We start from the raw sequence: 57,671 nt of genomic DNA, 5'->3' as shown, positions 1-57,671 counted from the left end.
TGGTGAAGCTCAGGCCGGTTCCCGGATGATCGAGTGCCAGCGTCTGGGCAATAGCGCCGCCGGTCGAATGGCCGACGATATGAAGTGGTTCACCCTGCATGGCAGCGATCGCGGCAAAGTCTGCCGAAATCTGGCCGATGGAGTAAGAACCTTCAGGCCTGTCGCTTCGGCCCGCGCCCCGATGGTCGACAACGGTCAGCCGGAAATCATTCCGCAACTCTTCGACAACGCCGTTCCAGAAGCGGCCGTCGCCGCCAAGGCCTGGGATCAGCATGATATGCGGGCCGCGGTCGCCGAATTGATCATAATGGATGCGGCATCCATCCGGAGCGACAAAGAGAGGCACTAGGGCTTCCTTCCGTTGGTGAGAATATCTCGTGCCGCTGCGGCAAGGCTGAGGCCGGTGACAGCAGAGGTCTTGGGATTGTCGGGTGATGGAGCGTTGGCGAACCGGAACCAGGCCTGGCCCGCGGCACTGGTGACTTCGATTTCGTGCATATTGCTCTCAAGCGCCGGATCGGCGATCACGGAAACCGAGATTGCCGCCGGATGCGCAACGAGTGCCGCAGTGAAGGCGGCATTCGTGTTCTTGGGAAAGAGCCTCGCGGCCTCGGCAGGGCTTCCTTCGAAAAGCACGGCCGGCTCGGTCAGGTCGCCGTAACCGCGGGCTTCGAGTTCCGCTTTCCACGCGGCCACCGGCTTGCTGAGCCGGTAGCGAACAATGGCGTCCGGCAGGCCTGAAACAGCGGCGAGATAATCGAGCCCGCCGATGGCGCCGGAGGGAATGACCAGCCTGGCGCCGGACTGCTTTCGGGCCTCTGCAATGGCCATGGCCGTCGCATCGTCGGCGAGTGCTCCGATGGACGCAACGATGACCGGCAGGCCGGCTGCGAGCAATGCCGGCACATAGGCAGGAACGCTCCCCTGCCCTGCCGCCTCGATGACCACCTGCGGGCTTGCCGCAATCAGTTGATCGACGCCGGTCACGACAAGCGCGGATGCGGGTGGAGAGGCCGAGGAGCCTTCACGGAGCAGGACGACCCATCGAACCCCCTGCCCTTCCAGGGCTGCAACGACCTCTTTGGCCAGAGCGCCGAAACCGATCAATCCGACAGTGACAGTCTCGCTGGATGCCATGGCGCTCAGCTCTGCTTCAAGGGGTCGAACTTGTCCTTCAAGTCACTGCCGAATACCGTCTGCCGCTCGATTTCAAGCACATTTTCCGGTCGCGGGAAATTCGAGGGAACGCGATCGCCGGGCTTGCGCGGCTTGCCGATCTGCCGGAAGAAATCCTCGAGACCATTCGGAACGATGAGCCAGACCCAGCGCAGACGGGTATCACCGTCATTGATGAACATATGCCGCACGTTCCTTGGAAGGAAGATAGCTGTATCCGGCACCAGGGGGAACTCTTTCCCGTCGATGACGGCTCTGCCATGCCCCTCGATGACGTAGACGGCCTCTTCGTTGCGGTCATGGGTATGCTCACGCACATAACCGCCCGGTGCCACCGACTGGGTTCCCATGCCGAACGGAAACTCCATCGGGATGATATGCGGTGCCAGTGCCACATCGACATGACCGTTGGCGGGTACCGGCTGCCAATAGCTCTCGCGCTGATCTGGACCGGATACATGGACACCGGCAGGGATGCCGGACTTTTCAGTGTCTTCCATTGCTGTTCCCTTCTATGAATACGCGTCAGTTCCAACGGTGGAACGCCAGGACATGCTGTCGGCAATCCTAGAGATTTTGCCGAAGGATCGTCTCGGCGGAAATGAACCCCCAGGTCAGATTGGGGCCGAGCGTCGTTCCCGCTCCCACGGCACGTGTTCCGATCGGATTGGCCATTGCCAGACCGGCTGCATAGAGCCCCGGAACGATCGAGCCGTCCTTGCGCAGCACCTGGCCGAATTCGTTGGTGCGGGCACCACCCTTGGTGCCGATGATCGAGCGGTTGACGGAAAGGCCGACATAAGGCGGCTTGTCGATCGGGAAGAGGCGAACCTTGCCGCCGTCCTTCTTGCGTTCCCAGGCCGGCTCGCCGCGGTGGAAATCCTCGTCCTTGCTTTTGGCGCAGAAGGAATTCCAACGGTCTATCGTTGCCCGTAACTCTTTCGCGGGAAGGCCGAGCATGCCGGCCAGTTCATCGATCGTATTGGCCTTCTTGACCCAGTCCCGCTCGTAGGACGCATACCATCGGAAGGTGAAGGAGGATTCCAGGAAGCGATGGTCGCCGACGAGATAACAGGGGAGATTTTTCGGCACGCCATCCGCATCGCGGGCATCGAGCGCTTCGCCGATGTTGAAATGCGCCTCGCTGACAAACCGCTTGCCGGACCGATTGACGACGATGGAATGCGGTTCGTAGAGGAAATTGATCGGCAGCCCGTATGGCTTGCCTTCGTATCGGGTCGGCAGGCAGACATAGACATTGGCCTGATCCATGTTGTCGAGATGCGCCCCGACGGCTTCCGCCATCTTCTGGCCATCGCCCTCATTGCTCATCGGCGTCCCGATACGGTCGATCGGACCGGGAAAATGCCGTTCCCGCATCTCCTTGTTCCACTCGAAGCCACCGGAGGCGATCACCACGCCTTTGCGTGCCGAAAGGGTTTCCTTCCGGCCGCCCCGGTCGACTTCCACACCGATAATGCGTCCGGTGTCATCCTGCACGAGGGCGACGGCCCGGGTTTCAAGCTGGAAGGTCACGCCCGCATCGAGGCATGCCCTGATGAGCCCCGTCATCAGGGCGGTGCCTTGTGCGCCTGCATTGTTGAGCCAGCGCCAGACCACTTTCGGCCACATCTTCATGATCGCCAGGAAAGGGCGATGATAGAGATCGAGATTGACGTTTTCCTGATAGGTGAAGACATGCGGCAAGGTCGATCGCCGCATCTTAGATGCATATTTCCCGACCAGCCGCCTGCTCAGGGGCATGGGGGAGAGCATGCGTCCGTATTTCTTTCCTCCCGGCGCCTCCACATAGGGATCCGGCTCGTCGATGAGGCGAAAGTCGATCGGCGTGTTGTCGGACAGAAATTTCAGCATCGTCGGCGCGTTTTCGACAAAGGCGCGATGACGGGCGCCTTCGCGTTCGGCCCAGTCATCGGGCTGGACTGCACGCAGATAATCGAGTGCCTCCTGCTTGCTGTCCGATACGCCCTGTGCCTTTGCAATATGATTGGCGGGGATCCAGACACCAGATCCGGACATGGCGGAGGTTCCGCCGAGCCGCCTGCTCTTCTCGAGCGCGAGGACCTTCAGCCCCCCTTTGGCTGCCCGCAATGCGGCCGAACACGCCGCTGAACCGGTTCCGATAACGATGACGTCATATTCGCTCAATGTCTTGTCCCCTCGGCTTTGCGACAAATATAAATCACCAAAGCGCGCTTCTGTCTACCAATGTGTCGACACTTTTGCGAACATGATCATTGCTGCCATCCGTCCTCCTCTGATTGAACGCCTGCAGTCGCAAGCGCAGGCCAGCTTGATGAGGCTCCAGCCTGGCATATCGGGTTTCAGCGGACGGCACGATCCAGAGGCGGCGCGGCCGCGGTTGGGCGGGAATTATGGCGCTACGAGCTTGCTGGCCGGCAACTCCACCTCCCCTCCCCCGGCGATCACCGGAGACCTTGAGGCAGGACCTCCAACTTCCAGAGCCGGTCCCCCTTGAAATAGTCCTTCGCGAATTCTCGCACCTGATCCGCAGTCACCTTGCCATAGCCTTCCGGACTATAGCGGATCAGGTCCAACCGCCGCGGATCTGTCTGCGCCTGCTGCAGAGACCGCGCCCAGAAATCATTGGTCTGCTCCTGATGCCTGAGTGTTTCGATTGCCGGCTCTCGGGCGCGCGACAGTTCGTCGGCGGAGACCGTGCTGGATCCGAGGTCGGCGATAACCCTGTCGAGTAGCATGTAGAAGGCGTCCACCTTCTGCGGCGTCGTCTCCAGATACAGATAGGCAAAGCCGTAGCCGCGCAAATCTCTTGAAAGCTCGGCGTCGCCTTGCAGACTATATGTCGCCCCCTGGGTAATCCTGAACTGGTCCATCAGCCTGTTCTGGATGATCTGCGTGGTAATGCTGGCGACGAAGGAGCGAGGAATATCGGAAAGCAGATCACCGACGGGCGCCCCGACTGCGATTGCCGCAGTGTCATCCCTGCCCTTGTGCACGGCAGTGACGGGTTCTGCCGTCGCCCTCGGAAACTGCACGTTATCCTCGCCGGGCCGCAATAGGGCGTCCGCCCGCGGAGGAAGAGCGCCGAAGGTGCCTGCCGTCAGGCGGATGGCGTCATCGACGGTCACATCGCCGGCGATGATGATCTCGATCGGCCCGGCGGAGACCAAAGGGCGAAACAGAGCTTCGAAATCGTCCGGCGTCGCGGCCGTTATCTCGTCCCGACCGGGGAAAGTCCAACGCGGATCGCCGGAATGTACGAGGCCGGAAAAATCCCGTCCCAGCACGCCGCCCGCCGTCGCATCATACTGGTCGAGGCTGGACAGATAGGCCTGCTGCACCCGCTTGAAGGCCTCCGGTCGATAGGCTGGATCGGATGTGTAGGCGGCCATCAATTGCAGCTGCGTTTCGAGATCCTCCGTCCGCGTCCGGCCGTCGAACCTGACTGAACTGTCGCCCACGGAGAAATCGATATCGAAGATCTTTGCGGCCAGCGCCTTCTGGATGTCCTCGAAGTCCATGGCCTTCGTTCCGGACAGAATCACGGCGGAAGATGCCCATAAAGGCAGAGAGCGGTCATGTGGCATCCCCAGTCGGCCACGCCCGATATGCTCGCGCACAACCACTTCCTTGTCGCGGAGCTTTGTCGGTTTGATGGTGAGGCGTACGCCGTTGGCGAAGCGCACCAGGGTCAGGCCGAGATCGTCGACAGTGCGGCGCTCGGCGACCACGCCCTGCTGTCCGAACGAGGTATAGGGCCAGGCGACACTTTGCGCGCTTGCGTTGGCGGAAACGCCAACGGAACGGGAGGCAGCATAAGCCTGGCGAAGCGCGTCGGCGCCCCCTTTCGGCGCCTGCCCTGCCTGAAGCAGGACCTGAGGTCCATTGCCGGCAAAGGCGGCCCGAAGCGCTTGGTCGACCTCTGCGACGGTCACCTCCGCCGTGATTTTCTCGAATAGCGAGAGATCTTCCGCCGGCGAGGTAAATACCTCATCGTTATCGACGCTTTCGGCAAGCATGGAGGCAAGCGCCGGTGTGGCCCGGGTGGCAGCCCCCGCTGCCTGCGCCTGCAAGGCCGAGTGGTATTCGACGATCTCCCGCTGGATCTCGTCCCGGGTAACGCCGAATTGCTCGATGCGGCGTTGCTCCTGATCTATCGCCGCAAGCGCTGCCTGCCATTTTTCCGGTTGCGAACTGGCCGAGACCGCTACGAGATGGGCCGATTTCAAAAGGTCCTGTCCACCCGCATTGGCACTGATAAAGGGGGCATCCGATTTGCTCGCGGCCGCACTCAGGCGGCGTTGCAGCACCATGAGACCAAGATCCTCGACAAGCTCGGCGCGTTGCTTGGCAACGGAATCGCGCGCGCCATCGAACGGACGTGTCCAGGCGATCTGCACGCGCGTCATGTTGCCAGGCACAGCAACGATGTTGAATGTTTCGCCTTCAGCCTTCAGTTTGCCGAGGTCGGGTGCCGGCGGATTGGGAGTGGTCGCCTTCCAGTCGTCGAAGCGCTGGCGGATCCCGGTTTCAATCGCCGCAGGATCGACATCGCCGACGACGATCAGTGTAGCCCGGTCGGGGCGATAATTGGCGGCATAATACTGGCGCAGAAGACCGACCGGTGCATTGCGGATGACCTCCGTCTTGCCGATCGGTGAGCGCAGCGTGACACGCTGCCCCTCGAGCAGCGTATCGAGCGTAGCCATGCCGGCCCGATATTGCGGTGTATCGCGCAGCCGCTCTTCGGAGAGAATGACGCCGCGTTCGCGGTCGAAGGCGGCGGCATCGAGCGTCAATTCGCTTGCCGTCTCGCGCATCAATTTCAGGCCGGTGGAGATCGTGTCGGCATCCACCTGCGGAAGATCAAGCGAATAGACGGTTTCGTCATAGGATGTATGGGCATTGGTATCCGGACCGAAGGCCAGGCCCTTGCGCTGGAGGATGCGCACCATCTCGTCCTCGGGGACATGCGTCGACCCACGGAAGGCCATGTGCTCGAGAAAATGCGCCAATCCCTGCTGATCATCGTTTTCCTCAAGCGAGCCGGAGCCGATGCGGAAGCGGATGGCCGCCTGCTTCGGCGGCGTGGCGTTGCGCATGATCGCAAATCGCATGCCGTTTGACAGCGTGCCGAAATGCACATCCGGATCGGCGGCAAGATCGCTCTGGGTTTGCGGCCACGGTGTGGCGGCATTCTCTGCGCGGGCCGGCGGCGATTGCATCGCGCCCAGTATAATCGTCACGAGGACAGCGAGTGCCCGGCAGGCTGAATAGGCCATGGATCTGGAAAACATCGTATTCCGGCAGGTGTTGATTCACATGCGGGAAATATCTCAGAGCGGCCCCTGTGCAGCAAGACACATGCGTTCGGATGGCTAAGCATTGAACAACGCGCTGCAATCACGCATACATGCGGACCTCACGTTGCCCGACCATCGACGCTTGACGCGGAGGCTTTCTCTCCGCCCGCTATTGGGAGCGAATGCAGGCAGATAGCGTTGAAGCGGGCGGACCGATTCGGAGAAAAAGCCGTTGACGGCGGTCAAAAGTCTCATTTTCCCCAAATAAATCTGCTGGTTAGTCGAAATGTTCCGGTTGCCGGCGATAGATGGATGCATCGACATGATTTTTCGACCCAAATCCTTGCTTATGGCGATGCTCACGGCGTTGGCCGCGCCGGCCTTCGCAGCCTACCCCGGTGACGCCACCTCGCCATGCCTGAAGCAGAGTTTCGAGAGTTCGGGATATATCGTATGTGCGGTAAAGCCCGGGGAGGTGGATCTTCGTCTGTTCTGGAAGAATGGTGAGGGAAAACCCTATCGCAGTTTCTCGACGCTGAGTGATGTGCTGCGGGCCGGCGGCAAGAACCTGATCTTCGCCATGAATGCCGGCATGTATTCCGACGATTTCATCCCTGTCGGCCTTTACGTCGAGGATGGGCGCGAACTGGTGCCGGCCAACCGGCGTGTGGTGACGGGCAAGCCCGGCGAGATCCCCAATTTCTACAAGCAGCCGAATGGCGTCTTCTTTCTCGACGGGGCCGGCGGCCATATCCTGACGACCGGGGATTATCTGGAACAGCAATCGAAATCGGGGCGGGAGGAGCCGCGCTTTGCCACCCAGTCCGGACCGATGCTGGTGATCAACAACAAGCTCAATCCGGCGCTGATCGAAGGGTCCAGCGACCGCACGCGGCGCAGCGCCGTCGGCGCCTGCGAGGACGGGGCGTTGCGGTTCGTAATCAGCGAGGACGATGTCAATTTTCATGACCTTGCCCGGTTCTTCCGCGACGAGCTGAAATGCAGCAATGCACTGTTTCTCGATGGCGGGCATGGAACCGGGCTGTTCGACCCTGCGCTCAAGCGGGCCGACTGGTCATGGCATGGCGGGTATGGGCCGATGATCGGATTGGTGGAGTGAGACGATCATCCGGGGAAGGGGAGATCCGCCACTTCGACGGTCCCGGCGCGGGATATCGCCCGATCAGTCCAACAGCATCCGCCCGGCGGCTGCGAGCGGCATGACCGACACATCGTTCTTGGCCGGATAGGTCTCGGATCCCGGATAGATGACGATCCTCTTTTCCGGCTGCAGATCCTCGCAGGCGAGATAAAAACCCTTCTCCAGCTTGGGCGCGAGGCTGCGCTTGATCTCGATTGCAAACGGCCGGCGGCCGGGGAGGGTGAGAAGAAGGTCGATCTCGGCCCCTGCCGAACTGCGATAGAAATTCGCGGTCGTCCCGGCGGGGGCTGCGGCGATCAAGGTTTCGATGACGAAGGCTTCCCAGCTGGCGCCGGCGATCGGATGGCCGAGCAACTGTTCTCCGCTTCCGATGCCTAAGAGCGCATGGGTGATCCCACTGTCCCTCACATAGATCTTCGGCGACTTGACCAGGCGTTTGCCGGCATTGGCGTGCCAGGGTTCCAGCCGGCGCACAAGAAGAAGGTCGACGAGGAGGTCAAGATAGGAGGCGACCGTCTTGCCGTCGACGCCCAGCGAGCGGGCGAGGTCGGCGGCATTGAGCAACCCCGACTGGTGATGCGCCAGCATGGTCCAGAACCGCCGCAGCGTTTCCGCCGGGATGCGTGGGCCGAGCTGGGGAATATCCCGTTCCAGATAGGTGCGGATGAAATCCTGCCGCCAGCGCAGACTGGCACGATCGTCCGCAGCAAGAAGGCTGTCGGGAAATCCGCCGCGCAGCCAAAGCGTGTCGAGCTCCTGCGGGCCGACTTCCAGTCCGTCGACCGGATGCATTTCAAGATAGGCGATGCGGCCGGCAAGCGTCTCGCCGGATTGCTTGAGGAGATCGATCGAGGCCGATCCGAGCAACAGGAACTGCCCGTTGCGGCGGCCGGCACGACGGGCACGATCAATCAGACCGCGCAGGTTCTGGAAGAGGTCCGGCAGCCTCTGCACCTCGTCTAAGATGACGAGCTTGTCCTCGTGCTGGGCAAGATAGAGTTCGGGCTCCGCAAGCTTGGCCCGATCCGCATCGGACTCTAGATCGAGATAGATGGCCGGCCGGCTTTCGGCGATCTCCAGCGCCATGGTCGTCTTGCCCACCTGTCGCGGCCCGAGAAGGGCGACAGCGGAGCTCGTATCGAGCAGTTCTGCGAGCTGGGACCGGATTCTTCGCTTGATCATCCTCGCATTTATGGACCATAATTCCACAATTGCAAGGATGATTGAGCTTCAAAGGAAGACGGCAAGTTGTTCCAGGAGCGCTGCCGCCTTCAGATTACAGGCCGGCCTCCGCCATCCAGAGTTCGGCGTCGGCTCCGCCGGGAATGTAGAGTGGCGCGGACGCATCGGTGGCGGCCCGCCAGACCGCCGCAGCGACGTCGGACGCATATGTGACCGGGCCGGTATCATCCTGGACTGCCTTCACGAATTGCTGGATCTGCGGCGCGTAGTCCGCATCGTCCATGCCGCGAAAATGGGGGCGGGCGTTTTCTCCGAACCGGGTCGTCGGCGAGCGGCCTGGTAAGACGAGATGCGCTCTTATGCCGAAAGGCTTCACTTCCATCGCAAGCGTTTCAGTGAAGGCGTTCACCGCGGCCTTGCTCGCCCGGTAGACGCCGACGATCGGCAAGGTCTTCACGGTGACGGTGGAGGTGACATTGATGATGACCCCGGACCGGCGCTGGCGCATCTGCGGCAGTACGGCCTGAACCATGGCCAATGTGCCGATCGTGTTGGTCTGAAACAGGGATTGTATCGTCTCTGGCGCGGTGAGCTCGACAGGGGAGGGGGCTCCAAAGCCGGCATTGTTGACCAGCACGTCCATCGCGCCGGCATCTTCAACGGCGCTTGCAATGCTTGCCGGATCGGTCACGTCGAGCGGCAGGATCCGCAGGCGATCGGATGTCGGCAGCAGGTCCCGATCAGGTCTGCGCATCGTGGCAATCACGTCCCATCCCCGTTCGAGAAACAGTTTGGCCGTTTCCAGGCCGAAGCCGGACGAGCAGCCGGTGATCAGTATTGTGGGCATGAGAACCTCCAGAGGAATAGGAATGATGTGATCATAGCCACGCAAGCCGAGACCATATATACGCTTCAGTCTCCATTTCTTTGGAGATAGTCCTGATCATGGCCGCTGATCCTCTCGCCGAAATCGTCACATTGCTGCAGCCCGCCGCCCGGTTCTCCAAGCTGGTCGAGTGCGCCGGCACCTGGCGGATCGAGCGAGAAGGAACAGGCGAGCCGTTCTACTGCGCCATCCTGGAAGGGTGCTGCCGCGTCACCTTCGCAGATCATCCACCCTTCATGCTTGAGGCCGGTGATTTCGTCCTGGCGCCGGCCATGTGCGACCTTGTCAACGAGAGTCTCGACGCTCCTGCCGACCTTCCGGCGATGCTTCCCACCCGGTTGGGCGAGGGCCATTTTCGCCTTGGTCGGCTGGATGGGCCCACGGATCTGAAGATGCGTATCGGGCATTGCAGTTTCGGATCGCCGGACGCGGCCCTGCTTGTGTCCCTCTTGCCTGATGTCGTGATCGTGCGTCGCGAGCCGCGGCTTGGAACCTTGATACAGCTCGTCGCGGAAGAAACGCGCGAGGGCCGTCCGGCCCGCGAGCTGGTGCTGGAACGACTGCTGGAAGTCCTTCTGATCGAGGCACTGCGATCAGGCACGCAAGCCACCGCAACATCGGGCCTCAGCCGAGGCCTTGCCGATGAACGCCTGGCGGCAGCACTCTCCGCCATCCATGCGCGACCGGCCCATGCCTGGACAGTCGCAGATCTTGCGAAAGAAGCGGCCCTTTCCAGATCTGCATTCTTCGCCCGGTTCAGCCGGATCGTCGGCCTGCCACCGATGGAATATCTGCTGGCCTGGCGTATGGCACTGGCAAAACAACTGCTGCGCAGCCGTGAAATGGGAATGGACGAGGTGGCCGAGCGGGTGGGATACGGTTCGGCAAGCACATTCAGCGTCGCCTTTGCCCGACACGCGGGCATGCCGCCCGCCCGATATGCGCGCAGAAGTCTGCAGGGCGAACTGGCAGACACGGACAGGCAATGACCGTTGTTGGCAGGGTGGGGCTTCCCTCCACCAATTTGTCACTCGGGCTTTGGCCAGGCTGCTTTGCCCCAACCATCCGTGCAAGCCGTGATCTCGAATTTCCGGCATTACAAATGAGGAACGCACCGCGCAAAAAGCCGCGCTATAGGCCCGCGGCCTTTGCGGGATTGATGCAAAGGCGATCGCTGCGGCTCGTCTCGCCCCATGCGTGGCCGAACTGCTTGCAGACACGGCGCTCGTCTGCATTGGCGGCGCTGGCGCGACCGGCGCGAATGAAGCCGCGAAAGAAATTCAGTGTGCGGTCAAGCTGCGATGAGAGTCTTTCCGCCGGTTGGGGGAGGGGGAGGGGAGGGCGAGAGAGGGGGCTGCGCCGGCAAGGCTGGCATTCCATCGGGAACTGGCCCGATCACGCCAGCAGCCATGCTATGCCTCCCATGGGTCGATCACCGCCGCATAGGTATCGGCAAATTCGACCGCGTTGCGGGTGACGAGGATCAGATCATGGACGATCGCGGTTGCCGCCATCAATCTATCGATCTCACTGCGCCGCCCGGCTCCGCCGAGCCGTCCCCATTCCACGGCGATTTCACCGGTAACCGGCAGTATCCGATCGTGGTGATCATGACGCAGCTTGCGCAGCCATTCATCAGCACGGGCGGCGACCATCGGATCGGATGCCTGTCTGAGGGCAATGCCCCGGGTGATTTCGCCAAGGGTGAGCGCGCTCAGATAGATTGTCTGCGGATCGACCTTGCGCAACCATGCAACGGCTTGCGGGTCGCCGCGGCGCGCCTGCGTGATGACGTTGGTATGGACGAGATACATCAGCTGGCGCCGCCCCTGTTCATGTCCGGCTGACAGGCGTCGACCAGATCGGCCATCTCTGCATCCCATGTCGGCTCGCCGAGAAGGTGGTCGACGATGGTCGGCCTACCGGCGAGCAGCGCATCGTAATCGGCCGTCGACAGGACCACTGCAGTGCGCTCGCCGCGCACGGTCACGGTCTGTGGACCCTCATGACGGGCCTTCTGCACGACTTTCGAGAATTGGTTCTTAGCGTCCTGTAGCTGCCATTCCATTCGCCCGCTCCAATCTAGCTAGACTGGCTAGCTATTTACAAAAAGCAGCTTTTCCAGTCAACAACGCAATGGCTTCCGATCGCGCATGGCGGTTATTGCGGCAGGTTGCTGCAACAACATCATAGTCTAGCGAAATAAAACCGGCATATAGGTTTCGTTTAAGGTACCGTTTACCATCATATCAGAGGCTTACTTTCTCGCGAAAACCGGCATGACAGCGTTGACGGGACCCGCTTTCGACGCCGCTGTTGCTCTGGCCCGTCTCGGCGAAACTTACGTCGCAAACTTTGCGGCCCGTTCGCCGGCGGCTTAATCATGCCGCAGATCTGGATCGAAGCATATCGGACATTACAAATTGCGAACCATGATCGAACTCAAAGGCGCCCACTATAAGGGCGTTGTTTTATACGCCGTGTTTTTCGACGTCCGATATGCGGCGTCCTATCGTGACCTGGAAGAGATCATGGCTGAGCGCCGCCTTGCCGTCGATAACGCGACACTCAACAGATGGGTCGTGAAATATTCGCCACTGATCGCCTGTCAGGCCCGACGTCGAAAGCCGAGACCAGCCGCTCATGGCGGATGGACGAGACCTATGCCCTTGGTCAAAAGCAGGTGGACCTGTTTCTACCGCAATATGGGCGTCCGGCAAAATCTTGGGTTTGATGCTCCGAGCATCGCGATGAGGCCGCCGCCATGCCTTCTACGCTCGTACCATCAAGAGCAATGGTTGGCCGGAAACGTCGTCCACAAGAGCGGCGCGAACCTTGCGGGATTGCAGACCATAAACCGGCTGCTGCTATTGCAAGGATGGTTCTGACTGATCGAGATTCGCCAAGTCAAATATCTCAACAACATGATCGAGCAGTATCACCGGCTCATCAAGAAGATCACCCGTTCCATGAAAGGCTTACAATCCTTCCTGCCTGCCTCGGCGACACTGGATGGGATCGAGTCGCCCACATGATCCGCAAGCGGCAGTTCTCAAACGGTGATCAATCCGCCTTACACCGATTTACTGCCCTCGCAGCATAACCTGCCTAAAGATAGCCGTGCCTGCCGCCTCCTTAAGTGTTCGCGACAGAACCCTTCATGTTGCCAATGACGAGAGATAGGATATAAGAGGAGTATATTTGTCATATTTATGCATGGTGCGTCCGCTGGCTACAAGGCACGAGGAGATCGAATCCCTTTATATCGCAGAGCGCAGCCGTCTCGAGCGGCTGGCTGGGCGGAAGGTTGGTCATGCGAACGCAGCGGATGTAGTTCAGGACGTTTTCACAAGTATTTGGTCTAAGGCAAGGGAACACGTTATCCTCACCCCCGCTTATCTGGTGCGGGCAACGGGATACGCCGCGATAAGCCAATTTCGCACCGATCGGCGCCATGAAAGAATTCTCGCTGATCTGACGGAAGAACAATATTCTCCGCCGGTTATCATGCCTGACCAAATCGTCAGCGCACGCCAAGAACTGCAACGGCTGCAGGATGCGATCGACGGCCTGCCAGAGCGAACGCGAAAGATTTTCCTGCTCAATCGTGTTCACAATTGCTCTTACGACGAAATTGCCTTTGCCCTCGACCTATCTTATAGCACCGTCGAGCGCGAAATCGCGAAGGCCATTCTGGCTTGTAAGGCCGTGGGCTGATACTTTCGTCCTCTTTGATAGCTCGCAGAGGCCCATTTGCCCGGATCTTTGCCGCACCTGAGGGCGCGGGGGTAATGTAGACGACTTGATAGCTTGAGGCTGGGGATAGATTCGCTCATCGGTGGCGCAGGCATTCTTTCATGACGGAACACCAACAGCAAACCTCCAACGCTAAACTGATCGAGCGGGAAGCGATTGCATGGTTCACTCGCATGAACGGCAAACCATCCGTGCAAGACCGTCGCGATTTCCAAGCCTGGCTGCAAACCTCCGCAGATCACCGAAGTGTATATGAGGACGTGTGTAGGCTCTGGGCGACCACGGACACTCCTGCGAAACTGGCTGAAATCGATGATCATCCGGACCTTGCGGAACCGTTGGAGAAAATCCACCGCCTCCGCACGGAGCGGCAGGGCAACAAAACAGGTCCTATCATCGTCGGCTGTCTTGCCATTCTGGTTGCCGGCATCTGGATCTGGCTTGAGCGGCCCAATCTCCTGCAAGATATGCGTGCGGATTTCGTCTCGCCCAGAGGTGAGCGAAGAGAAATAACCCTGCAGGACGGCTCGCATGTCCTGATGGACGCAGATTCCGCCCTGAGTATCTCCATGTCGGGAACGGAAAGGCGAGTACGGCTTCTGCGCGGCACGGCATTTTTCGAGGTGACGCATGTCGGAACGCCGTTCACTGTCGAGGCACAGCACGGCGCAGCGAGGGTCCTCGGAACCGAGTTCGACGTCTCGATGAAGGAGGATCGCGAAGTCACGGTCACGCTCGCGAAAGGCAGCGTCGCCGTCGGTATCGATGGCATGAGCCAGAAAGTCGTTTTGAGCCCAGGTGAGAGTGTGGACTATGGCGATGATGGTTTAGGTAGCGTCAGAAAAGCCATTCTGGATGATGAGATGGCGTGGCACAACGGGCGGTTCATATTCAACAATGCGCGCCTTGCAGACGTCCTTGCCCAGATCGAACGCTATCGGGCCGGCCGTATAGTCGTCGTCGGCCACGGGCTCGGCGAATTGAGGGTGAGCGGCAATATTGCGCTCGACAACACGGATAAGGCGCTTGCCGCTGTACAATCATCCGTTGGTTTCCGCATGCACAGCCTCGGCAAGCTGACTATCGTTGGCCCCTGAGACTACAGAAACGCCCTTCGTCAATTTTTTTGCCGAAAAGATGAGGGTGCCGGCCTCGCTCGCGCGATTGAGAAGATGAGAGGGTGGCAATGCAGAGAGCACCGCCTTCGCTTCAATCTCTGAAGGGCAGGGGCGTTACATGAGGGGCAAGACTTTCACATGCAGGACGGTTGTTCTGTTGGCTGCGACGGCGATGACGGCAATCGTCGGGGATGCAATCGCCATCCGCCCGGCGCTGGCGCAAGCGACTGGCGAGCGGCTGCGCAATTTCGACATTCCGGTAAAACCTATTCGGCAAGGCATGAATGACATTGTTCGTGCCACTGGAATTAATGTCGTTTTTCCCGAGACACCTGCAGCGTCGAGCCCTGGCAAGGCCGTTCACGGTTCGATGAGCACAGCGAAAGCGATCGAGTCGCTTTTGCTCGGCTCCGGTCTGCAATTCAGCTTCACCAATTCAAACACGGTGACCATCACCACGGCGTCACAGGAGGCGGAGAGGGGCGCTTCGGACGCCACCACGCTTGCTCCCATTGTCCTTAAGGCGGACGCCAACTCCACCATGACACCAATGCCAGCCTACGCTGGCGGACAGGTAGCCACCGGTGGGCAGATAGGCCTTCTTGGCAATCGCAACGTCATGGACACACCCTTCAATATTACGAGCTACACCGGTGATCTGATCAAGGATCAGCAGGCTCTGTCTGTGTCCGATGTCCTTGCCAATAACGCAGCCGCCCGCATCTTCTATCCTGATAACGACGGTTCGACGGACTTTCTCCTCCGCGGAAACAAGGTCTCTCAGCTCGATATTGCCTATGACGGTCTTTACGGAATCGGAACGCCGGGTATCGAATCGATCGAACGTGTCGATCTGCTCGTGGGTGCGAACGCCTTGCTGAACGGCCTTGGCCCGATCGGCGGGGTCGGTGGAATGATCAACCAGGTGCCGAAGCGGGCGCTGGATACCCCGCTTACCGAAGTCACGACGGGATATTATGGCGGCCAGTTCGGTGGAGGCATAGATGTCAGCCGTCGCTACGGTGCTGATGGCGAATTCGGCATCCGCTTCAACGGTGCTTATCGCGATGGCGACACGGGGGTCGACCATCAATCCCGCAAGGTAGGTACCGCAACCGCTGCGCTGGACTGGCACGATCCGGATAACGATGCGCGCGTCTCCGTCAATCTCGGCTATCGGGCCAACGAGAACGACGCTCCAAACCGTACCACCTATTTGCTTTCCAGCACCTTCCGGATCCCCGGCCCGCCCAGCGACCCAACGTCCAACTGGCAAAATCCCTGGTCATACGACAACACTTACACGAAGTTCGGAACGGCTCGGGTTGAGTACGACATTACGCCCGATGTAACGGCCTATGCAGCAGTCGGAGGCTCTCGCTTCACCGAAGAGCAATTGTTTGCAAATACTTTCCTGATGGATAACAGCGGCACCCTGGGACAACGGCAGGTCTATTGGCCGCTCTACCGCAACAGCGTGACGGCTGAGGCAGGGCTACGCGGCGAGTTCGAGACCGGGCCTGTCACGCATCGCTGGTCGTTGGCTGCTTCGGGCATGTCGATCAACAACGGTATCGCGCTTAACACGCTCGCAACGACATATTCCAACCTCTATGATCCCGTCTTCATCACCGAGCCCAGCATCGCAGGACTGGCCGATGCAGAAAACGTTCCGAGGACAGCAAGCACCAGGCTGTCCGGCGTGGCGTTAGCGGATACCCTCTCCGTACTGGATGATCGCATTCAATTCACGCTTGGCATACGCGACCAAGACGTGAACGCGAAGAATTACGACCCGGCAACAGGCGACGTCACTTCTATTTACGACAAGAATGCCTGGACGCCAGCCTATGCACTCGTCGTCAAGCCATGGGAGAAGCTGTCGCTTTACGCGAATTACATCGAGGGGCTTCAGCAAGGTGGTATGATCCCCGCCGGATACGCGGATGCAGGCCATAGTCTGGCTCCCTTCATCACCAAGCAATATGAAATCGGAGCCAAGTACGACTTCGGCGACTTTCTTGTTTCGCTCGGCGGCTATCAGGTGACGACACCAAACGCGATCGCCAGTGGCCTATCCTATGGGGTAGATGGAGAACAGAGGACACGAGGCCTCGAATTCAATGCGCAGGGAGAAATCGCGTCCGGAGTTCGCTTGCTCGGCGGGATCGCGCTGATCAATGCCCGACAGACGCGCACCGCCGGTGGAACCAATGACGGAAAGAAGGTGAATGGTGCAGCCGACATCCAGGTCAATGTCGGTGCGGAATGGGACCCCGCGTTTCTCCCCGGATGGACGGTCAGCGGGCGCGCCATTTATACCGGATCCGCTTATATCGACGCCGGCAATCAGCAATCCATTCCTGACTGGACACGCCTCGACGCCGGTCTCCGCTACCAGACGAAACTCGCCGGTCACGAGACTTCGTTTCGTTTCAACGTCGAGAATATTGCCAACAAGAGTTACTGGATTGCTGGAAATGGTTTCGTGATGAACGCAAGACCTCGAACTTTCGTGCTGTCGGCGAGCATGAAATTCTGACGCGGCACAAGGGCATGGCGCCGAACCCTGTGATGAAAACAAGCCGTAGAGAGTTTCTCGCCCAAGTAGGTGCCTGGAACGTCCTGGCGGGAGGGGCAGGGGTGAGATCCGCCGTTGCGCGGGAATTCTCACTGCGTCCCGCGACGATAGAATGGGCCGCGGCGGAGACGATCGTTGCCATTGGTGGAATGCCGGTCGCGACTGCCAGCCCCTATGACGGGCAGACAGGTGTCACCGACACCTTCGCCAACGTTCAGCAGATTGGGTCGATCTTTGCTCCTGATCTTGAGAATCTCCAGGCATTGACGCCGGATCTCATCTTCTGCGCCAATTGGCAACAAAGCCTGGTGCCTATGCTCCAGCGGATCGCGCCGGTTCATGTCTTCGATCTTCGAAGTTCGCCCGAACTGGTCGATAATACGTTTCGCCTGGTCGACGATATTGGACAAATCATCGACCGGCAGGAGGGCGCGCGCAACTATCGACGGAAGGGACAAATGGAACTGGATGCCATGCGCGAACGCCTTCTTCCTCTTGATATGCCTCCCATTTTGCTCGGAGCACTGGTACCGGACGGACGGCATATCTCCGTCTTCGGGTCTGGTAGCTTGTTCGACGGCGTGCTGCAGCAGCTTGGGCTGAAGAACGCATGGACTGGCCCCATGAACGCCTGGGGTAACATCACTCAGGGCATCGAGGTCCTGGCTGATTATCCGGACGTTCTGTTTCTCTACCTCGATGCTGGTTCATCTACCGTCGCTGCACGGCTTGCCTTGGGGTCGAGCTCGTTGTGGAATGCCTTGCCATCGGTCAGGAACGGCAATGTCAGACCGCTCCCGTTTGCCTGGCTCTATGGCGGATTACCGACGGTACTTGGCTTCGGCCGATCTCTCGTCGCCGCGTTGGCATAAGTTGGCCACAGCGATGGTTGATATCTCTGATAGGCGATGGATGGTCGGATCGGCGACCTTGTTAATCTTGGCGGCGTTCATCGCGTTGATCACCTGCCGGGCCTCCGATTTGCTGCCACCGAGACTTTGGCTCGACGCGATGCTATCGTCTGATCCGGAACCGCGAGAGCTGCTATTTCGAGACAGTTTCCTTCCAAGGATCGTGATTGCCTTGATGGCCGGAGGCGGACTGGCCCTCGCAGGAACGATCTTTCAGCAAGTGCTTCGCAATCCGCTGGCCGAAGCGACAACCCTAGGCGTTTCCGCAGGCGCGCAACTCGCACTTGCCATCTGCATGCTCTGGTGGCCTTCGCTTTACGGAGCAGCACAGGGATGGATCGCACTTGCTGGCGCTGTCGTTGCATTCGCATTCGTAATCTGGATGGCGGCGTCCCTCGGTTTCTCACCCTCCAGTCTCATCGTCTCCGGCATGATGGTCAGTCTCATCTCCGGTTCGCTTTCCGGGCTTTTGATTATCCTCAACCACGATTATCTCTCTGCCCTGTTCATCTGGCAGAGCGGATCGCTGGCGCAGAACGATTGGGCCGCGGCGATGCGGCTTCTGGCCGAGACCGTTCCGTTGGCAATCCTGTGCATACTGCTTGCCCGCCCGCTCGAAATAATGGGATTGGGAGATGGCGAAGCCAAAAGCCTCGGCATCCCGGTTTGGCCTTTCCGTCTTCTCTTTCTGGCCATGGCGGTCTGCCTTGGGGCAAGCGTTACCAGCGCCGTGGGCGTAATCGGGTTCATCGGCCTTGCGTCACCTGCATTGGTTCGCCTGCTGGGGGCACGAACGCTTCGCGAGCGCCTGGCATACGGCTCCCTGCTCGGCTCGGCGCTTCTATTGTTGACGGATCAGATCGTCCAGTTGAAATGGTTCACAGCGCAGGAGATTCCGACTGGCGCCGCAACCGGCCTGTTGGCGGCTCCTCTTCTGATCTGGCTCATGTCGAGAGCAAGAAGCCATCTGGGATCGCATCATACAACGGAACAGATAGCACCGCGCCTCGAAGACGGGGCATCCCGTCGACTGCTGGCGGGAGCGGCACTAGTCCTGGTGGCCGGGCTCGTCCTCGCGTTAATGGTCGGTAAAACGCCGGCCGGATGGCATCTTGCATCATGGCGCGAATTTGATCTTCTCTGGCCGTGGCGGTCTCCCCGCGTCTTCGGGGCGCTGGGATGTGGTGCACTGCTTGCCGTTGCCGGCCTTTTACTGCAGAGAATGACGGGCAATGCCATGGCGAGCCCGGAAGTCCTCGGCGTTTCGTCGGGCGCGACCGTGGCGGTCTTACTATGCCTTATGGTCATTCCCGGTTTCGATCCGACCTGGGTTTTGCCGGTTGCCGGTGCAGGGGCGATGGCGACAGTTGTGCTCTTGCTCGCGATATCTGGGCGATCTTCGTTTTCGTCGGACAGGCAGATATTCGTCGGGATTGCCCTCGCATCCTCTATGACAGCCGTTTCCTCCATCGCCCTGACAAGCGGCGATCCTCGGACGAGTCTTCTCCTGTCCTGGATGTCGGGCTCGACCTACGGGCTTACCTCTGTGCAAGCTGCTTTCACCTGCTTGACGGCCGCGGTGATCTTGGTTGCCACATCTTTCTGCGCGCGCTGGCTGGATGTGCTTCCACTTGGCGAGCCCACCTCACAGGCGCTTGGCCTGAGCAGCCGCCGTACACGTCTTATCCTCCTGGTGCTGGCCTGCGCGGCAACGGCCATAGCAACCCTGGTTGTTGGGCCGCTGAGTTTCGTCGGGCTGATGGCGCCCCATATGGCCCGGATGTTCGGACTGCAGCGGCCAGTACCCCAGCTTCTTGGTGCGGCAATTTTCGGCGCATTGATCATGGTGGTCGCCGATTGGTTCGGGCGCAGCATCCTGTCGCCGTGGCAATTGCCGGCAGGGCTCGTTGCATCCCTGGTTGGAGCCCCCTATTTTCTCTGGTGCATGCATAGCCGAAAAAAGCCGAGCTGATGCTGCAACCGGTGTTGGCGCGGAGGCCGCGGCCACGCCCATGCGTGTTCGATATCTGCCGTGGGCTCTTGAACTCGCATATTCGGTCTTATCATCCTCGATAAGGATTGGTAGCGACATGATCGTCGTGTCGCGTGGATTGCCTACCCGGCAAAAGAGAGCCGGCATATCGCGCATGCCGGCCACTCGAAAACGATGACAATCTATCGTTTCGTTGCAAGAAGGGCCGCTTCCTCTTCATCCCGCTGCCGCCCCCCGAGGGCCGCCGCGGCAGAGGCAATGAAGGCGCCGACGAGCAGGGAAAGAGCACCGAGCATTGCCGTCGTCGAGGCGGACTTTCGGGCTTTGTCTGCTGTTTGCTGTGCGGCGACCTTGGCCTCGTCTATCCGCTGAAGTACGGTGTCGACGCGCGCTGTTGCCTCTTCGGGAGTAAGACCGGTGCGAGACGCGACGACCGCAGACAAATAGGTCTTGTCTTCGTCAGTCATCGCACCCGCTGCAGCGGATTTGATGAGAATACGGGAAATCTCTGAGGCGGCAGCGGCGTCATCCGACGGGGCGCGATTGCGCAGATCCTGACGACGGAGCAAAGCATCGGTGAAGTAACCGGTTGCGAGGTCGGGGCTCGCGCTGTCACTGTTTCCAGCGGAGACGGCGCCCGCGGTGGCCGCAGTCGAAGTGGCAGATGTAAGTGCTTGAATTCCACCGCCCACCAGGCTGGTGAATGCCGACCCGGCAAGTCCCGCTACGACCACTGTCGCGAGAGCCCAACTCAGGAAACCGTGCGCGGTATCACGGAAGAATACTTCATCGGTGTGGATACCTGCCCATTTCGTGCGAAGCCTGCCGGTGAGATAGCCGCCGAGGGCAGACGAGAGCCATTGGACGACGACAAACCAGATCGCTGCCGTGATGCTGACAGTGGTGAATGAGGCACTTTCTCCAGCCCATGGAGAGACCATGGTCAGGCCGACGCCGGCGCCGAGGAGAAGAAGGATGAGCGCTGTCGCCGACGCGGCGACGGCGCCACCTATAACTGGCCCCCAACTGAGAGCCGGGACAGAGGATTCGACACCGATATCGGATACGCCAGATTGGTAGATAGGCATGTCACTCTCCTAACGCATGAAGAGGACGAGTAGGATGACGATCGGCAATGGCACGCCGAGAAGCCAAAGAAGAATACCGCGACCCATGGGAAACCTCCGAAAACTGAATTGTTGTTGGCTCCGCCTGAACGTTCCTGAATCCTTCCAGTTCCCGGCAATATCCTTTGGTACGGTTGTCTAAGGTCTTTTGCTCTCTGGTCGATCTCGAGTTCACCAAGCTTTTCGGTCACACGGGTAGGCCTTGACGATTGAGCAAGGAAAACCGCCCGCCTCACATGCGAAGTGGCTTGATGACATCGATCCTCACGTGGCCTTCAAGCAGGCCCCGCTTGAGATTGTGCCGTCCATGTTCAACCTCGATGACCGTGTAAAGCTTCTCATCTCGAAAAGCGCTCGCGTTCCGTGTGGACACGTCATCCGCAGGCGCAGCATCGATTTCCATAAAGTCGAGTTCCTGTGCCGCCGCCACCACCCTCGCATCGCCAGCGGTTCTTGCCGCTACGAGTACGACGCCATGCCCCGGCTTGATTTCCCAGCCTGGATCATCGCTCGGAGCACTTGGTTCCAGCCGATAGATATTGAGGACTTCTCCGGCATCGGCGGTTTGCGTCTTGGAATCGGCGATCTGGCTTCTGCTCTCTGTGGACCGGCCAAAAGTTGTGTCGCTCGTAGAACTGCCGGCAAGCTCTGGATGTGTGTCTGTGAATTGGGACATTTTCATACCTCCGATTACAGAAACAACAATCTCGGTCCGGTCGGTGTTCCGTTTCATTGCCGTTTCGACCTGTTGTGTACGGTTGTCGCTCTTCCAGATTCTTCTACTGCGCCTATCTCCGTTCGGAGATATGGGAGGAAGCCGCGTGAATATCATGATCGTAGAGGATCAATTGCTGGTGGCGTTCGAGCTGGAGCGAATTGTCGAGGGCGCGGGACACGATGTTGTCGCGATCGTGGCGACTGTCGATCAGGCTTTGGCTTATGCGGCCAAAGCAGACATCGCGTTCGTCGACATTCGGCTGGCAGGCGGCGATAACGGCGCGCTGCTCGCCCGCCGGCTGATAGACCGCTTTCATATCAAGGTGATTTTCGTCACTGCCAATCCCGGCGAAATTGGCCATGGACTGGAAGGAGCTGTCGATCTCATTTCAAAGCCTTTTACCGACCAGCGTGTTTTGCAAGGACTTTCCAAGGCCGTAGAGACTGGACGCGAGACACACAAGCTCAACCCGAGGAAGGCGACAGGTTCATAGGGGTAGCTGAACAAAAGGACGGAAAGAGCGCACCCCTCTCAAAAACCTCCTCTGGGCCAATCGCGAGGGGCTCGAAGATAACACGTCCTTTTCCGAGGTTGAGAGCGGATTTGATGGGGTGGGAGTGGCCTGCTCTTAGCCTGCTCCATGTTGTTCAAATCTGCCGACGCGGCAATCACTGCTTTCCTGTAATTTGGATGGCTCAGGATTTCGGATTTACCACTTCCGATGCAGGTGCGTTTTTGGTTTCCCCAGGAGTTTTTCCAAAGACGTAATAGCCTGCTAGAACGAGGCCAACCACGAATATCGCACTGACAAAAACATACATCCTCGACCGGGCCCTGCTACCAGTGCTCATCATCTATCCTTCTCTATCTCTTGCGTGCTTGCCGAATGAGCGCGTGCCATAAGATGGCGGGAAATATCGCCGCCACATGCCGCTTCGAGCGACTCGGCCGTGAATCCGGCCATCTGCGCTTCAGCTCTTAAAATACCCGCCATCATCGCGAATTCCGCCACCTCATCGGTTGGAAAAGTATCGATATGTGCAAAAGAAACTGCGTTATCGAGCCAATGCATGATTTCCATGAGACCATTCCCCACTGCGGTGATCTCGATAATGGTCCGCATCCGCTTTGGTTCCCCTCGGCCTTATGCTTGGATGTTTGCGGCATTCCCAACCCGCCTCGCGCAGCACGCTCGCAACGCTCCGGGAACGGTTGTGCTGGTTGATTGTTAGCCAAGCCTTCGGTTATTGCCTGGGAGCAGCATCGGATAAAATGGCAGCAAAACTTACATCGCGTCGGGAGGGGTCGGTGAAAAGCCGTGTAGACATTTCCACGGTGTGTGCCGATTACGTGAACCTGCTGTTTCGGGACGAGGACACCAGAAACATTTCATGCCCGGCCGAAATGACGCGGATCGCATTTTCGAAGGATGCGCCCGCGCCATGCCAGGTTTCTATCTAGCTACCCTGCGGCAGGGCGTAGGCGATGACGTAGTCGCCTGGTGGTGTTTCCATGAAGTGATGGCCGCCGGCAGTGATCACGAGATATTCGTGGCCCTTGTAGCCGTAGATCATCGGGTTGGCCTGGCCGCCGGCGGGGAGCTTGGCGGTCCAGACGGTCTTACCGGTACGGTTGTCAATGCCGCGGATAAGCCCGTCGGTCGCTGCGGCAATGAAGGTCAGGCCTGAGGCGGTCACGACCGATCCACCATTGTTCGGCGTCCCGATGGTGAAATTCAGTCCGGTCGGCAGACCGAAGGGACCATTGTTTCTGGCCGTGCCCAGCGGGCGATCCCAGAGGGTCTTGCCGGTCTTGATGTCTATGGCACGGATACCGCCATAGGGTGGCTCCTTGCACAGGAGGCCGGTGAACGGCATCCGCCATCCGGCATTGACGTTGACGGCATAGGGTACGCCGATCTGCGGATCGCCTGCGCCCTCCGCCTTGGAAGGGGCGTTCGGGTCGATCTGATCGCGCGGTATCCAGCCCATTGCATTGGCCTTGTCGCGCGGAACGAGGATATTGTAGTTCGGCATGTCATTGTAATTGGCAACGATGATGCCGCGCGACGGATCGACCGCGACACTGCCCCAGTCGGATCCGCCATTATAGCCGGGATATTCGATCGAGTGGCGGCTAGCTTCCGGCGGAGTGTACTGGCCCTTGTAGCTCGCCTGGGCGAATTGCGCACGGCAGACGATCTGATCGAACGGCGTCATGCCCCACATGTCGGCAGGCGTGAGATCCGGCTTGCTCAGGTGGTTGAACAACGAATAGGGCTGGGTCTTGGATCGCTGATCCGGTTCCACGCCGCCACCGGGGACAGGACGTTCCTCGACACCGAAGAGCGGCTTGCCGGTGCGGCGATCGAGAATGTAGGTCTCTCCCTGTTTGGTGGGAAAGACGATCGCAGGCGTTGGGCCCTGAGGGCCGGGGAAACTGATGAGGCTCGGCTGCGAACCGGGATCATAGTCCCATACATCGTCATGCACGTTCTGGAATTTCCAGACTGGAAGGCCTGTCTCGACGTTCAGCGCCGTCAAAGTCGTTCCATATTCCTTCTCCTCGGGTGTGCGCTGGCCGCTGTAATAGTCGCCCGAGGGATTGCCGACGGGCAGATAGACCATGCCGAGCTTGTCGTCGCCGGTAAAATTCGTCCAGACATCCGGCGAGCCCGGCTCGTAGGACGCATCGCCCGTCAACGGCGTCGCCGTGTTGGGATGCGCCGGATCCCAGGCCCACTTCAACTGGCCGGTCCGGACATCAAACGCTTCGATGACGCCGGAAGGGCCATAGGCACGCTGCCCATCGAGAACCTCGTGGCCGACGATGATGGTATCGCGGACGACAACCGGCGCCGAGACGATGGCGACATAACCCGGCCAGTTCGGTCCGATATGGTCCTCGATGCTGACTGCGCCATTCTGGCCGAACCCCTGGCAGGCCTTGCCCGTCTTGGCATCCACTGCAACGACCCTGCCATCGAGCGTTCCTTCGATAATGCGGGCTGCACAATCGCCAACTGGAACGGCCGGTGCGGGGGTAGGCGTTGCTTGGATGTCCGAATTGGTCTTGTCATCGAAATAAGCAAGCCCGCGGCAAGCAGCCGTATAGGGGATCGCCTTGTCGGAGACATGCGGATCGAAGCGCCAGCGCTCTTTCCCATCTGCGGCATCGAGGGCGATGATGACGTTATGCGGGGTGCAGGTGTAAACAGAATCGCCGATCTTGATCGGCGTGTTCTCGAGCCCATAGCCCTTCTTCGGCGTATCGCCGGTCTCATAGGTCCAGGCCACCTTCAGCTTCGACGCGTTTTCCGGGGTGATCTCGGAAAGCGGCGAGAAACGCTGCGCGGCAAGGGAGCGGCCATAGGCATACCAGTCATCGTCGACAGGTTTCGAGGCTCCGCCATTGCCTGTATCCGCCGCATAGTTGGCCTGACCGGGCTCCGGTACCTGTCCATCTCGCGTGAAGCCATGCGGCGCAAAGGCCAGCCCGGCGCCTGCGCAGATGACGACCGCAAGAACGGTGGCCAGACTATAGGAAATCTTCCTCGAGAAGTTCAGGCGCGGCATCAGCAGAGCAAGCACGAAGCCTGCGATCAGCACCACGTCGAAGCGCGGGATCCAACCCCAGTAATCGGAACCCGATTCAAACGCCGTCCAGATGACCGTACCGATGAAGACGATAGCGTAGAGATAGGCTGCAGAACGCTTCCGACGCATCCATTGTATGCCTGAAATGACCATGCCGATGCCGGCAAGGGCATAGTACCAGTTACCACCGACCGCGATCAGCCAGCCGCCTTCGATCGTCAATATGGCGCCGACAAGCGTCAGTAATCCTCCAAAAAAAAGCAACAGCCAGTCGCCTTGCTTCTCCGTGCTGCCAGAAGCCATCTGCAATCTCCTCAATGTATCACTCAATGCCCGGCACGAACTGGTCAGGCGGGGGATGGTTCCACTGCAGACCCGAGCCGCGCACCTCACGCGCTGGTATTGTCGGACCTGCTGGGCGCGATGCGTCGCGCAATATGCGGACAGAGAGGAAAACTCAGGTGATCCGCGTTACCAGCACCCTGTCCGGCACCGACGGGAACTCCCTGATCCGGATGCCAGCCTCTCATGAAAGGGGATATTGAGCAGCAGCAGGCTGAGACAAGCAGGCAAGCGGACGAATTGTCGCAATTCACGAAATCGTAAACCGAAACTCGTTTTCCAATATGCGGAACATTGGGGCCCTGAGCCGGGCACCACTCAGCAACGATCGTATGCCGAACAGCTGGCATGTGACTTGCTGTCACTGCCAGCTGCATTATCGATCAGGCCCTATCGCGAAAAGAAGTTCGACCTCGTCACGTCGATCAATTCGTCTCCGCGACCGCTCATGACTGCCTTCGCTGCCCACAGGCTGATGCCCATTACCTGGGCCGCCTTTATCTTGGGCGGGATGGAAAGCTCCTGCGGGTTGGTGACGACGTCCAGCAGTGCCGGTCCGGGATGGCGCAGGACGGCCTCGATGCCTCGCTCCAGTTCCGCCGGATCCTCGACGCGCACCGCGTGGATGCCGGCTGCACGTGCCACGGCCGCAAAGTCTGGATTTTCGAGGTCGGTTCCGGTTTCCAGATAGCCTGCGGCCTTCATTTCCATGGCAACAAAGCCGAGGGAAGAATTGTTGAACACGATCACTTTCACCGGAAGGTTTTCCTGTTTCAAGGTCAGGAAATCACCCATCAACATGGTGAAGCCACCATCGCCCGACATGCTGATGACCTGGCGGTTCTTCTCGGCTACCTGGGCTCCGATCGCCTGCGGCAGGGCGTTGGCCATGGAGCCATGAACCAGTGATCCGATGAGCCGCCGTTTCCCGTTCATCTTGAGGTACCGCGCGGCCCAGACCGTCGGAGTACCGACATCGAATGCAAATATGGCATCTTCGGAAGCCTGCTCACTGAGCAGCTTCGCGACATATTGGGGATGGATGGTGCCACCTGCCTTGCCGGTCGCAAGATCATCCAATCCTTCCCGCGCTTTCTCATAGGCGGCAAGGCAACGTTCCAGGTGCTTGCCGTCCGACCGATCCTCCAGCCGAGGCAGGAGCGCGCCGAGCGTCGACTTGACATCTCCGACGATCGCAAGATCAAGCGGTGTCCGCCGGCCAAGGTGCTCGGGGCGGATATCGATCTGCACGACCTTCGCATCGGTCGGATAGAACTGGCGATAGGGGAAATCGGTTCCGAGCATGATCAGTGTGTCGCATTCCAGCATCGCCTTGTAGCCGGAAGAGAAGCCGATCAGGCCGGTCATGCCGACGTCAAAGGGGTTGTCCCACTCCACATATTCCTTGCCGCCGAGCGCGTGAACGACAGGCGCCTTCAGCCTTGATGCGAGTGCCACGACCTCGTCGTGTGCGCCCTGGCAGCCACGGCCGCACAGGAGCGTGATCCTTGAACTTTCCTCCAGAAGTGCCCGCAGGCTATCCAGCTGATCCTCAGCCGGAACAACGCGCGGCGTGGCGAGCCGGAGCGCGGCCGGAGAGGAAATTTTTGTCGAGAGTTCCGCAAGAGCGACATCGCCCGGTATGACGATGACTGCGACGCCGCGCTTGCCGATAGCGGTTCTGATGGCAGCCTCCAGAACGCCCGGCAATTGTTCCGGCTGGCTGACAAGCTCGCAATAGTGGCTGCATTCGCGGAAAAGCTGATCGGGATGGGTTTCCTGGAAATACCCCCTGCCGATCTCCTCCGACGGTATCTGTGCCGCGATCGCCAGAACCGGGACACCCGATCGGTGGCAGTCGAACAACCCATTGATGAGGTGCAGGTTGCCGGGACCGCAACTTCCCGCGCAAACGGCCAACTCGCCGGTAATGTGCGCTTCGGCACCGGCGGCAAAAGCGGCAGTCTCTTCATGACGCGTATGGACCCAATCGATATCGCCGCGTCCGCGCAGGGATTCAGTCAATCCATTGAGGCTGTCGCCGACGACGCCATAGATCCTCTTGACACCTGCCGAATGCAGGATCTCGGTCATCACATCGGCAACCTTGGACTTCATCAGGATACTCCTTGGAGATTAGTGTGTCGGTGGCGTCATAGAAACACCTAGTCTCCAAGGTCCATGTGCCAACCCTTTTCCTCGCTGAACATTCCCCTGGGACAGCGGAATTGCGGGGTTTTGTCCCAATTTCCGGTAGACGCGTACCATCACACCTCCTCTCAATCGGTTGGCCGACGAATTTTCAGCCTATTTTCCCGGACGAATGGAACCAGATTTTGATGGCCAGCTCGTTCAGACATGAACGTGCGATCGAAAAGCATCGATGATTTTACTGATGATAATCTCCATCTGAGAGATCAGATTATTCATGCGCTTTATCTGAAATTGCAGTCCGAGCGGGACACGCGCGAAATCTTATTGGATGCCATTCAGTCGGGTGCCGCTCCTGAAGTCTTGGAGGCTATCACGTCCGATCCGGTCCCCGAGAACCGCTTCAGATTGTCGACCGTGATGGCGGCATGTCGGCGAGTTAGATCAGTATGCCAACATGGTCCATGGCTCCAGGGATGTTAAGACCGGTAATCGGCGAGCTCGACATGCCGGGCTTGGCGGATTGATCGGGAAGCTCCAGTTTGTTGCTCATTGCAACGCTCTCGAATTCTGTCTCCACTAACCCTGCCCGTTCATCAGGCTTCAGGTCGAATTCGCAGTCCGTCCATGATCAGGCGCACAATTCTATGCGCACGGTCACGCCAATCGGGTGTGTCCGGGATCGCGTAGATTCCGAATAGTGTGTAAAGAACATCAGACGTTCCGATGTCGTTTTTTATTGTGCCCGCTTCGGCTGCCGTGCGCATGAGCTTGTCAAATGTGGCGTTCATGAGCGTCGAACCCTCCGTGAAAAGGGCGGCGTTTGATGTGAACAGCAGTTTCAGACTGCTCGCCATGCCTCGTTTGGCGGCCATGTAGCTGACGAAGCGGTGCATCCATTCTTCAAGCGCTATATCGGGCGTCTTTTCTACCATGAGTTCCGTGGCGGCGGTGGCCAGCAATTCCAATTCGCGCCGATAGACGACCTCGACAAGATGCTCGCGGGTCGGAAAGTGCCGATATAGCGTGCCGATACCGACGCCCGCGTGCCGGGCGATCTCTTCAAGGGAAGCATCCGCGCCATGTGCGGCAAAGGCGTCAGCAGCAACTTCGACCAGCTTCACGCGATTGCGCTGTGCATCGGCGCGTAACCTCGGCCGCTTCTGCGGTTGCGATGCCTGCTCCTTGGTCACAAAAATTCCACCCCACACAAGGGCTTGACGAAAACTCGCCAGGCACTAAGTTTAAACGGAGGCGCCTCCGATTATGCGGAGTGCCATCCAACTTGTAATCAGGAAAGTGGTGGATGTCATGCCCAAAACCCTGAAGCAGCACCCAAAGGCAATCCGCCTCGATCGCTCATACCAGGCGATCTCGATTTTCGAACTCACCATTGCTGCGATCCGCAGGAGCACGTGATGACGATATCGGCGCATCCAAGTCTTGAAAACACAGAGCATCCGATCACGTTCCCTGACCGGGCAAACAATTTCGAACCGGATGCCACCAATCTGGATACCGCCGGGATTTTTCCGGCGCCCGCCAAGGCCGTTTCGACAGACTCCGCAGTCGACGTACTGAATTTTGCCATTCAGGCTGTGGAGGCAGGTCGACAGGTGGCGCTCTGTACGCTGGTCGAAATCCGTGGCGGTTCATCGCGGTCACTGGGCGCGCATATGACCGTCGCCGATGACGGGCTTTATTGCGGTTATGTCTCGGGCGGCTGTACCGAGGCGGCTGTTGCCGCAGAAGCAATACAGGCAATCTCGAAAGGACATGATCGGTTCGTCATGCTGGGCGAAGGGTCGCCTTTTTTTGATATCGTCTTGCCATGTGGAGGCGGGGTGACGGTTGCGGTTCACATTCTGCGCGAAATTCGGCCTATTCGACAAGTGATGCAAGGCCTGCACTGTCGCCGCAGAACCGGCCTATCTTACAATCCCGGCAGCCAATCGCTTTCCTTCGTTTCAGGAAAGGCGGATGCCGGCTGGAATGGTGAGGTCTTTCTGACCTCTTACCGTCCGGCCGTAAGGATCCTTCTTTCCGGTCGCACGTTGGAAGTCGAGATTGCTGCCAAAGTGGCGCAGGCAGCGGGTTATGAAATTCTCCGTTATGACGCAGCGGTTGGTGAGGTGACAGACGAGACGCTGATTGACGCCGATACGGCGGTGGCACTTCTGCAGCACGATCTGGAGCTTGAAATACCTGTGCTTGATGCGGCTTTGCGTGCTCACCCGTTTTATCTGGGCGCGCTGGGCAGCACCCGAACCCATGAAAAGCGAATGCAACGTCTTCGTGATCTTGGACATTCACAGGCGCTCATCGACAGCATCAAGGCACCGATCGGCCTGTTCGGCCATACGCGTGATGCCCGGTCGCTGGCGCTCTCGGTGATTGCCGATATTGCCGCCTGTCGTCAGGCCGCGCTGTCGGCGGGCTGAGCACACATCATACCCGCCGCGGCTTATGCATCGCGACCACTCAATATCCGCAGGGGGCAGAAATATAACCTCACGTGGATCATCCAGCCGCAGACCTTCGTTTCATCGCTGCGGTCCATCATCGCCAACGCTTTCAAGCCAAAGGAGATGTCCTTATGCAATTTACCATCAACGGGGAGGTTATCGAGGTCGAAGCGGATATCCGCACGTCGTTGCTCGATCTCCTACGCAACTATCTCGGTTTTACGGGAACCAAGAAAGGGTGCGATCAGGGAGCGTGCGGTGCCTGCACCGTGCTGGTGGACGGCGAGCGTATCAATTCCTGTCTGGCTCTGGCGGTCCAATATCAGGGCAGCCGCATCACCACGGTCGAAGGACTTGCCGCCCATGGCAACCTCCATCCACTACAGCAGGCTTTTATCGAACATGACGGCTTTCAATGTGGATATTGCACACCGGGACAACTCTGTTCCGCCATCGGGATGGCCGGCGAAATCGAGCGCCACATCCCGAGCGTTGTCACCCATAATCTTGCCGCCGTTGATATCCCGATCGACGAGCGTGAAATCCGCGAACGCATGAGCGGCAATCTCTGCCGATGCGGGGCTTATAACGGCATCGTCGAGGCCATTTCCGAAACGCTGGCGCAGCGCCCGGCAGCATCGAGCGAGGAAAGGGTACGGGCATGAACATCTTTTCCTATCAGCAGGCATCGGACGCCGCTTCAGCGATAAGCCTGAAGAGAGCCGGTCCCGCCGCGAAATATCTCGGCGGAGGTACGAACCTCGTCGATCTCATGCGCGAGACCGTGGAGCAGCCGGAAACACTTATCGACGTCACGCATCTGCCCGGCGAGATCGAACAGCGTGCCGATGGCAGCCTGCTGATCGGTGCGGCGGCAAAGAACACAGCGCTGGCTGCGCATACGGCTGTGCGGTCCGACTTTCCGTTATTGTCACGCTCGATTCTGGCCGGCGCAAGTGCACAAATCCGCAATGTCGCGACAGTTGGCGGCAATATCCTGCAACGCACCCGCTGTCGGTATTTCTATGACGATGCAGCTCGCTGCAACAAGCGTCAGCCGCAAACCGCCTGCGATGCTCTTGAAGGCTTCAATCGCTACCACGCCATTCTGGGCGCATCCAATGCTTGTGTGGCAACCCATCCGTCAGACATGTGCGTCGCGCTTGTCGCGCTCGATGCGATGGTCCACCTGCAGGGGCCGACTGGAACCCGCAGCATACCGTTGAACGAACTGCATCGCCTGCCGGGTAATCGCCCCGAGGTCGAAACGGAACTGCATCCGGACGAACTGATCACGGCAATCGAAATCCCGCCGCTCGGCTTTGCGCGCCGCTCGACCTACAGGAAGGTTCGCGATCGCGCCAGCTACGCCTTTGCGCTCATATCGGTCGCGGCCGCTGTCGATATCGACGATGCCGGCATCGTGCGTGATGTGCGACTTGGGCTCGGCGGCGTCGCTCACAAGCCATGGCGCGCAGTGAAGGCGGAAGCCGCACTGATCGGGCAGATGGCGAGCGTGGAAAGCTTCCGGGCTGCGGCCGAAGCCGAACTCGCCGATGCCGTCGCTCTCAGCGAAAACGCATTCAAGATCGAACTGGCGAAACGCACGATCGTGGCCGTCCTCGACGAACTGAAGGGAGAAAACGCATGAGCGTCCAACCTCAAGCCGAAGCCAACAAGCCGGGCCGCTGGCAGCCGGCCCTCACGCCTGATCCGATGCTGCGCAAACATGGCGTTCTCGGGCAGCCCGTCTCGCGTATCGACGGGCCTTTGAAAGTACAGGGAAAGGCGCGGTTTGCCGCGGAGTTTCCGTATGAGAACATCAGTTATGCGGCACTCGCCTTCAGCCGCATCGCGCGCGGAAAAATCACCGAACTCGACGTGGCGGCTGCAGAATCGGCGCCCGGCGTCGTCCTCGTCATGACCTATCGCAACGCGCCGCGCATGAAAGCGCCATCGTTGATGATGTCGTCGCCAACCGCCGCCGGCGCCAGTGACCTGCCGGTGATGCAGAATGACGAGATCCATTGGAATGGCCAACCGATCGCACTCGTTCTGGCCGAAACACAGGAACAGGCGGACTATGCCGCCTCCCTGATCAAGGCGCGCTACGCCAGCCTGCCGGCTGTCACTGTTTTCGAAGAGGCGAAAAAGACGCCGCGACAACTGGAAACTCTGCTCGGCCAGCCCCCCGTGCTGGAGATCGGCGATGCCGAGACGGCGCTCGCCAATGCCGAGGTCAAGGTGGATCTTACCTACCGGACGCCGCGTCACAACCACAACGCCATCGAACTGCACGCAGCAACGGTGGCCTGGAATGGTGACGAACTACTCTTGCACGATGCCAGCCAGTTGCTCGATCTGACCGCTGGGCAACTCGGCGACATTTTTGGCCTGGAACCTGGCAAGGTGCGCGTGACCTCGCCTTATGTCGGAGGCGGTTTTGGCGGCAAGTGTCTTTGGGATCATCAGATCCTTGCCATTGCGGCCTCGAAACTGGCCGAGCGGCCGGTGCGCATCATGTTGTCGCGCGAAGGCGTGTTCCGCATCGTTGGCGGTCGAACGGTGACGGAACAGCGGGTGGCGCTCGGGGCACGGGCCGATGGTACGCTGGATGCTCTCATCCATACCGGTACGGCGGCCATGACACTGCACAATTCCTGTCCGGAGCAGTTTACCTTCCCGGCGCGGCATCTTTATGCGGCCAGGGCGTTCAAGCTGGCGCAGGAGGTCGCCGACATGGACATGCTCGCCAACACTTTTATGCGAGCACCGGGGGAATCCGTTGGCACATTCGCGCTCGAATGTGCGCTGGATGAATTGGCGGAGAAACTTGACCTCGATCCGATCGAACTGCGCCGCCGCATCGAGCCCAAAAAGGACCCGACCACAGGCAAGCCCTTCTCGTCGCGTTACCTGATTGAGGCCTACGAGGTCGGCGCGGATCGTTTTGGCTGGCAGAACCGCAGCCGGATGCCGCGGCAGAACCGCGAGGGAGAATGGCTCATTGGCATGGGCTGCGCCACCGCAACCTATCCCTACCATCGCTTTCCGGGTGGTGCGGCCAAGATCCGGCTGACGGCCGATGGTCACGTGACCGTGTCGACTGCCGTGCACGACATGGGCATGGGTACGGCGACGGCCCAGGCTCAGCATATTGCTGCCCGGCTCGGCGTGCCGATGGAGAACGTCACCTTTGAATATGGTGATAGCAGCCTGCCGCGCGGTGTGATCGCCGGCGGCTCGACCCAGACGGCGTCGATCGGCGGCGCGGTGATCGCGGCGACGGAAGTGTTTGTCGAGGAGTTGATCAAGCTCGCCGGCAACGATTCGCCACTCGCGGGTCTGTCGCTTGGCGAGGTCGAACCACGGGATGGGGGCCTCGGTCATCGCGACGATCCCGATCGCTTCGAAAGCTATCAGTCCATTCTCGCCCGTGCGGGCCGCGAAGAGCTGGTCTGTCAGGCCGACGCGCCGGCGCCTGCAGAAATGGAAGCGTTCTCCATGCATTCCTACGGTGCGCAGTTCTGTGAGGTGCGGGTGAGCGCGTTGACCGGTGAAATCCGTGTGTCGCGTTTTCTCGGGTCCTTCGATGCCGGCCAGATCCTCAATGCAAAAATGGCGACCAGCCAGTTCAAGGGCGGTATCGTCATGGGCATCGGTCTTGCTCTCACCGAGGAAACCAATTTCGACGGGCGCACCGGCCGTATCGTGAACGCATCGCTCGCCGAATATCACGTGCCGGTGCAGATGGATGTTCCGAAAATCGATATCCTCTATACCAACACACCCGATCCGCAGGCACCAATGGGCGCGCGCGGCATTGGCGAAATCGGTATTACCGGTGTTGGAGCAGCGGTTGCCAACGCCGTCCACAACGCCACCGGCATTCGCGTTCGCGACCTTCCGATCACGCTGGACAAGATGATGTCGAACGCGCCGGCCAGCATGTAACGAGGCGCAGGGTCCTGCCTTGTTTCGATGATAACAAAATACAGGCAGCGCACTTCTTGTCGCTGCCTGTCCGCGCGACGAAAATCTTGCTCTTTGGCCTGGATCAGAAGATCCTGCTCTCCAACCGCATGTCGCGGTAGACCGTCTTAGGCCCGCTTTGAACCGCCTCAGTTCGCCGGAGGCCGATTGGTTTGAGTTATGCGGCCATGGCTGGTTCGTCCAGCATCGCGTAGTAGCGTTCTTCAGCTTCGGCTGGCGGTATGTTTCCGATGGGCTCCAGAAGTCGTCGGTGGTTGAACCAGTCGACCCATTCCAGAGTGGCGAATTCCAGTGCTTCGAAGTTCCTCCATGGCCCGCACCGATGAATGACCTCGGCCTTGTAGAGACCGTTGATCGCTATGGCGAGGACATTGTCATCACCATCGCCGACATTTCCGACAGAAGGCTCTATGCCAGCTTCTGACAGCCGCTCGGAGTACCGGATGGGCACGTGTTGAACGCCCCTGTCCGAACGGTGCATGAGCCCGCCGCCAAGAGCGGGACACCGATCATGAAGTGCCTACTGTTGGGTGCTGGGGCTTTGAACCGGCGGTTTACCCGGTCGAGCGGGCTCGGGGCTGCCTTGTCCGAGAATGTCGTGCGGACCGGCTTTTCCCGAATGATCCCCTGCAGGCCCATCGACCGCATAAGCCGTGCGACCGTGCCGCGGACGATGTCCGTCGCCTTCTCGCTGCAACTGCCGCCAGACTTTGCGCCTGCCATAGACCTGGAAGTTCTCGTCGAGCTCTGCCATCGGCCAAAAAGCTGTTGACTAAATATCTGATGCGTAATACGTGATGCATCACAGACGTTGGTGATGCATCTCAGGGAGGAGGCTGCATGACAGATCAGATGCGCCTTGAAGTTTCGGGTCTCACGAAAATCTTCGGAACGACAACGGTCGTGGATAATGTGAGCCTCGACCTGCGCCCCGGCGAAGTCCTTGCCCTGGTGGGCGAGAATGGTGCCGGAAAGTCCACCCTCACCAAGATGATCGCCGGTGTGTACCGGCCTGATGGCGGCACGATCCGGCTCGACGGCAAGGAGGTTTCCTTCCGCACGCCGAGCGAGGCGATCCATGCCGGCGTCAGCACCGTCTATCAGGAACTCAACCTCATTCCCGAGCTCGATTGCGCCAGCAACATCGCGCTCGGTTCGGAACCGACCAGCGGCGGCTTCATGCGCCGCGGCGAAATCTACAAGCGGGCGGCCGATGCCATGATCGAGGTCGGCACCCGCACTCGCCCGACCACATTGATCGGCGACATGCCGACCGGCGAGTGCCAGCTCATCGAGATCGCCAAGGCGCTCGCCAGCAATGCCCGCATCGTCATCATGGACGAGCCGACGGCCGCCCTGTCATCGGGCGAGATCGCCGGCCTGCACGCCGCCGTCCGCCGGCTCACCGCCAAGGGCATCTCGGTCATCTACATCACCCACAAAATGTCGGAAATCTTTGCCCTCTCCGACCGGATCACGGTGATGCGCGACGGGCGCTACGTAACGACGGTCAAGACATCCGATACCAGCCGCGAACAGCTTCTCGTCTCCATGCTGGGCAGGGCACTCGATCAGTTTGGAACGGCTGGCCCGGACACCGCGCCGGACACCGAAAAGCCCGCCAAGCTGTCGATCCGCAATCTTTCGACGGACGGATTGGTGCGGGAATTCTCGCTCGATGTCGGTGCTGGCGAGATCGTCGGCATGGCGGGTCTGGTCGGTGCCGGCCGGACGGAAGCCGTCAATGCATTGTCCGGCGTCGTCACGATCACCGGCGGCGAGATCAAGCTGAACGGTCGCACGGTGAACCCGCGCAGCCCCAGCCAGACGCAAGCACTCGGCATCGTCGTGGTCCCCGAGGATCGCAAGACCGAAGGGCTGATGCTGGACCAGTCGGTGCAGGACAATGTCATGCTGCCGCATATCGCTTCTCTCACCCGCTTCGGCATCATCAACGATGCGGCCGTCAGGCGCATGGCGAAGGAATGCGTCGAGCGTTTCGACGTCAGGCCGCGCCGCACGGACATTGCCATCGGCCTTCTCAGCGGCGGCAACCAGCAGAAGGTGCTGATCGGCCGCTGGCTCCTGAAGGATTATGAAGTGGTCGTGTTCGACGAACCCTCCAAGGGGGTCGATGTCGGCGCCCGCGAAGGGATCTGGGACATGATCCGCCAGACCGCCGCGCGAGGCGCGGCCGTGATCGTCGTGTCGTCCGAGACGGAGGAGTTGATCGCTCTCAGCGACCGGATCGTCGTCATGCGACAGGGGCGCATCAGCGCGGCGCTCAAGAACACGAACCTGACCGAGGAAAGGGTTATGGAACATGCCTTCTGAAAATGCTCATTACTCACAGTCGCTTGCCGCGGCTGCCACGCCGGGTGATGGCGGTACGGAACGCAGATCCACGGGTGCGCAACTGCTGTCCATCATCGAAAAGGGCCGCTCCGTCATCGGCCTGCTGATCGTCTGCGTCGTCTTCGGCATTCTCGCCGATGGCTTCGTCTCGCAGTACAATTTCTTCAACATCCTGCGGCAGAGCTCGGTCACGGCGATCCTCGCAGCCGGCATGGTCTTCGTCATCGTCACCGCCGGCATCGACCTGTCGGTCGGCTCGGTCGTCGCTGTGGCCGGGATCGTCACAGCGGGTGTCCTCAGTTCCGGGTCTCCGGCGGTCGTCGGCATCCTGGCCGGCCTGGCTGTCGGTGGCGTTTTCGGCCTCGTCAACGGTTTCGTCGTCTCCTACATCCGCATCCCGCCCTTCATCGCCACGCTCGGCACGATGACGATCGGCTCCAGCCTGGCGCTGGCCTATAGTGGCGGCCTGCCGATCAGCGGCCTGCCGAAGAGCTTCACCTGGATCGGCCAGGGCATGGTCGGCACCATTCCGGTGCCCGTCATCATCGCCGCCATCGTCGTCGTCGTCGCCGCCATCGTCCTGCACAAGACCCTGATCGGACGCTATGCCACGGCCATCGGCAGCAACGAGCATGTCGCCTACCTGTCGGGCATCAATACCCGCCGCTGGAAGATGATCGTCTATAGCGTCAACGGCCTGCTTGCCGGCATGGGCGGCGTGGTGCTCACCGCGCGCCAGAATTCCGGAGAACCCACGGCCGGCCTCGGCATCGAACTGACCGTCATCGCCGCCGTCGTCATCGGGGGTACGAGCCTCAGCGGCGGCAAGGGCGCAATGATCGGTGCCGTGATCGGCACCCTGCTGATGACCGTCATCAACAACGGTCTCAACCTCATGAACGTCTCCCCCTACTACCAGGGACTTTTCGTCGGGGGACTCATTCTTGCTGCTGTCGCTTTGGATAGGAGGAAAACCAAATGACAAGCACTACCGTAAGCACCATTCCGAATTACAAGCGCGGATGGCGACATGCCCTGCGCGCCGGGATGGCCACGTCCTGCCTCGTGTCGGCGCTCGTCGCCGGTCTCGCCGGAACGGCCGATGCCGCCGACAAGATCAAGATCGCGCAGAGCATCCCGACCCTCAATAATCCCTGGTACGCATCCTTTGCGAAGGGCTCCAAGGACATGGCAGCGGCCCTCGGCGTGGATCTGACGCTGGTCACCAATCCGGCCTCGACACCCTTTGCTCCGAGCGCCCAGATCAATGCAATCGAGAACCTGATCGCCCGCCAGCCGAAGGTCATCCAGATCGATCCGACCAGCACGGACGGCATCAACACGGCGATTGAGGAAGCTCGTAACCAGGGCATCAAGGTCGTCACCGACGGCATCAATGTCAGCACCGATGTCGATGCCTCGGTCATTGCCGACAACAAGCAGGGTGGCGAACTGGCGGGAGCCTATGTCGCCAAGGCGCTGTCGGGTGGCGGCTCGGTCGCCATGCTGCAGGGCCCTCCCGGCCGCGACATCATCACCATGCGGCATGACGGTTTCCGTCAGGGGCTGAGCGCCAACCCGCAGGCAAAGATCGTCGCATCGCAGAACGCCGACCTCGACCGCTCCAAGGGCCAGACGGTCACCGAGAACGTCCTCGAGGCGCATCAGGACCTGAAGGCGATCTGGGGTGCATCCGACACGATGGCGCTCGGCGCACTGGAAGCCCTGAAGGCGCGGAACCTCGCCGGCAAGGTCCTGCTCGGCGGTTTCGATGGCACGCCGGACGCCTTCCAGGCGATCAAGGACGGCCAGATGAGCTTCACCATCGACCAGGTGCCTTATGAAATGGGCGCCACGGCGATTGCACTCTCCTACAAGCTCGCCACCGGCCAGGCGCCTGCCGAGCCCCACACGGTGCTGGAGACGACGCTCGTCGACAAGTCGAACGTTGCCGCCTACCTCGACCAGTCCGCCGACCGCGAGAAGAAGACGTTGGCTGCGGTCCTCGCCAAGTATCAGCTGAAGGCTCAGAGCGAGTAAGGCCCAGAGCCCAAGGTCAGGATGTTTCGTGGCATCGCGCCGGACATCCGGGCGGCCCCCCGATAATCCGCTTCGCTCTTCGGGGCGAGGCGTCCGCAACAAAGAGGACGTCGGGCCTGCCCGCGCCAACACCAGAACGACGAGGAATTGAAATGACCAAGCTTATGAAGGGCGTCTTCTTTCCGGGAAGCATGACCTGCACCGTCGAGGATGTCGAAGTGCCGACCCCGGGCATGGGCGAGGTTCTCCTCGAAATGCGCGCCTCCGGCATGTGCGGCAGCGACCTCGAATATATCTACAAGGTGCCGAAGGAAAAGCGCGGCCAGCCGATCCTCGGCGTTGCCACCGATCCATCGACCATCACCGGACACGAGCCGGCCGGCGTTGTCACGGCTGTCGGTCCGGGCGTCCGCCACCTGAAGGTCGGCGATCGTGTTGCCGTCTATCACATCAACGGCTGCGGCTTCTGCAAGGATTGCCGCAGCGGCTGGCACATCACCTGCACCGAGGTGCATGAGACCTATGGTTTCGACCGCCACGGCGGCAATGCCCAGTTCATGGTTGCAGACGAACGCGACTGCGTCATTCTCCCGAACAATGTTTCCTTCGATGCCGGCGCCTTTGTTGCCTGCGGTGCCGGCACGGGCTTTTCCGTTACCCGCCGCCTCGGCATTTCCGGCATGGACGACTATCTCATCTTCGGTGCCGGCCCGGTCGGCCTGTCGGCTGCCATGTTCGGCAAGCACATGGGCGCCCGCGTCATGGTCGTCGACATGAACGAGACGCGCCTCGACATGGCCCGCGCTCTCGGCGTGGCGCGCACCATCAATCCGGCCAAGCAGGATGTCCGCGACGAGGTTCTGAGCTTCACCAACGGCGTTGGCGCATCGGCTGCCGTCGATTGCTCGGCCAATCCGAGAGCCCGGTCGATGATGTTCGATTGCGTCAAGACCTGGGGCCGCGCTGCCTTTGTCGGCGAAGGCCATGATGTCCATCTCGATGTCAGCCCGCAGATCATCCACCGCCAGATCACCCTGATCGGCTCGTGGGTCTACAGCACGCCGATGATGATGGAACTCCTCGAAACGATTTCGCGTCATGGCCTGCCGCTCGGCGAGCTTCTCGTCTCCGATCGGTTCAGCCTCAAGGATGCACCGAAGGCCTTCGAGCGTTTCGCCGCCGGCGAGACAGCCGGAAAGTGCGTCTTCGTCGACTTCTGATCCATGCCGGCGGAGCTTTGCGCTCCGCCGCACGCCGGACAAGGATATGACCATGCTGAAAACCATCGACCCACGGCTCTCGCCGGATGTCCTGCATCTGCTGGCCACCATGGGCCACGGCGACAGCCTTGCGCTCGTCGACGCCAATTTCCCGGTGGCATCCGCCGCCGCCAGGACCGTCTATGGCAAGCCGCTTTCGCTGGCGAACCTGACGCTCGGCGAAGCCGCGGAGGCCGTGCTGTCGCTGATGCCGCTCGACGATCTGGGCGCAGCTGCGGCCTGCCGCATGCATCCGGACGGCGAGCCGGATACGATACCGCCCGCACAGGCCGAGGTGCAGGCTGCCATCGACGCGGCCGAGACGGCAACGTTTTTGCTCCATCCCATGGAGCGGAACGAGTTCTACGCGCATGTCCGCAATTGCTTCGCGGTGATCCAAACCGGCGAGCGTCGGTTCTACGGCTGCGTCACGCTGCGAAAAGGCGTCATCGCACCTCCCAGCCTGATCGATTGAACCGGAACCGAGAGACATCCCCGAGACCCGCCATGATCGATGAAAGCAAGCCCCGACTGATACTGGATTGCAGGAACAATCTCGGCGAGAGCATCGTCTGGGACGAGCTGTCCGCGCGCCTGTGGTGGGCCAACATCCACGAGGGCGAAATCTGGTCCTGGGATCCGGAAGGGACCGATAGCCCGAAGACATGGTCGCTCGGTGTCCGTATCTGCGCCCTCGGGCTGTCGAGCGGCGACCGGCTCATCGTCGCCCTTGAAAAAGGTTTTGCCCGTTTCGATCCGTCGATCGGCCGGTTGGAGCCGATTGCGGAGGTCGAGCAGGATCTGCCGACGACGCGGCTCAACGACGGTCGGGTCGATCCGGCGGGCCGTTTCATCTGCGGGGGCATGGACGAGGCGGCGCCCCAGAAGGCCCTGTCGTCCCTCTACGCCCTTGATGGCAAAGGACAACCGCGCCATCTTCTCGGTGATATAAGCTGCACCAACTCGCTTTGCTGGAGCCCTGACGGTGCGACGATGTATTTCGCCGACATGCCAAAGGGTACGATCGAGGCCTTCGACTACGACACGGTGTCCGGCGCCATGAAGAATCGCCGGGTCTTTGCCGATCTCTCCGGCGAGCCGGGCCTTCCCGATGGCTCGACCGTCGATGCCGACGGCTACCTGTGGAACGCACAATGGGGGGGCGACAAGCTGGTGCGCTATGCGCCGTCGGGCGCGGTCGATCTGGAGGTCGCCATGCCGGTCAGCAACCCCACCTGCCTCTGCTTCGGCGGGCGCAATCTGGATACGCTCTTCATCACATCCGCATGGTTCGGGCTCGATGACGCTGCCAGTGCCGGACAGCCGCATGCAGGTGGTCTCTTCGCGCTCAAGCCTGGCGCAAGGGGGCAGCTGGAACACCGGTACGCCGGGTAAGTTGCTCCGGTTCGACGGAAAAGGGGAAGACATGATCAACAAGCTTTCACTGAGTGAACAGGTCGAAGAGGCCCTACGGCAGGAAATCACCGAGGGGCGCGTCCTTCCGGGGCAGCGCGTCACGCTCGCCGATTACCAGGAGAAGTGGAACGTCAGTTCCACGCCTTTTCGCGATGCCATCCGGGCCCTGGAAGTCCAGGGCTTCGTCACCGTCGAACCGCGCAAGGGCGTCTATGTCGCACCGATGAATGAGGAGACCGTCAAGGAGATCTTCGATGTCCGGATCGGGCTCGAATGTCTGGCTGTCGAACTGGCCACGCCGCTCATTCCGCTCGATGTCGCCCAGAAGGCCCAGGCAGGCTATCTCGCGCTGAAATCGGTGCTGGACACGGAAGACAAGAGTGCGCTCGGCGACCGCGACCGCCGCGTCCACGATCTCGCGCGGGATTATTGCGGCAGTCGGCGCCTGCGCAGGCTGCTCATGAGCCAGATGGGCCAGTTCCGCTGGGTTCAGAACGCCATCATTCAGAACCTGCCGCGCTCCTATGAGGTCGCGCTTCCCGAGCATATCGAGATCATGAAAGCGATCTGCGAACGGGATGCCACCGGTGCAGCGGCGGCCATGCGCAAGCATCTCGATAATTCACGCCACAGACTGCTTTCCCATCTCGATACGTTCCACCAACCAATGGCGAAATAGCGAATGAAAATACGATCGATCACTTCACACCAGCTTCGTGTTCCGCTTGGTGACAAGACCTTTTACTCCTCCCAGGCTGCATTCCCGGAACGCAACAGCTACCTCGTCCGCATCGAGACCGACAGCGGCTTCGTCGGCTGGGGTGAGGGGGGGCAATATGGTCCGGCCGAGCCGGTCGCGGCCTGCGTCGATTCCGTTCTCGCGCCGCGCCTGATCGGCCGCGATCCGACCGAACCGGTGCGGATATGGGAAGAGCTCTATGCCTTCTCGCGCGACTTCGGCCAGCGCGGCCCCTATATCGAGGCAATGTCGGCAATCGACATCGCGCTCTGGGATATCGCCGGCCAGGCGGCCGGTCTGCCGGTGTGGAAAATGCTCGGCGGCCGGTTCCGTGACAAGATCACGGCCTATGCAACTGGCTGCTACTATCCCGAAAAGTTCGACGATCTCGGCTCCATCCTCAAGGCGCTGGAGGTCGAGGCTTCGGGCTACACCAATTCCGGCTTCGGGCTGCTCAAGGTCAAGATCGGCCTCCTGTCGCTGAAGGACGATCTCGAACGGCTGAAGGTCATCCGTAAGACGGTCGGTCCCGATATCGGTATCATGGTCGACGCCAACCACGGCTACAACGCGGCCTCGGCCGTGCGCATGGGCCGGATGATGGAAGACCTCGACATCCTCTTCTTCGAGGAACCGGTGCCGCCGGAGGACCGTGAGGGTTATCGCAAGGTCAGGGCCGAAAACCCGATCCCCGTCGCCGGCGGCGAGTGCGAATACACCCGCTACGGCTTCCGCGATTTCATCGCCGGCGGATGCGTCGACGTCGTTCAGCCGGATCTCGCGGTCTGCGGTGGCCTGACGGCCTTCACCCATGTGCTCGGCTTTGCCAATGCCTATGGCGTGGCGACCATCCCACACGTCTGGGGATCGGGCATTGCCGTCGCCGCCGCGCTGCATGCGGTGTCGACCATCCCGTCCTTCCCGCATACCGCCAATCCGATCGCACTCTTGAACCAACCGGTGATCGAGTTCGACCGCAAGCACAATCCCCTGCGCGACGACCTTCTGGAGGAACGTTTCGCGCTGGAGGACGGCTGCCTTCCTGTTCCCGACAAGCCGGGCCTCGGCGTCACCGTCAGGGAAGACATCCTGAGACAGTATTCGAAGTAAGGAGGACTACCATGCGCTTTCAGAACAAGAACGTGATCATCACGGGTGCGGCCGCAGGACTTGGCCGCACCATCGCCACGAGCTTTGCCAGGGAGGGCGCCGACGTCGCCGTCATCGATTTCGGCGATGCCTCGCAGACACGTTCAGCCATTCTGGCGGAAGGCCGCCGCTGCGAGATTTTCAAGGCGGATGTGCGCGACAAGGATCAGGTGACGGCGGCCGTCGCCGGCGCGGCCGACTTCTTCGACAGCCGCGTCGACGTATTGATCAGCAATGCCGGCTTCAACGGCCATTACAGCCTGATCAAGGACATGCCTCTCGACCATTGGCGCGAGACGCTCGACATCAACCTGACTGGCACGATGCTTGTGACGCAGGCCGTCATCCCGTTGATGATCGCCCGCAAGGAAGGCGTGATCGGCATCACCGCCTCCAACGTCGCCCGCCGCGGTCTGCCCTATCGCGGCGACTATGTCTGCTCGAAATGGGCGATCCTCGGTCTAAACCAGACGCTGGCGCTGGAACTTGCCCAGTACAACATCCGCGTCAATGCCGTTTGCCCGGGCCCGATCGAAGGCGACCGGATCGAGGACGTCATGGCCAAGCAGGGCGCAGTGGAAGGAAAATCCGTCGCCCAGATGCGCAAGGAATGGGAAAGTGCCGCTCCGATGAACCGCTTCGTAACGCCCGAGGAAGTGACCTCGGCGCTGATGTTCCTGATGAGCGACGGCGCGAGTGGCATGACCGGTCAGGCCCTGAACGTCACCGGCGGCTTTCTGATGACGTAACGCCGTCTCGGGTATGATCAGACCTCGGGCCGATCTGTAGAGGAACGGCCCGAGGCAAGGACAAAAGTTCCGAAAGCCGATCCTCCGAACGGGTTTCGGACAGTTTTTCGATCCGCTTCGGAATTGATGGCTTAAACTTAGGCTATCTTCCCTGTCGACTTGCAAAAGACACATAGCTGAGCTGCGGCCATACCGCTAACGTGATGCGGCAGTTAGTGTAAAAGGGATGTCAACAAAGCGACGCACCTCCTCCCGCGTAGCTTTGTTTTTCGGGCAGCCCACTCCTCCTCCCAAGGGCAGCCTGAAGGGACAGCGGCACCCCTCCTCCCAGCCGATGTCCAATCATTTCGAGAAGCCTGCGCACTCCTCCCGCGCAGGCTTTTTCGTTTCTATCTACATGCCGAAATCCAGCTGAGGCTGATCCTCGCAGCCGTCTTCACCCTGATCGTGGGTGAGCGAAGACAAAGTCACGCCCAGCAGGCGGATGGATCGTTTGAACGGATGGACTGTAGCGAGCAGACCGGACGCCGCTTCAAGAATTGCAGTACAGTCAGCAAAGGGTTGCGCGGCCGTCTTGCTGCGCGTCGCCTGCGTGAAGTCGGAATACTTGATTTTCACCGTCACGGTTTTGCCGCTGAAACCCTTGGCCACGCAGTAAGCCCAGACCTTTTCGACCAGAGGCTTCAACTCGTGTGTCGCCAGATCCAGGGCGTCAATGTCCTGCATGAATGTATCTTCGGCGCCGACAGATTTTCGCACGCGGTCGGGCCGAACCTGACGGTTGTCGACGCCGCGGGCGATGCCATAGAAATAGGGACCGGACTTGCCGAAATGCTCGGTAAGGAAGGGCAGCGACTGCGCCTTGAGATCCGCGCCCGTCTCGATCCCGAGCCGATGCATCTTCTCTGCCGTGGCCGGCCCGACACCATGGAATTTCTTGACGGCCAGTCCCTCGACGAAAGCCGGTCCGTTCTTTGGCGTAATCACCGCCTGGCCATTCGGTTTGTTGAGGTCGGACGCCATCTTGGCAAGGAACTTGTTGTAGGAAATACCCGCGGACGCGTTGAGGCCGGTCACCTCCTTAATCTTCGCCCGGATTTCCTGCGCGATCTCCGTGGCGATCGGCATACCCTTCAGGTTTTCCGTGACGTCGAGATAGGCCTCATCCAGCGATAACGGCTCGATCAGGGGCGTATACTCCGCAAATATCTCACGGATCTGCTGCGAGATGGCCCGATAGACCTCAAACCTCGGCTTCACGAAAATCAGATCCGGGCATTTGCGTGCGGCAGTCACCGAGGGCATGGCGGAATGGACCCCGAACTTGCGCGCCTCATAGCTTGCCACCGCCACCACGCCGCGTGCCGCCGCACCGCCGACAGCCAGCGGCTTGCCACGCAGCTCCGGATTGTCCCGCTGCTCGACCGACGCGTAAAAGGCATCCATGTCCACATGGATGATTTTACGAAGGTTTTCTGCGACCGGAGGACTATCGGTCATGGCGCTACCGGGAAGTCCGGAGTGGGGTTCAGCGGATATGAACATAAAGTGAACATATCATCATTTTTGCCGGTCGCAAAGCACCGTTTCAGCCGGCGAAGTCCTTGGCTTCCCTCTCACAGTGCCCGCATCCAGATTTCCGTTTCTTCCGTCATCATGAGCAAAGCCGCATTGCGGTCTCATGGATTGGACTGGTCAGATCTCCGGTCTCACCAGGAACCGGATAGCGTATTGCCGATCAGCGGCACGGTCCTTGCATTACCATCGCCTTCTTCGATCGAGATCGAACTGGGCATCTGCTTGGGTGACTTGCGAAACCATTTTGCGGCAACACTTGCCATGTCACCGATCATCGCATGCTTTTGCCAGTCTGAAAAATTGCGCGCCATCGCCTCCTGTTCATGCTTGCAGAAGAAGTCGCCCGACTTATCAAGATGATTGATCGATGACGCCATCCCGGACATCGGCTTTTGAAGCATACGCGAGGGCAGGGCGATATTGCCTGCGGCTTGCGGCAGTGCCGGTGCCATGAAATCGATCATCCAGCCTTCGGCCTCGACCCAGCAATGAAAGTTTTCGCCGGTTCCGGTGACATATCCGTCCTCACGATGATCAGCAAAAAGGATCGTCGTGTCGCCAAGCCTGTAGGCTGCCAGCCCGCCTTTCGGCGCTGCGTCAAGCTTGTAATGCTGTTTGAGGATGAAGGCACCGAATGTCGAGAAATACATCGAGGCTGTTGCCGGGTCGGCATTCGCAGCAACAAGCAGGCTGTTGATGACCCGATAGATCCGGTGATAGTCGCTCTGCTTGATCAGCATGGTCTTCGCTCGCAGTTGTCTTGAGGCCCGTCCGTCATCACGCGACGGTAGCGGTGATCTAGACTGTCCGAAGAGATTGGGCAACGAAACTCGCCATCACACTGTGGGACCAACTGCCTGGCCCGTTGATTTGTCGGGAGAGCGCCCCCGCTCAGCGGTTCGTGTTTCGTCACGGACCGTGCCCGGCTACGGATCAGTGACAGCCAACCTTATATGGAGCGTCTATGCATGATCCAGAGGAAGAAAGGGGCACCGATCAGTGAGGCCATGAGACCAGCCGGCATCTCATAGGGAAACAGCAGGGTTCGGCCGATCAGATCGGCTGCGACAACGATGAGCGCGCCTGTGACACCCGCTGCGATGCATTGCGGTATCGCACGTGCCACTCCCGCCATGCGCACGATATGCGGCGCCATGAGGCCGACAAAACTCAATGGCCCGACAAGCATCGTCGGCGCTGCCATCATGACAGCGATGATGACAAACAGCGACAAGCGAGACTGCCTGCGGTTGACGCCGACCGCCTGGGCGGTGATCTCTCCCATAGGCCAGATATCGAGCCAGCGCCGCAGCAGCGGAAGAAGGATTGTCGCAAACACTGCGATCGCGAAGGCGATGCCCGCATCGGTCGGCGTCGCCCGGGATACGGAACCGGCCATCCAGCCGATGAAGACGCGCATGCGCGGATCTCCCGTGGCGAGCAGAAAGGTGACCAGCCCGCTGAACAGCGTGCTGACTGAAATACCGGCAAGCAGCATGCGTTCGGGTGAAAACTGCCCCCGCCTGGCAAAGCCGAAGACGGCCGCGAGAGTCAACAGGGCCCCGAGCGCCGCAAAGGTGACCAGTGTTGCCTTGTCTGGTTGCGCTATCACCAGGATCGACACCAATGCGCCGACCGCGGCCCCGGACGAAATCCCCAGCGCTTCCGGCGAGGCCAGCGGATTGCCCGTGATGCGCTGCATCAGCGTACCGGCCACGCCCAGCAAAAAGCCGGCGCTCGCCGCCGCAAGTGTCCTCGCACCTCTCCAGGACAGCGCGCTTTCCATTTGCGCGAGACCAGCCAAATGCCAGTGAATTCCATCATGCGTCAGCATCACTGCCGGCCAGAGCAGAGCGATCAGGGCGACAATCGGCAGGATGATCGCCAGCCGGTGATCGCCCCTGCGTTGGCTTATGCCAAGTCCGCTCCGATCTCCTTCGGGCGGAGAGGTGAGCCTCGGCAAAAGCCATAACATCAGTGGCGCGCCGAGCAATGCCGTGAGGCTGCCCGCCGGGATTTCACCGAACGCACCCGTCAGCAATTGCAGCCCCTGATCCACCGTGGCCAGCATCACCGCGCCGATCGCTGCCGAAGCGATCAGGCGGCCGGCAAATGATCGTATGCCCAAGGCACTCGCGATGGTGGATGAGGCCAGCCCCAGAAAGCCCACGACACCGATTGCACTGGCCACGGACGCAGTCGTCAGCACTGTCCCGATCAATGCCGCCAGTCGGATATGGAATAAGGAGAGCCCGAGGCTGCGGGCGCTGTCATCTTCCAGATGCAGCACGGTCAGCACCCGTGAAAGAAGCAGGAAGAAAACCAGAGCCGCGCCGGCTTCGGTTGCGAGCCATTTCGCGGCATGCCAGTCGTTCTGCACCAGTGACCCGGCATTCCAGATGAAGATGCCCTGCAATGTATCGTGGTGCAGCAGCACGAGGAGGGCGTTAACGCTACCACAGAGCAGACTGACGACAAGACCGCCGAGAATGAGGCGGAGCGGTGAGAGCGTACGCCCGAAAGCCAGCCCCAGAACCATGAGCAGCGCCAGGCCTGCGCCGGCAAAAGCAATGCCGGAGCGGTAACCGTCGAGCACAGCCGGTGCCCAGAGCGATGCGGCCGTCATGGCCAGTGACGCACCGCCCGACATGCCAAGCGTCGCCGGTTCCGCGATCGGATTGCGCAGCACGACCTGCAGGACGGTGCTGACAAGTCCGAGGCACGCGCCGGCGAGCAATGCGATGGCGAGCCGCGGAAGCGCAGAATAATAGAGGATTGCGACCTGCATGTTTCCCGCCGGCGTGCCGGAGAGAAGTTCCCACCAGTTGGCGCCGGTGAAGCTGCGGCTAAAATGCAGGGCCGTGACCGCGATGCACAGGAGCAAAGGCAGGAGAATGGCGGCACGCTGGATCCACCGGCGACGATGGTGCACCGGGACAGGTTCGGCAAGCATCATCCCGCAATCCCCGTCAGTTGTGCGGTGATCAGTCTAGCAAAGCGCTCGGCGGTCGGCAGTGCGCCAAACCCCCAGACCAGCGGCAATTGGCGGACGGCGCCATTCGCCACCTGCGGAAGCTGCCTCCATAGGTCACTTTTGAAAAGTGCCTGGGAGGTACCTCCATCGGGCGATGCCATCCAGACGATGTCCGCATCCGGATAGTCGGCCAGGGCATCCACGCCAATCTGGGTGCTTCCCCATAGCAAGGTCGGTGGACGGGACCATGCATTTGTAAGGCCGATACGCTTCATCACGCTGTCGAACAGGCTGCCGCCGGTGAAGACGACGAGATTGGTCGGTGACAGGGCCTGCACCAGCAGAACCGCACGATCGCCATTCCGGTTCAGCCGTGTTGCACAATCGCGGAAGATAGTGTCCGTCCCGATGAGCAGGGCTTCGCCCTTGTCCGGGCAACCGGCCAGTGCCGAGATCCGTGTGGCGGCCTCGCGTGCGGCATCGACGGGATCGCCCTGGCCGCGGTTATAGATCGAGAAGCTCTCGACGCGGGCAAACCGCTCCAGAGCCGGGCGTGCCATGGCCTGCCAGGACTGGATAAGGATGAGGTCAGGTTTCAGGCTGGACAGGAATTCGAGATTGGGATCGCCTTGGAACCCGACATCCGGCACACCTTCAGGTGTCGCAGGATAGCCGACGAGCCGGTCATAGCCGTTGATTTCGGCGGCGCAAACCGGCTTTATGCCCAGGGCATAGAGGGTTTCGCTCATGGCCCAGTTGAGCGAGGCGATACGGGTTGCCGCCTCCCCTTGCTGCGGCGCTGCCCTTGCGGACAGCGCCGATCCGAGCCAGAAAGCAGGCAGAGCCAGCAACACGGACCTTCGGCTTGTGCCTGAAGGCCTTGCTGCAGAATACCTCCCATGACCAGCATTCGACATGGTCAGTGCCCGGTTACCATGTGTAATGCAGGCTGGCGAAGACACTGCGTCCATCACCATAGGTGCAATAGACGAGCGTCGTGCAGGTTGCGTAGGTCTTGTCGAAAAGATTGGTGACGTTGAGCGATGCCGTCAGGCCCTTCGCGCTCGGCATGACTTTCGAGAAGTCATATTGAATGCCGGCATCAAACAGCGTGTAGGACGGCACCTTGAAGCTGTTGGCAGGGTCGCCATAGCTCTTGCCCACGAAGCGCGTGCCGCCCATGACCTTCAGGCCCGGAACCATGGTGTCGGGCATGTCGTAGGAGAGCCATAGCGACGCCATGTTGGAGGGGATGCCCGCCGGCGCATTGTCCTGAATCGATGCCGTGGCACGCGTGTTCTTGACGTCGTTATAGGTGTAGCTGGCAATCGCCTGCAGGTCATCGGTCAGGAAGGCATGCGCCTCGAATTCGAAGCCGCGCGAGCGGATCTCGCCCGTCTGCGTCACCGAGCCGGGATAAAGAGAGTTCGATACGGTGACGTTCGTCTGGCGCAGGTCGAACAGCGATCCCGTGACATAGCTGTCCCATCCCGTCGGCTGATACTTGAGACCGACTTCGATCTGCTTGCCTTTTGTCGGGTTGAGCGCCGCTCCGGTGTCCGTCGTGCCGGATTGCGGCTGGAACGAGGTTGAGTAGCTGATATAGGGCGCGAGGCCGTTTTCGAAATTGTAGATCAGGCCGACACGGCCGGTCAGCGCATCGGCGTCCTGGTCGGTGACGCTTCCATCCTTGTAGGACACGATGTTCGTCTGCGCCCAGTCCTGCCGCAAGCTGCCGACGAGGGTCGCGTTACCGAGCTTGACCTGATCCTGCGCATAAAGGCCTTCCTGCTCGGTGCGCGTCTTGTTCGAGGTGCCCAGCATGAAGGTCGGTGTCGGGATGGGCTGATAATATTCAGGGTCGGTGATGCTGAGCGGTGGCGATGCCGGATCGGTAATGCCACCGTAATAGAGGTGGTGATTGTACTGGATGTACTGGTAGTCGAAGCCGAAGAGGGCCTGATGGCTCAAAGGCCCGGTGTCGAAGGTGGCGATTGCCTGGTTGTCGACCGTATAGGCGTTGACCGTGCCGAAATTGTTGTAGGCGACCCGATTGAGCTCTGTGCCGGTGGAATCGTAACTCGATCCGTCGCCGACATGGCGGATGTTCTGGTCGTTGTAGAGGTAGCGGAAATTCTGTTTCACCTGCCACACGTCGTTGAAACGATGCTCGAAGGCATAGCCGATCGATGCCTCGGTCTTGCTGTAGGAATCATAGCCCGGATCGCCAGTGTTGAACGACCTTGGAATGGAAACCACGCCGGGAAGCACGGTGCCCACGGCTGGAACATAATTGAAGGCGCCGGCGTTGGGATCCCGCTGGTAGTTTGCGGTGACGGTCAGCTTGGTATCTTCGTCCGGTTTCAGCGTGAACGAAGGGGCGATGGCGAAACGCTTCTGATCGACGAAATCGGTCTGCGTATGGGTCGTCAGACCCGTTGCAACGAGGCGATAATAGAGATCGTCGGTCCCCGCGACCGGCCCGCCGAAGTCGAAGCCGCTCTGCAACCGGTCATGGTTGCCGGTCTCGACGAAGACGTCATGGTAAGGCGTATCGAGCGGCTGTTTGGTGCGCACGTCGACAATGCCGCCGGGCGGGGTCTGACCGTAAAGTACGGAGGCCGGACCGCGGATGCTTTCGATACTGTCGATAAGATAGGCGTCCCGCGTCGTGATATTGAAGCCAGTGAAAGGGATCAGCAGGCCGTCGAGATAGGTGTTTGCCTGGAACCCCCGGCTATAGAGATATTCAAGGGAATCTTCGTTGACGCCGCGCTGTTCCGCGACGATGCCGGGCGTATAGCGGAGCGCCTGGGAGATGCTCTTGGCGGCCTGGTCGGTGATCTGCTGGCGCGTGACGACCGAGACCGAAGCGGGCGTTTCGATCAGTGGCGTATCGGTCTTCATACCGCCCATGGAGCGGGTCGCGACATAGCCTGTCGTGCCATCTTTCGCGGTCGTGATTGTGATCGGCGCAAGCGTGGTTGCCGGGTCAGTGCCGCTCGCATCCGCCGACTTGCCGACTGGGGCGAGGGTCACCGTATTGGCGTTGGAGAAGCTGAAGGACAGGCCCGTCCCCGACAGAAGATGGCTCAAGGCCTCCGCCGGCGTGTAACTTCCAGAAAGGCCCTGTGTCGTCTTCCCCTCGACGAGGGCAGCCCGATAAAGAACCTGAACACCAGCCTGATCGCCAAACCGGATGATGGCCGAACCCAGTGGCCCGGCCGCAATCGTATAGTGGAGGGTAGCCGAGCGCTCGCTCTTGGCCGCCGGTTGCTGTGCTTCAGCCGGCGTAAAAGACGCTGACGCCATCAGCAACGCCACCAAACCGAACGCAGTGGACCTGCCTTTGAAGGAAAACTCGACTATACTCGCCATTGCCCCACCAGAACTCCGTCATGATCTTTTGAAGGTGCGCTCGACACCCGTTCGAGGTCATGACGATTCTCGAGGCGAGGTTCCTCACCCATTGTTGAAAAAAATAATCAACTTTCTTCCGGCTGGTCATGCCGCAAGTAGAAGCACGACGTATTTCGTCAGGCGGACCGGGCGGACGGGCAGTGCACTGGTAATAGCGTCCAGCACCCCATCGGGATGGTTGATGTCGAAGATGCCGCTGATGCGCATGGTCCGCAGTTTCGCATCCATGATCCTGATCATGCCGGACCGGTATCGATTGACATCGGAGACGACCTGGCCGAGCGGCCGGTTCTGGAAAATCAGTTTTCCCCGCCGCCAGGCGGTATCGGCATCGAGATCGGCGGTTTCGAGCGCACTCACGCCGCCGCCCAGGGCATAGGAGATATCCTGGCCTTGGTGGACAACCGCCTGCGACCTGTCCGGCGCGACGACGGCAACCGCGCTTTCTTCGACCGATACCGTAACGCTGTCATCCCATTGGTGGACGAGAAAACGTGTTCCAAGCGCGGTCGTGCGGCCATCCTTGGCATGCACGACGAATGGGCGGCTGCTGTCCTTGGCAACATCGAAATAGGCGCGTCCACGGATTAGCCTGATCGAGCGCTGGCGATCGGTGAAGTCGAGCGAAATCGATGTATCCGCATCGAGGCTCGCGGTCGAACCATCAGCCAGCTGGACCGTCTTCTGTTCGCCCGTGCCGGTGGAATAGTCGCTGAGCCAGGCGCCCAGGGGCAGCTGATAGCCCACAATACCGAGGGCGGCCGCGCTCGCGCCACCTGCCAGGATCGCCCGGCGGCTCAATCGAGGCCTGCCGGCCATGGGGCGGTTCCTTTTCCGTGGATCGCCCAAGGCATCCATATCCGACCAGATCGAGCCGAGCCGCATATAGGCCTGCAGGTGCGAGGCATCGACAGATATCCACTTGGCGTGCTCGGCACGGTCGTGATCCGTCGCATGGCCGGAATGGAGCAGCACGAACCACCTCAGTGCTTCGTCATCGATGCTCTCGCTGATCTGATCTTTCCTGCCTGTCATCTGATCCACCGACGAATCCGGCTGAAATACGCCGACCGTACTGCCATAAAGACGAAATCCAGGCGACATCGCCTCACCATGATCTGCAAATTTCCGTCAATCAATGAGATCGTCCATCTTCTGTCGGCAGGTCGAGAGCGCTTTCATGATGAGTTTCTCAACCCCGCTCCTGGAAATGCCGAGCTCGCGCGCGATCTCGGCATGGCTCATGCCATCGAACTTATGCATGAGAAAGACCTGCCGCTGGCGTGCGGGCAAGCCGTCAATGATGACCTCAAGCCTTTTGAGGCGCTGCCGGTAGTCGACAATCTGTTCGGCGGTGGCGATATCGGCGGGCGCCTCCGGAATATCATCGGTCGAAAGGTAGCGTCTTTGAGCGACCCGTCTCCGCAGGCGATCCATCGCAACATTTTCCGCTATGCGGAATACATAAGCGCGCGGGTTCGCGATTTCCGGCGTAGAGACAATACCCTGGGCTTTCAGAAAAGTGTCCTGAAAGGCGTCTTCCGCTTCCGAACGACCGCCGAGCCGCAGCGTCAGATAGCTTACCAGTTCGCCATAGCTCTCGCTCAAGACCTGGATCAGGCTAGGTGGCTTGCTCGTCATGGCGGAAAGATTGATGGCTTTACAGTGAAGGTGTCGTCGGGCGGGAAAGGTGTCCGGCACCATATACATAAAATATGACAGCGGAAATCATATTTTCGCGCGGATGACGGGTCTCGTGATAAGCCGGCAAAGATAGCATCACATAGCTATGTCACTTTGCCGGCAGCGTCTTTGAACATCAATTATTGCAACAGCTTGCGAACGCCATAAACGGGGAGAGCAGGGCTTGAAGATAGGACCAATGTCGATCTTCAAGCCCTGCCCACACCGCTATCCGGCCAGCCGGGTTCCATTGCCATTGGCCCGCATCAGTGCCATCAGCATCGGACCGAGCGAGAATTCGCCGCGCCGCGCCTTCGATGTCAGATCGCGCAGATAGCCGCCGGGCGAATTGATGTGTCCCGCCCGCTCCAGGATGCAAGCCATCGCAACCGCCGCATTTTCAGGCCCCATGATCTCGCAGGCATCCTGATAGGCCGACGGGCTAACGCCCAGCACCGATCGAACGACAACGGCGGCCGCCATGAATTCGCGCCAATGGGAAATCGCGCCGCCCACCGCATAATCACCGATCTGCGGGCAGGCCCTCAGCACCATGCTGAGCGGAAATGCCTTCAGCGTCTCGCTCTGCAGCACCTTGGTTGGCTCTGGTTTCGCCTCCTGCTCTTTTTCGGAGCTGGGTTCAAGATCATGGATGGATTCGGGATTTGAATTCTGTATGTGACGCCCATTTTGGCCATCATTGCCGTCTGTTTTTTGTGTTTTTACCTGCATTTCCAATCGATTGACGATCTCTTCGCGCAGCATCGCCATTTCGTCGAGTGTCGCTTCGACATTTTCACGGCTTGGCGCGCGTGGCAGGCGGGCGATCAGCGACACATAGATCTCTTCCATCTGGCCCCAATCTCCCTCGGCGCCCTCTTCCATGGCGGCCGTCAGCAACTTGCGAATATCGCGGCGGCACAGAGTGAGTGCTTCCTTGGCCCGCTTGAACCGGATCCGCTCGGCCGCCACCTGCTGGGCAAGGGCTGCCAGTTCCGCAGCGCGCAGCAATAGCGGTTCAAGATCGAAACCGAACGCATCCTCGATCTCGCCGCCCTGTCCGCGATGGGCATAGCGCTTGCCGTTCGGGCTATCGCGGCGATGGATCAGCCCCGCCTCGACCAGTGCTGCGAGGTGGCGCCGCAGCGTCGTGCCGGCAATGCCATGGGCACGCACGGAAAGCTGCGCGTTCGACGGAAACACCACCAGCTTGTCTTCTGATGACAATTCATTACTCGGATAGAAGGTCAGGAGCGCGTCGAGAACCGCAAGCGCACGGTCTTGAAGACCAAGCAGCTGACGCGCTTCCGCGATATCGCGGAACACTTTCCATTTCTCGACGGGACGGCTCGCCTGGCCGGCAGGCGTTTGAAGCTGCCCTTTGACCAGGGCAAGCGTCATCGGCCGCCGCCCGAAAGGCGTCGTGACTTGTCCAGTTCGCATCGTTCCCTTCACCTTTCTTCAGGCAAAAGAAATCCACTCACCAAAACGGTGCCAAAATGACTTGACTGGGATTCGTGGAAATGCGATTCTACAGGTGCTTAATCAGAGAGAAGCTTCCACGACGGAAACGTTTTGGGGGCTTTTTTCTTTTGGTGGCTTCTATTCCTTGCTGTTGACGCGACGATATGCGGCATAAAGGTCGTCGAGGTTTTCGGCGATGAATTCTCCGAAGCCGACAGCCTCCTTGGCCTTGAGGGCCAGCGTATAATTCTTGCCGTCATTGCGGATCTCTGCCGAAACCCTCTTGTCCTTCGGTGCCCATTTCGATTTCTTCGGCGACTTCAGGTAGCCGACGATCTTCTTGCGGGTGAGGGCATCCATGACGAAGGCAAAGCGCGCGTCGCCATTGATGCCATCGAGATCGGTCGCCGCCAATACTTCGCGTAGTTTCGCCAGGTTGGCGGGCTTTTCGAGAAGCCCCTTCAGCTCGTACCAGCGGTCTCGGCCTGGCGACTTCGCACCGCCGATCGCCTCGAGAATGTCATAGGGCATGTTGGCGACCGACAGCATCTTCGACAGCGTTGCCTTGTCGATCGACAGGGCAGCCATCACGGTAGTGCTGTCGCTGTCATATTGCAGTTCAGTGAGCCTGCGGGCGAAGGTTGCCTTTTCGATGAAGGACAGGTCGGCGCGGGCGGAATTCTCCTGCCCCTGGGCAATGACATGTTCCCGGTCGGAGATCGGCTTGACGACGGCGCGAACATTTCGGCCGAGTGTCCGCGCCACCTTGAGGCGGCGATGGCCGAAGACGACCATGTAGCGGCCATCTTGCTGCGGGTGGGGGCGCACCAGGATCGGGCTCGTCTGGCCCTGTTCGCGGATGGCGGCAACCAGATCCTCGAACTCCTGCCTATCCTCTTCCAGACGGTCGCGAATGAAGGACACGTCGATATCGGCAGGAGACAGTTCGACGACCGTCTCGCCCTCCAGCATCTTGTCGGCGCGCTCCGCCAGTTCGTCGATTGTCGAGATGATCGAGCGCGACGCTCCCTTGACCGTATAGTCGAGCGCGACGCCGTTATCCGGCCGGTCGTCGTTCATCAGGTTGGCAAACGGGTTTTTACGCGCCACGGGCAGCCTCCTTCATTCTCTCCAGCCCGCTGCGGGCATTGAGAAAACTCCGCGTTTTGACGGCGGTCAACGGCATCACATTCTCCCCCAGGCACGATGAATGAGCCCCTGGATCTCGAAATTGACGCCATCCATGCATTCGATGGCCCGGTCATAGGTGCCGCGGATGAAATTGTTGCGGTCGACCTCGTAAAGCGTCTGCTTGGTGAGGCCGGCATCGGAGATCGCCGTCGACTTGACCATCTGGTTCTTGAGGATTTCTTCCGCCAGCATCGATTGCATGAAGCCGAGCATCTGGGCCTGCGGCACGTCGGTAGGCTCGTATCTGGTAATCAGATACCGCAACCAGTCCATCTCGACATTGGCACCGGCACGCTTGATCGTCCTGGTGATGTTGCCGAGCATCAGCAGGAACTGGCTCATAGACATCAGGTCGAGCATCTGCGGATGGACGGTGATCAGAACCGAGGTCGCGGCCGTCAGAGCTGTCAGCGTCAGGTAGCCGAGCTGCGGCGGGCAATCGATCACCACGACATCATAACGGTCATCGACATCCTGCAGCGGCTTGCCGAGACGTGTAAAGAAACGCTTGCCCTCGTTCGAGGTCTGCATGGCGAGCGGCGTGTCGTATTCATATTCCTGCAGCTCGAGATTGGCCGGGATGATGTCGAGGTCCGGAAAATTCGTCTGCTGGATGATCTCGCCAATCGGCTTGCGCTCGCTGTCGTAGCGGATTGCGTCATAGAGCGACGAGTTCTTGTCGAGCTCCGGCTGAAAGCCGTGCAAGGCCGACAGCGATGCCTGCGGATCGAGATCGATCGCCAGAACCCGGTGACCGGTCAGCGCCAGATGCTGGGCGAGGTGGGCGGCCGTGGTCGTCTTGCCGGAGCCGCCCTTGAAGTTGACGACGGCAATGACCTGCAGCTTGTCACCCGGCTTGCGATGGGGGACGTATTTCTTGGCGTCGGACTTTCCGGTCTTGTCGAGATAGAAGCGCAATTCGCGCATCTGCTCGCCGGTATAGAACCGCCGGCCGCCGGCCGCAGTGGTCGGGATCGGGCCCTTGCCTTCCAAATGCAGGCGCTTCAAATTATTGGGGCTGACGCCGAGATAATGCGCGACTTCAGCCATGGAGAACATCCGCAGCGTCTTTTTCGCATTCGGTGGAAATTTCTCCATCCGCAGCTGGTCGAGCCGACGGGAGATCTCTGCGCCCTGCAGCAGAATCTTCTCGTCGAATTCGAAGGACGGCAATTTCGAATGGGCGTTCAT

General features: G+C 60.1%; 46 protein-coding genes and 2 pseudogenes (1 of these 48 running past the window's edge). 22 read left to right on the top strand and 26 right to left on the bottom strand.

Going from position 1 to position 57,671, the window contains the following annotated elements; all coding sequences use genetic code 11:
- The 5 genes from NCHU2750_RS24430 to NCHU2750_RS24410 form a co-directional block, all read right to left on the bottom strand.
- Positions 1–346: the start of an alpha/beta fold hydrolase gene (locus tag NCHU2750_RS24430; RefSeq protein WP_119944407.1), read on the bottom strand. 452 nt of this gene lie to the left of the window's left edge; 346 of the gene's 798 nt are visible here — the first part of the coding sequence; its start codon is at positions 344–346; the stop codon falls past the left edge of the window.
- Positions 346–1,137 (bottom strand): aspartate dehydrogenase domain-containing protein, encoded by a 792-nt coding sequence (locus tag NCHU2750_RS24425; protein WP_119944406.1) that lies wholly within the window; start codon positions 1,135–1,137, stop codon positions 346–348. The genes NCHU2750_RS24430 and NCHU2750_RS24425 overlap by 1 nt, the downstream gene beginning before the upstream one ends.
- Positions 1,138–1,142: 5 nt before the next feature.
- The gene (locus NCHU2750_RS24420) at positions 1,143–1,676 is read right to left on the bottom strand and encodes a cupin domain-containing protein (protein WP_119944405.1); all 534 of its coding nucleotides are present in this window, start codon (positions 1,674–1,676) and stop codon (positions 1,143–1,145) included.
- A gap of 67 nt (positions 1,677–1,743) precedes the next feature.
- Complete coding sequence (locus NCHU2750_RS24415; protein WP_119944404.1) at positions 1,744–3,345, bottom strand: FAD-dependent oxidoreductase; 1,602 nt, start codon at positions 3,343–3,345, stop codon at positions 1,744–1,746.
- Positions 3,346–3,623: 278 nt separating this feature from the next.
- Positions 3,624–6,476 (bottom strand): M16 family metallopeptidase, encoded by a 2,853-nt coding sequence (locus NCHU2750_RS24410; protein WP_119944403.1) that lies wholly within the window; start codon positions 6,474–6,476, stop codon positions 3,624–3,626.
- Between the two features lie 328 nt (positions 6,477–6,804).
- Between NCHU2750_RS24410 and NCHU2750_RS24405 the strand changes: the two genes are divergently transcribed.
- Positions 6,805–7,602, top strand: coding sequence for a phosphodiester glycosidase family protein (locus NCHU2750_RS24405; RefSeq protein ID WP_119944402.1), 798 nt, complete (start codon positions 6,805–6,807; stop codon positions 7,600–7,602).
- Between the two features lie 63 nt (positions 7,603–7,665).
- Here the strand turns inward: NCHU2750_RS24405 and NCHU2750_RS24400 are convergent, their stop codons facing one another.
- Positions 7,666–8,826 carry an ATP-binding protein gene (locus NCHU2750_RS24400; RefSeq protein WP_119944401.1) on the bottom strand — a complete coding sequence of 387 codons (1,161 nt, stop codon included), beginning with the start codon at positions 8,824–8,826 and terminating at the stop codon, positions 7,666–7,668.
- A 94-nt stretch (positions 8,827–8,920) separates the two neighbouring features.
- Positions 8,921–9,673 (bottom strand): SDR family oxidoreductase, encoded by a 753-nt coding sequence (locus NCHU2750_RS24395; protein WP_119944400.1) that lies wholly within the window; start codon positions 9,671–9,673, stop codon positions 8,921–8,923.
- 98 nt (positions 9,674–9,771) lie between these two features.
- Between NCHU2750_RS24395 and NCHU2750_RS24390 the strand changes: the two genes are divergently transcribed.
- Positions 9,772–10,701, top strand: coding sequence for an AraC family transcriptional regulator (locus NCHU2750_RS24390; protein ID WP_119944399.1), 930 nt, complete (start codon positions 9,772–9,774; stop codon positions 10,699–10,701).
- Between the two features lie 423 nt (positions 10,702–11,124).
- Here the strand turns inward: NCHU2750_RS24390 and NCHU2750_RS24385 are convergent, their stop codons facing one another.
- Positions 11,125–11,526 carry a type II toxin-antitoxin system VapC family toxin gene (locus NCHU2750_RS24385; RefSeq protein WP_119944398.1) on the bottom strand — a complete coding sequence of 134 codons (402 nt, stop codon included), beginning with the start codon at positions 11,524–11,526 and terminating at the stop codon, positions 11,125–11,127.
- Positions 11,526–11,780, bottom strand: coding sequence for a type II toxin-antitoxin system Phd/YefM family antitoxin (locus tag NCHU2750_RS24380; protein WP_119944397.1), 255 nt, complete (start codon positions 11,778–11,780; stop codon positions 11,526–11,528). The genes NCHU2750_RS24385 and NCHU2750_RS24380 overlap by 1 nt, the downstream gene beginning before the upstream one ends.
- Before the next feature lie 364 nt (positions 11,781–12,144).
- Here NCHU2750_RS24380 and NCHU2750_RS24375 point away from each other — a divergent pair.
- The 6 genes and pseudogenes from NCHU2750_RS24375 (at position 12,145) to fhuB (NCHU2750_RS24350) (ending at position 20,050) form a co-directional block, all read left to right on the top strand.
- A pseudogene (locus tag NCHU2750_RS24375) lies at positions 12,145–12,815 on the top strand (IS6 family transposase).
- 113 nt (positions 12,816–12,928) lie between these two features.
- The gene (locus tag NCHU2750_RS24370; protein ID WP_119944396.1) at positions 12,929–13,429 is read left to right on the top strand and encodes an RNA polymerase sigma factor; all 501 of its coding nucleotides are present in this window, start codon (positions 12,929–12,931) and stop codon (positions 13,427–13,429) included.
- A gap of 140 nt (positions 13,430–13,569) precedes the next feature.
- On the top strand, positions 13,570–14,565 hold the full coding sequence (locus NCHU2750_RS24365) for a FecR family protein (RefSeq protein ID WP_119944395.1): 996 nt from the start codon (positions 13,570–13,572) through the stop codon (positions 14,563–14,565).
- Positions 14,566–14,704: 139 nt separating this feature from the next.
- The gene (locus NCHU2750_RS24360; RefSeq protein WP_119944394.1) at positions 14,705–17,128 is read left to right on the top strand and encodes a TonB-dependent receptor; all 2,424 of its coding nucleotides are present in this window, start codon (positions 14,705–14,707) and stop codon (positions 17,126–17,128) included.
- Between the two features lie 14 nt (positions 17,129–17,142).
- Positions 17,143–18,039: an ABC transporter substrate-binding protein gene (locus tag NCHU2750_RS24355; RefSeq protein ID WP_119944393.1), complete on the top strand. Its 897-nt coding sequence runs from the start codon at positions 17,143–17,145 to the stop codon at positions 18,037–18,039.
- Positions 17,924–20,050, top strand: a complete 2,127-nt coding sequence (gene fhuB / locus NCHU2750_RS24350) for a Fe(3+)-hydroxamate ABC transporter permease FhuB (protein ID WP_245480521.1) — start codon at positions 17,924–17,926, stop codon at positions 20,048–20,050. Before NCHU2750_RS24355 ends, fhuB (NCHU2750_RS24350) begins: the two co-directional genes overlap by 116 nt.
- A gap of 203 nt (positions 20,051–20,253) precedes the next feature.
- Here fhuB (NCHU2750_RS24350) and NCHU2750_RS24345 read toward each other — a convergent pair whose 3' ends face one another.
- Both NCHU2750_RS24345 and NCHU2750_RS24340 read right to left on the bottom strand, forming a co-directional pair.
- On the bottom strand, positions 20,254–21,159 hold the full coding sequence (locus NCHU2750_RS24345; RefSeq protein ID WP_119944391.1) for a hypothetical protein: 906 nt from the start codon (positions 21,157–21,159) through the stop codon (positions 20,254–20,256).
- A gap of 271 nt (positions 21,160–21,430) precedes the next feature.
- Positions 21,431–21,874 (bottom strand): hypothetical protein, encoded by a 444-nt coding sequence (locus NCHU2750_RS24340; RefSeq protein ID WP_502703877.1) that lies wholly within the window; start codon positions 21,872–21,874, stop codon positions 21,431–21,433.
- 145 nt (positions 21,875–22,019) lie between these two features.
- Here NCHU2750_RS24340 and NCHU2750_RS24335 point away from each other — a divergent pair, with 145 nt between their 5' ends.
- Positions 22,020–22,409 (top strand): response regulator, encoded by a 390-nt coding sequence (locus tag NCHU2750_RS24335; protein ID WP_119944706.1) that lies wholly within the window; start codon positions 22,020–22,022, stop codon positions 22,407–22,409.
- A gap of 357 nt (positions 22,410–22,766) precedes the next feature.
- Here the strand turns inward: NCHU2750_RS24335 and NCHU2750_RS24330 are convergent, their stop codons facing one another.
- From NCHU2750_RS24330 to NCHU2750_RS24315, 4 genes are all read right to left on the bottom strand, one after another.
- Complete coding sequence (locus NCHU2750_RS24330; protein ID WP_119944390.1) at positions 22,767–23,039, bottom strand: hypothetical protein; 273 nt, start codon at positions 23,037–23,039, stop codon at positions 22,767–22,769.
- Between the two features lie 334 nt (positions 23,040–23,373).
- The gene (locus tag NCHU2750_RS24325) at positions 23,374–25,815 is read right to left on the bottom strand and encodes a membrane-bound PQQ-dependent dehydrogenase, glucose/quinate/shikimate family (protein ID WP_119944389.1); all 2,442 of its coding nucleotides are present in this window, start codon (positions 25,813–25,815) and stop codon (positions 23,374–23,376) included.
- Positions 25,816–26,244: 429 nt separating this feature from the next.
- Positions 26,245–27,972 (bottom strand): ubiquinone-dependent pyruvate dehydrogenase, encoded by a 1,728-nt coding sequence (gene poxB, locus NCHU2750_RS24320; protein WP_119944388.1) that lies wholly within the window; start codon positions 27,970–27,972, stop codon positions 26,245–26,247.
- A 629-nt stretch (positions 27,973–28,601) separates the two neighbouring features.
- On the bottom strand, positions 28,602–29,198 hold the full coding sequence (locus tag NCHU2750_RS24315; protein WP_119944387.1) for a TetR/AcrR family transcriptional regulator: 597 nt from the start codon (positions 29,196–29,198) through the stop codon (positions 28,602–28,604).
- A 225-nt stretch (positions 29,199–29,423) separates the two neighbouring features.
- On the opposite strand from NCHU2750_RS24315, the gene NCHU2750_RS24310 reads away from it, so the two are divergent.
- The 4 genes from NCHU2750_RS24310 to NCHU2750_RS24295 all read left to right on the top strand — a co-directional run bounded on the left by NCHU2750_RS24310 (position 29,424) and on the right by NCHU2750_RS24295 (position 34,424).
- Positions 29,424–30,446 carry an XdhC family protein gene (locus NCHU2750_RS24310; RefSeq protein WP_119944386.1) on the top strand — a complete coding sequence of 341 codons (1,023 nt, stop codon included), beginning with the start codon at positions 29,424–29,426 and terminating at the stop codon, positions 30,444–30,446.
- A 155-nt stretch (positions 30,447–30,601) separates the two neighbouring features.
- Positions 30,602–31,135 (top strand): 2Fe-2S iron-sulfur cluster-binding protein, encoded by a 534-nt coding sequence (locus tag NCHU2750_RS24305; RefSeq protein WP_119944385.1) that lies wholly within the window; start codon positions 30,602–30,604, stop codon positions 31,133–31,135.
- A complete protein-coding gene (locus NCHU2750_RS24300; RefSeq protein ID WP_119944384.1) occupies positions 31,132–32,121 on the top strand; it encodes an FAD binding domain-containing protein in 990 nt (329 codons plus the stop codon). The genes NCHU2750_RS24305 and NCHU2750_RS24300 overlap by 4 nt, the downstream gene beginning before the upstream one ends.
- Entirely contained in the window at positions 32,118–34,424 is a 2,307-nt protein-coding gene (locus NCHU2750_RS24295) for a xanthine dehydrogenase family protein molybdopterin-binding subunit (protein ID WP_119944383.1), read from the top strand. The genes NCHU2750_RS24300 and NCHU2750_RS24295 overlap by 4 nt, the downstream gene beginning before the upstream one ends.
- Before the next feature lie 199 nt (positions 34,425–34,623).
- On the opposite strand, the pseudogene NCHU2750_RS24290 reads toward NCHU2750_RS24295, so the two are convergent.
- A pseudogene (locus NCHU2750_RS24290) lies at positions 34,624–35,205 on the bottom strand (IS3 family transposase); the annotation flags it as partial.
- Positions 35,206–35,303: 98 nt separating this feature from the next.
- Between NCHU2750_RS24290 and NCHU2750_RS24285 the strand changes: the two are divergent.
- The 9 genes from NCHU2750_RS24285 to NCHU2750_RS24245 all read left to right on the top strand — a co-directional run bounded on the left by NCHU2750_RS24285 (position 35,304) and on the right by NCHU2750_RS24245 (position 44,170).
- Positions 35,304–36,797, top strand: coding sequence for a sugar ABC transporter ATP-binding protein (locus NCHU2750_RS24285; protein WP_119944382.1), 1,494 nt, complete (start codon positions 35,304–35,306; stop codon positions 36,795–36,797).
- A complete protein-coding gene (locus tag NCHU2750_RS24280) occupies positions 36,787–37,800 on the top strand; it encodes an ABC transporter permease (RefSeq protein WP_119944381.1) in 1,014 nt (337 codons plus the stop codon). Before NCHU2750_RS24285 ends, NCHU2750_RS24280 begins: the two co-directional genes overlap by 11 nt.
- Positions 37,797–38,858 carry a sugar ABC transporter substrate-binding protein gene (locus NCHU2750_RS24275; protein ID WP_119944380.1) on the top strand — a complete coding sequence of 354 codons (1,062 nt, stop codon included), beginning with the start codon at positions 37,797–37,799 and terminating at the stop codon, positions 38,856–38,858. Before NCHU2750_RS24280 ends, NCHU2750_RS24275 begins: the two co-directional genes overlap by 4 nt.
- 152 nt (positions 38,859–39,010) lie before the next feature.
- The gene (locus NCHU2750_RS24270) at positions 39,011–40,078 is read left to right on the top strand and encodes a zinc-dependent alcohol dehydrogenase family protein (protein ID WP_119944379.1); all 1,068 of its coding nucleotides are present in this window, start codon (positions 39,011–39,013) and stop codon (positions 40,076–40,078) included.
- A gap of 52 nt (positions 40,079–40,130) precedes the next feature.
- Positions 40,131–40,592, top strand: coding sequence for an RbsD/FucU family protein (locus tag NCHU2750_RS24265; RefSeq protein WP_119944378.1), 462 nt, complete (start codon positions 40,131–40,133; stop codon positions 40,590–40,592).
- A gap of 32 nt (positions 40,593–40,624) precedes the next feature.
- Positions 40,625–41,512 carry an SMP-30/gluconolactonase/LRE family protein gene (locus NCHU2750_RS24260; protein WP_119944377.1) on the top strand — a complete coding sequence of 296 codons (888 nt, stop codon included), beginning with the start codon at positions 40,625–40,627 and terminating at the stop codon, positions 41,510–41,512.
- 31 nt (positions 41,513–41,543) lie between these two features.
- Entirely contained in the window at positions 41,544–42,212 is a 669-nt protein-coding gene (locus NCHU2750_RS24255) for a GntR family transcriptional regulator (RefSeq protein ID WP_162939781.1), read from the top strand.
- 3 nt (positions 42,213–42,215) lie between these two features.
- Positions 42,216–43,382 carry a mandelate racemase/muconate lactonizing enzyme family protein gene (locus tag NCHU2750_RS24250; protein ID WP_119944375.1) on the top strand — a complete coding sequence of 389 codons (1,167 nt, stop codon included), beginning with the start codon at positions 42,216–42,218 and terminating at the stop codon, positions 43,380–43,382.
- A gap of 11 nt (positions 43,383–43,393) precedes the next feature.
- A complete protein-coding gene (locus NCHU2750_RS24245) occupies positions 43,394–44,170 on the top strand; it encodes an SDR family NAD(P)-dependent oxidoreductase (RefSeq protein ID WP_119944374.1) in 777 nt (258 codons plus the stop codon).
- 393 nt (positions 44,171–44,563) lie between these two features.
- On the opposite strand, the gene dinB is transcribed toward NCHU2750_RS24245, so the two are convergent.
- The 10 genes from dinB to repA all read right to left on the bottom strand — a co-directional run bounded on the left by dinB (position 44,564) and on the right by repA (position 57,671).
- On the bottom strand, positions 44,564–45,670 hold the full coding sequence (gene dinB, locus NCHU2750_RS24240; protein WP_119944373.1) for a DNA polymerase IV: 1,107 nt from the start codon (positions 45,668–45,670) through the stop codon (positions 44,564–44,566).
- 209 nt (positions 45,671–45,879) lie between these two features.
- A complete protein-coding gene (locus NCHU2750_RS24235) occupies positions 45,880–46,488 on the bottom strand; it encodes a DUF2026 family protein (protein WP_119944372.1) in 609 nt (202 codons plus the stop codon).
- Between the two features lie 209 nt (positions 46,489–46,697).
- Positions 46,698–48,704: a Fe(3+)-hydroxamate ABC transporter permease FhuB gene (fhuB, locus tag NCHU2750_RS24230; protein ID WP_119944371.1), complete on the bottom strand. Its 2,007-nt coding sequence runs from the start codon at positions 48,702–48,704 to the stop codon at positions 46,698–46,700.
- Complete coding sequence (locus tag NCHU2750_RS24225) at positions 48,701–49,573, bottom strand: ABC transporter substrate-binding protein (protein ID WP_162939780.1); 873 nt, start codon at positions 49,571–49,573, stop codon at positions 48,701–48,703. The genes fhuB (NCHU2750_RS24230) and NCHU2750_RS24225 overlap by 4 nt, the downstream gene beginning before the upstream one ends.
- Positions 49,574–49,652: 79 nt before the next feature.
- A complete protein-coding gene (locus tag NCHU2750_RS24220; RefSeq protein ID WP_162939779.1) occupies positions 49,653–52,034 on the bottom strand; it encodes a TonB-dependent siderophore receptor in 2,382 nt (793 codons plus the stop codon).
- A gap of 192 nt (positions 52,035–52,226) precedes the next feature.
- Complete coding sequence (locus tag NCHU2750_RS24215; protein WP_119944705.1) at positions 52,227–53,177, bottom strand: FecR family protein; 951 nt, start codon at positions 53,175–53,177, stop codon at positions 52,227–52,229.
- A 96-nt stretch (positions 53,178–53,273) separates the two neighbouring features.
- Entirely contained in the window at positions 53,274–53,852 is a 579-nt protein-coding gene (locus NCHU2750_RS24210; RefSeq protein ID WP_245480506.1) for an RNA polymerase sigma factor, read from the bottom strand.
- Between the two features lie 201 nt (positions 53,853–54,053).
- The gene (gene repC / locus NCHU2750_RS24205; RefSeq protein ID WP_119944368.1) at positions 54,054–55,268 is read right to left on the bottom strand and encodes a plasmid replication protein RepC; all 1,215 of its coding nucleotides are present in this window, start codon (positions 55,266–55,268) and stop codon (positions 54,054–54,056) included.
- Positions 55,269–55,427: 159 nt separating this feature from the next.
- On the bottom strand, positions 55,428–56,399 hold the full coding sequence (gene repB / locus NCHU2750_RS24200) for a plasmid partitioning protein RepB (protein ID WP_119944367.1): 972 nt from the start codon (positions 56,397–56,399) through the stop codon (positions 55,428–55,430).
- A 75-nt stretch (positions 56,400–56,474) separates the two neighbouring features.
- Entirely contained in the window at positions 56,475–57,671 is a 1,197-nt protein-coding gene (gene repA, locus NCHU2750_RS24195; RefSeq protein WP_119944366.1) for a plasmid partitioning protein RepA, read from the bottom strand.

Origin of the sequence: Neorhizobium sp. NCHU2750 (assembly GCF_003597675.1) — a bacterium.
Classification (GTDB): domain Bacteria; phylum Pseudomonadota; class Alphaproteobacteria; order Rhizobiales; family Rhizobiaceae; genus Neorhizobium.
Note: the sequence above shows the minus strand (reverse complement) of the source record. Positions and strands in the feature narration are given on the sequence as shown.

Bases quoted from the DNA above. Each gene is read 5' to 3' on its own strand.
- NCHU2750_RS24425 (WP_119944406.1), bottom strand. From the start codon at position 1,137: ATGGCATCCAGCGAGACTGTCACTGTCGGATTGATCGGTTTCGGCGCT.
- NCHU2750_RS24420 (WP_119944405.1), bottom strand. From the start codon at position 1,676: ATGGAAGACACTGAAAAGTCCGGCATCCCTGCCGGTGTCCATGTATCC.
- NCHU2750_RS24410 (WP_119944403.1), bottom strand. From the start codon at position 6,476: ATGTTTTCCAGATCCATGGCCTATTCAGCCTGCCGGGCACTCGCTGTC.
- NCHU2750_RS24405 (WP_119944402.1), top strand. From the start codon at position 6,805: ATGATTTTTCGACCCAAATCCTTGCTTATGGCGATGCTCACGGCGTTG.
- NCHU2750_RS24400 (WP_119944401.1), bottom strand. From the start codon at position 8,826: ATGATCAAGCGAAGAATCCGGTCCCAGCTCGCAGAACTGCTCGATACG.
- NCHU2750_RS24395 (WP_119944400.1), bottom strand. From the start codon at position 9,673: ATGCCCACAATACTGATCACCGGCTGCTCGTCCGGCTTCGGCCTGGAA.
- NCHU2750_RS24390 (WP_119944399.1), top strand. From the start codon at position 9,772: ATGGCCGCTGATCCTCTCGCCGAAATCGTCACATTGCTGCAGCCCGCC.
- NCHU2750_RS24385 (WP_119944398.1), bottom strand. From the start codon at position 11,526: ATGTATCTCGTCCATACCAACGTCATCACGCAGGCGCGCCGCGGCGAC.
- NCHU2750_RS24380 (WP_119944397.1), bottom strand. From the start codon at position 11,780: ATGGAATGGCAGCTACAGGACGCTAAGAACCAATTCTCGAAAGTCGTG.
- NCHU2750_RS24370 (WP_119944396.1), top strand. From the start codon at position 12,929: ATGGTGCGTCCGCTGGCTACAAGGCACGAGGAGATCGAATCCCTTTAT.
- NCHU2750_RS24365 (WP_119944395.1), top strand. From the start codon at position 13,570: ATGACGGAACACCAACAGCAAACCTCCAACGCTAAACTGATCGAGCGG.
- NCHU2750_RS24360 (WP_119944394.1), top strand. From the start codon at position 14,705: ATGAGGGGCAAGACTTTCACATGCAGGACGGTTGTTCTGTTGGCTGCG.
- NCHU2750_RS24355 (WP_119944393.1), top strand. From the start codon at position 17,143: ATGGCGCCGAACCCTGTGATGAAAACAAGCCGTAGAGAGTTTCTCGCC.
- fhuB (WP_245480521.1), top strand. From the start codon at position 17,924: ATGCCTTGCCATCGGTCAGGAACGGCAATGTCAGACCGCTCCCGTTTG.
- NCHU2750_RS24345 (WP_119944391.1), bottom strand. From the start codon at position 21,159: ATGCCTATCTACCAATCTGGCGTATCCGATATCGGTGTCGAATCCTCT.
- NCHU2750_RS24340 (WP_502703877.1), bottom strand. From the start codon at position 21,874: ATGTCCCAATTCACAGACACACATCCAGAGCTTGCCGGCAGTTCTACG.
- NCHU2750_RS24330 (WP_119944390.1), bottom strand. From the start codon at position 23,039: ATGCGGACCATTATCGAGATCACCGCAGTGGGGAATGGTCTCATGGAA.
- NCHU2750_RS24325 (WP_119944389.1), bottom strand. From the start codon at position 25,815: ATGGCTTCTGGCAGCACGGAGAAGCAAGGCGACTGGCTGTTGCTTTTT.
- poxB (WP_119944388.1), bottom strand. From the start codon at position 27,972: ATGAAGTCCAAGGTTGCCGATGTGATGACCGAGATCCTGCATTCGGCA.
- NCHU2750_RS24310 (WP_119944386.1), top strand. From the start codon at position 29,424: ATGACGATATCGGCGCATCCAAGTCTTGAAAACACAGAGCATCCGATC.
- NCHU2750_RS24305 (WP_119944385.1), top strand. From the start codon at position 30,602: ATGCAATTTACCATCAACGGGGAGGTTATCGAGGTCGAAGCGGATATC.
- NCHU2750_RS24300 (WP_119944384.1), top strand. From the start codon at position 31,132: ATGAACATCTTTTCCTATCAGCAGGCATCGGACGCCGCTTCAGCGATA.
- NCHU2750_RS24295 (WP_119944383.1), top strand. From the start codon at position 32,118: ATGAGCGTCCAACCTCAAGCCGAAGCCAACAAGCCGGGCCGCTGGCAG.
- NCHU2750_RS24285 (WP_119944382.1), top strand. From the start codon at position 35,304: ATGACAGATCAGATGCGCCTTGAAGTTTCGGGTCTCACGAAAATCTTC.
- NCHU2750_RS24280 (WP_119944381.1), top strand. From the start codon at position 36,787: ATGCCTTCTGAAAATGCTCATTACTCACAGTCGCTTGCCGCGGCTGCC.
- NCHU2750_RS24275 (WP_119944380.1), top strand. From the start codon at position 37,797: ATGACAAGCACTACCGTAAGCACCATTCCGAATTACAAGCGCGGATGG.
- NCHU2750_RS24270 (WP_119944379.1), top strand. From the start codon at position 39,011: ATGACCAAGCTTATGAAGGGCGTCTTCTTTCCGGGAAGCATGACCTGC.
- NCHU2750_RS24265 (WP_119944378.1), top strand. From the start codon at position 40,131: ATGCTGAAAACCATCGACCCACGGCTCTCGCCGGATGTCCTGCATCTG.
- NCHU2750_RS24260 (WP_119944377.1), top strand. From the start codon at position 40,625: ATGATCGATGAAAGCAAGCCCCGACTGATACTGGATTGCAGGAACAAT.
- NCHU2750_RS24255 (WP_162939781.1), top strand. From the start codon at position 41,544: ATGATCAACAAGCTTTCACTGAGTGAACAGGTCGAAGAGGCCCTACGG.
- NCHU2750_RS24250 (WP_119944375.1), top strand. From the start codon at position 42,216: ATGAAAATACGATCGATCACTTCACACCAGCTTCGTGTTCCGCTTGGT.
- NCHU2750_RS24245 (WP_119944374.1), top strand. From the start codon at position 43,394: ATGCGCTTTCAGAACAAGAACGTGATCATCACGGGTGCGGCCGCAGGA.
- dinB (WP_119944373.1), bottom strand. From the start codon at position 45,670: ATGACCGATAGTCCTCCGGTCGCAGAAAACCTTCGTAAAATCATCCAT.
- NCHU2750_RS24235 (WP_119944372.1), bottom strand. From the start codon at position 46,488: ATGCTGATCAAGCAGAGCGACTATCACCGGATCTATCGGGTCATCAAC.
- fhuB (WP_119944371.1), bottom strand. From the start codon at position 48,704: ATGATGCTTGCCGAACCTGTCCCGGTGCACCATCGTCGCCGGTGGATC.
- NCHU2750_RS24220 (WP_162939779.1), bottom strand. From the start codon at position 52,034: ATGGCGTCAGCGTCTTTTACGCCGGCTGAAGCACAGCAACCGGCGGCC.
- NCHU2750_RS24215 (WP_119944705.1), bottom strand. From the start codon at position 53,177: ATGACAGGCAGGAAAGATCAGATCAGCGAGAGCATCGATGACGAAGCA.
- NCHU2750_RS24210 (WP_245480506.1), bottom strand. From the start codon at position 53,852: ATGTATATGGTGCCGGACACCTTTCCCGCCCGACGACACCTTCACTGT.
- repC (WP_119944368.1), bottom strand. From the start codon at position 55,268: ATGCGAACTGGACAAGTCACGACGCCTTTCGGGCGGCGGCCGATGACG.
- repA (WP_119944366.1), bottom strand. From the start codon at position 57,671: ATGAACGCCCATTCGAAATTGCCGTCCTTCGAATTCGACGAGAAGATT.